This is a genomic window from Paenarthrobacter sp. NPDC090522 (assembly GCF_044769225.1).
Taxonomy (GTDB): domain Bacteria; phylum Actinomycetota; class Actinomycetes; order Actinomycetales; family Micrococcaceae; genus Arthrobacter.
Map to the genome: position 1 here is coordinate 399,962 of NZ_JBIVXL010000001.1, position 43,753 is coordinate 443,714.

Genomic DNA, 43,753 nt, shown 5'->3' on the forward strand with positions numbered 1-43,753 from the left:
GCAGTTCCGCCGCCACCGGCCACCGAGCCGGCGTGCGCCGAGATCTTGTCGAAGAAGCCGTACTCCAGTGCTTCCGCGGCCGTGAACCACTTGTCGCGGTCATTGTCCTTGAGGATGGTTTCCACGGTCTGGCCCGTCTGCTCGGCGGTGAGTTCCGCCATGACCTTCTTCATGTGCAGGATCAGCTCAGCCTGGATCTTGATGTCCGAGGCCGTTCCACCGATGCCGCCGGAAGGCTGGTGCATCAGGATGCGGGCGTTGGGGGTGGCGTACCGCTTGCCCTTGGTGCCGGAGGAAAGCAGGAACTGCCCCATGGAAGCGGCCAGGCCGGTGGCGACCGTGACGACGTCGTTCGGAATGAACTGCATGGTGTCGTAGATGGCCATGCCTGCCGTTACCGAACCACCAGGCGAGTTGATGTAAAGGTAGATGTCCTTCTCAGGGTCTTCGGCCGAGAGCAGGAGAAGCTGTGAGCAAATGGCGTTGGCATTCTCATCGCGGACTTCGGAGCCGAGCCAGATGATGCGCTCTTTCAGCAGGCGGTTGTAGATGTAGTTGTCCTGGGCCGCGGGATCGACAGTCGCCATCCGGGGAGCCTCTGATTGCTGTGACATAAGTACTTACCTCTCGCTGGTGCCAGTGACATCACTGAACTTCACTACATGGACACTAACCGTATTCAGGGGTGATTTGTTCGCCGGAATCGCACTGTTCGCTGACGGCGCACGTTTGTGGACGGCGCCTTGGACGGCCTTAAAGCAAACCGGCCCCGGATCGAATGATCCGGGGCCGGTTAGTGCCTGAAACTAGAACTTCACTGCTGCGGGGTCATCGCTGGCAACGGTATCGGCTTCTTCAGCAGCCTCAGCTGCGGGAGCTTCTTCCACGGCTTCGCCGGCGGGGCGCACGAAGTCGGTCAGGTCCACCTTGTTGCCTTCGGAGTCCACAACTTCAGCCTGGCCAAGGACGACGGCCAGCGCCTTGCGGCGGCGGACCTCGGAAACCATCATGGGAACCTGGCCGCTCTGATCGATGATCTGGGCGAACTGGTTCGGGTCCATGCCGTACTGGCTGGCGGTGGTGACGATGTAGTCGATCAGCTCGTTCTGGCTGACGTTGACTTCTTCCTTGTCTGCAATGGCGTCAAGGATGATTTCGTTCTGGAACGCACGCTCGGTGTTGGCCTTGACCTCGGCGCGGTGCTCCTCGGTGTCGTGGTCACCTTCGCCGTGGGCGTTCTCCGGGTTGAAGTGCGATTCCAGCTGCTCTTCCACGACCGAATCCGGAACGGGGACCTCAACGAGCTCAACGAGCTTGTCCAGGACCTTGTCACGGGCCTCGACGCCCTGGCCGACAACCTTGGAGTCGGCTGCCTGCTTGGCGAGGTCCTCGCGGAGCTCAGCGAGGGTGTCGAACTCGGAAGCCAGCTGTGCGAAGTCATCGTTCGCCTCGGGGAGCTCGCGCTCCTTGACGGCCTTGACGACAACCTTGACCTGGGCGGCTTCGCCGGCGTGGTCGCCACCAACCAGCGTGGTGTCGAAGATGGCTTCTTCGTCAGCGGACAGGCCCTCTACGGCCTCGTCCAGGCCCTCGAGCATGGTGCCGGCGCCAACCTGGTAGGACAGGCCGGATGCGGAGTCGATCTCTTCGCCGTCGATCGTGGCGGTGATGTCGATGGTGAGGAAGTCGTCGTTCTTGGCAGGACGCTCGACGGACTTCAGCGTGCCGAAACGGCCGCGCAGCTCGTCAAGGGCCTTGTCGACGTCGGCGTCGGAGGACTCAGCAGCTGCGACCTCCACCTTGATGCCTGCGTAGTCCGGCAGCTCGATCTCGGGGCGGACGTCAACCTCCACCTGGAACTTGAGCTCGCCGTCGGTTGCGGACGGGTCCGGAACCTCGGTGATCTCAACCTCGGGGCGGCTCAGCGGGCGAACGCCGGTTTCCTGCACAGCGGCCTGGTACCAGCCGTTCAGGCCATCGTTGATGGCAGTCTCCAGGACGTATCCGCGACCGACGCGCTGGTCGATGAGCTTGAAGGGAACCTTGCCCTTGCGGAATCCGGGAACCTGGATCTGCGAAGCAACGGTCTTGTACGCGGCATCGATGCTCGGCTTCAGTTCCTCAAAGGGAACCTCAACATTGAGCTTGACCCGCGTGGCGGTGAGGTTCTCGACAGCGCTCTTCACAGTCTAAGTACTCCTGGATTGATGGGTATGGGGTTCTGTCGCGTTCCAAGAAATGGACACGAAACACAGAGTCGGGGTGACAGGATTTGAACCTGCGACTTCCTGCTCCCAAAGCAGGCGCTCTAGCCAAGCTGAGCTACACCCCGAACGCACAGGACAGTCTACGGGCAAGCGGGCCAGGAATGCACATTTGACACCGTCGCCGGAATTAGGTTTAGTTGTACCCGGCTTGAACAGCCGCCGGGAAGATGTCCTGAACAGGAGATCCTTTCGGGGACGTAGCTTAATGGTAAAGCCTCAGTCTTCCAAACTGATTACGCGGGTTCGATTCCCGTCGTCCCCTCCAGGGAATTTCCCCTCCAGGGAAAACAAAAGAGCCCCGATCCTTCAGGATCGGGGCTCTTTTTGGTACTTCCGGAGTTCAAACCTGGCAGCCAGGGCACCAGTAGAGCTTGCGGGCACCGATTTCCGCCATGCCCACTACCGTCCCGCAGGCACGGCAGGGCAGTCCTTCGCGTTTGTAGACAAAGTGCGCATCGGCGTCGGGCGCCGTTTCCGCTCCATCTGTCCATAGTGCCGGCGGCGTGGTGACAATACGACCGTCGCGGACGCCGTCGGACATGGTCGCAACGGCGTCATCCCACAGGCGGCCGGCGGTGCCCGTATCCACGGCAGAGCCGGGCTTCCAGGGGTCCACTGCCTGCCGGAACAACACTTCGGCCCGGTAAATGTTGCCTACGCCAGCCAGGACCGACTGGTCCATCATCAGGAGCGCGACGGCGGTCTTCCGCTTCCGCAGCCGCCGGATGAACTCATCGCGGTCGCCAGGCCCATTCCGCAAGGGGTCCGGGCCCAGCCTGCCGAGCACCTTGGCTGCGTCATCCGACGTAATGGCGGCACACGTCGTAGCGCCGCGAAGGTCCGCCCAGCCGTGGTCGGAGACAAGGCGGACGCGGACGGCCCCCACCGGCTCCGGCGGTCCGGAATAGTCCGTGTCTGCACCGGCCGGCCCGGATTCACGCTCACCGATCCGTCGTGGCGCGCCGATGCTGGACGCACCAGCGAAGGAACTGTCTCCCCCGAAGTTCCACGCCCCGTAAAGGCCGAGGTGCACATGAAGGAACAGGTCATGGTCGAACTTCAGGAACAGTTGCTTGCCGTGGGCAAGCGCGTCCACCATGACGTGTCCATCCAGCAGCGCCGCACCCTCGGCGAACCGCCCTTGCGGGCTGCTCACGCGAAGGCGCCGGCCACCGAAGACATCCTGGAACTGACGCGCCAGCCTGTGGATGGAATGCCCTTCAGGCACTATTCGACGATTTCGCCGGTGGTCTCGTAGACCGCGATTTTGCCGATGCGGCGGACATGGCGCTCGTCATTGCTGAACGGTTCCGCCAGGAAGGCCTCGATGAGTTCCGTTGCTTCCTCAACCGTGTGCTGGCGGCCGCCGACTGCGATCACGTTGGCATCGTTGTGCTCGCGGGCGAGCTTGGCCGTGGAGAGATTCCAGGCGAGCGCGGCGCGCACGCCCTTGACCTTGTTGGCCGCGATCTGCTCACCGTTTCCGGAGCCACCCAGCACGATCCCCAGCGCGTGGACTCCGGCTTCCTGGTCCGCCACCACGGCTACGCCTGCGTTGATGCAGAACGAGGGGTAGTCGTCCAGGGCGTCGTATTCCTTGGGTCCGTGGTCCACAACTTCATAGCCCTTGGCGGTGAGGTGGCTGACCAGGTGGGCGCTGAGTTCCATGCCGGCGTGGTCCGTGGCGATGTGGACGCGGGGTGTAGTCACAGGAAGTCCGTTCTTTGTGGCGCGGGCGGCACAGCACTGGGCAACTGCTCAGCATTGGCCAAGGCGCGGCGGGGAGGGATGCGTTACCTAGGTTACCGCGAGCCCGGTTGCTGGGGCTGCCCGTCCTGGTGTGCCCGTTCGGCAGCGCGGTTGAGGATGCCGGCGAGTTTGTCCGCGGCAACCGATGTACCGGCACTCAGTGCCACCCGTCCACCGTTAAGCCGTCGAACGACGACGGCCGGCCCGCTGCTGACCAGCATGGCGGTGGCGCCTTCGTGGTGTCGCCAGCCCCACCCGCCGTAGTCAGCGGCCTTGACGTCGGTGGGAGCCGCCGCGGCAATATCGACGGCGGGAACGTTCAGTACGGGGACCAGGCCACCGGCGAATACCTGCAGCCCTCCCCTGTCCGCACGGACGCGTGCGAACAGGAAGCCGGCGCCCACCAGTCCAGCCGCTGCCAGCAAGGCCCCCAGCCATGGAATGGCTACTGCGATCAAAGCGGCCGGGAAGAGCGCGGAGATGATGATCATGATGAAGACCGAACTCCGGGCGTGAACCCACATCCTGAGCGTGTCCCGGGCCAGATCGGGATCGGCAGCACGCAGGCGTTCGGCTTCGAGCGCGTGGTCATCCTCCTGCGTCCACCGGGGATCCGGCTTGAAGGCAAACATCATCACCACACCCAGCGCGAGCGCGGCGCCACTGCCCATCGCCAAAACGATCGGGTCGACATGTGACAACCTCGCGTCGCCGACTCCGGACTGCCCCACAAGGCCCGCCGCCAGGACCGTGGTGATGAACAGGCTGACCATCAGCCCCAGTCCCATCATGACGCGGCGCATGACCACGGGCCGCGAGATGGGAACGGACTGGAGGAAGGCGACCCAACCGCAAAGGACGATGAGTCCTGCGCCGCCCGCCACATAGGCTCCGAACGGCGCGAAGGAACTGCCGCCGTCGGCGTTCCACATCACGGCGACGGGATCCGGAAGGCTGTTCCGCAACATTTGGGCGCACACCACGAATCCCCCGGCAAGCAGCAGCGGAAAGGCCAGCGCGAACCGAAGTGCGCGGGTGTCGAGCGAATCCCGGAACGTTCCCATGCTTAAACGCTACTCCGTGGTGGCGACACTGTGCGGACTCCTCCTTGCCAACAAGCGACAGAGTGAAAGAATGGCTTCACACCAGCGACCGGATCATGATCCCGGCCGGCCACCCCAATCTTCTGGAGGCACACTTGCCAGGCCTTAACCTGACCCGCGACGAAGCCGCGAAGCGCGCGGAACTGCTCAACGTCGAGTCCTACAACGTCACCCTGGACCTGACCAAGGGCGCCAAAGTCTTCGGATCCACCACCGTGGTGCGCTTTTCCGCGCAGGCTGGATCATCAACATTCATCGACGCCATTACGGACGCAGTCCACAGGGTGACGCTGAACGGAATCGAACTGGAACCATCCGACGTCTCAGACGGAGTGCGCATCCAGCTCCCAAACCTCGGCGAAGAGAATGAACTCACCATCGTTGCCGACGCACCGTATATGAATACGGGCGAGGGCCTCCACAGGTTCGTTGACCCGGTTGACGGGGAGGTGTACCTCTACACGCAATTCGAGGTTCCGGACTCCCGGCGGATGTTTGCCGTTTTCGAACAGCCGGACCTCAAGGCAAGCTTCACGTTCACCATTACAGCGCCATCCCACTGGGACGTGGTGTCCAACTCCCCCACCCCGACGCCGGTGCAGGCAGACGCGGGTGAGGACGGCGCGGCCCGGTCGGTGTGGGAATTCGCCCCCACGCCACGGTTGTCCTCCTACGTCACCGCGTTGATCGCCGGACCCTACCAGTCCGTCCGTTCCCAGGTCACAAGCTCCGACGGCCGCGTTGTGCCGCTGGGCGTCTTTGCCCGCAAGTCACTCATGCAATACCTGGACGCGGAGAACATCTTCGAGCTGACCCGGCAAGGGTTCGAGTTCTTCGAGGCCCAGTTCGGCTGCCCCTACCCGTTCGAAAAGTACGATCAGCTCTTCGTCCCCGAATTCAACGCCGGAGCCATGGAAAACGCCGGTGCCGTGACCATCCTGGAGGGCTACGTCTTCCGCGGCAAAGTCACCGAAGCGCAGGTTGAGCGGCGCGCCATCACGGTGCTGCACGAACTGGCGCACATGTGGTTCGGCGACCTGGTGACCATGCGCTGGTGGAACGATCTCTGGCTGAATGAGTCGTTTGCCGAATACATGTCCCACCTTGCGGCCGTGGAAAACACCGAGTTCGACCGTGCATGGACCACCTTCGCCTCGGTGGAGAAGTCCTGGGCCTACCGGCAGGACCAGCTTCCCACCACGCACCCGATCTTCGCCGAGATCAACAGCCTGCAGGACGTGGAGGTCAACTTCGACGGCATTACCTACGCCAAGGGCGCCTCCGTGCTCCGCCAACTGGTGGCGTGGGTGGGACCCGGACAGTTCATGGCCGGTGTGCGGGCGTACTTTGCCAAGCACGCCTGGTCCAACACGGAGCTCCAGGACCTCATGGTGGAACTCGAGGCCGCGAGCGGCCGGGACCTGGACCAGTGGGGCCGGTTGTGGCTGGAGACGGCAGGCGTCAACACCTTGGCGCCCGAGCTCACAGTCGACGCGGACGGAACCATCACGGGCTTCGCCATCCTGCAAACAGCCATCACCGAGCAGCCAACGCTGCGTCCGCACCGCCTGGCCGTGGGTTTCTACAACCTTGTGGACGGAAAGCTGGAGCGGATCCACCGTGAAGAGCTGGACGTCGACGGTCCGCGCACGGAAGTTCCTGGCCTGGTGGGACGCACCCGCCCGGACTTGGTGCTCCTCAACGACGACGACCTCGCTTACGCAAAGGTCCGCCTGGATCCCGAATCCCTCGCAACAGCCAAGGCACACCTCAAGGACTTCGCCTCGAGCCTGCCACGGACGCTCGTGTGGGGTTCGGCCTGGGACGCTGCACGGGACGGCGAAACTCCTGCCCGCGGCTACGTGGACCTCATCCTGGCCAATATCGCCCACGAAACGGATTCCTCCGTGATCCTGGTCCAGCTCCGCCAGCTCGCCACGACGCTGACGTACTTCGTGGCCGCCGGGCACAAGCAGGAAACGGCCATTGCCGCTGCTGACAAGCTCTGGGAGCTCGCCTCCGTCGTGGAACCGGGATCCGACGCGCAGCTGCAGTTCGCCAAGTCGTTTGCCCAGATCTCCCGCAGCGACACCCAGTTGGACCGTATCCAGGCCCTCCTGGAGGGAACGGAAACGTTGGCGGGACTCACCATCGACCAGGACATGCGGTGGGAACTGCTGACGGCTTTGGTTGCCGGTGGCCGCCAGGGACAGGAACGCATCGACGAAGAGCTGACGCGGGACAACACGTCCAACGGCCAGAACGCCGCCGCACAAGCCAAAGCAGCCATTCCCACCCCGGAGGCCAAGGAAGCCGCTTGGGAGTCGATCGTGGTCAAGGGAGAGCTCTCCAACGCCCTGCAGGCTTCGGCGGTGGCCGGCTTCATGCGGGTACCTGACACGGCCCTCCTTGAACCCTTCGCGGAGAAGTACTTCGAGGCGGTCCCTGGAATCGTCAAGGAACGTACACACGCGCTGGCACAGCAGATCGTGGTGGGCCTCTATCCTGCCCAGTTGACCACCCAGGCCACGGTCGACCGGACGGACGCGTTTCTTGCCGAACTCCCCGAGGACAGCGCCGCCTTGCGCCGCATGATGCTGGAGAACCGCGACGCCGTGGCGCGGGCACTGCGTGCCCGGGCTGCCGACGTCGGCTAAGGTCCGCCACGGTCCGTGCGGACAGTCTCCGGCCGCTGGCTAGACTGTCCGCATGGCCCTCAATGAACACCACTACGCGCTGACCGTCCGGTGGACCGGAAACCTCGGGGACGGCACGTCCACCTACCGCGGGTACTCACGGGACCATGATGTGGAGATCCCTGGTTTGCCCACGCTCCGCGGCTCGTCGGACCCCACCTTCCACGGAGACCGGACACGCTACAACCCGGAACAACTTCTCCTGGCTGCACTTTCGCAGTGCCACATGCTGTCCTTCCTGCACGTGGCCGTCAAGCACGGCGTGGTGGTGACCGCCTACGAGGACAACGCCGAAGGGCTCATGAAGCTCAACCGCGATGGCAGCGGCCAATTTGAGAACGTGACGCTGAAGCCACGTGTCACCCTGGCCGATCCGGCCCACGAAGAGCTGATGCCACAACTGCACCATGAGGCCAACCAGGTCTGCTTCATCGCCCGCAGCGTCAACTTCCCGGTGCTGCACCGGCCAACCACGACGCCGGCAGTGGACTAAGGCGCTTCGGCCCGCCAGAGTGACACGAGACTGCGTACGGTGTCCGGTGTGAGTCCGGCCCTGCGGTCGCGGTCCAGGCCCCTGGCGCGTTCGTCCGCGAGCGTGTCACCGAGCGTCTCCTGCCACGGCCGGAGGATCATTCCTTGGGCGATGGCCGCCGCGTTGCTCCGGGCCTGGAATCCTTCGTGGCCAGGCGGAAGCCAGAGTGGAAGTGAGTCGGGGCCGGCCCAGTAGGCTACGCCGTGGTCCACGAGCCATTGCTCCGGCACTGTTTCCAGTTCCGCCGGGTTGCCGGCCACACGTTGTGATTCCGTGACGTAGTGACCAAACGGCACCACGTCACCCATGGCGTTGTACGTTCCGACCAGCCCGCGTCCTGCCGACTGCAGGATCCAGGCCGCCAGGTCCCGCACATCGATGATCTGTGTAGCGGCGGCGGGGATGTCCGGAACCAGGACGGGTTGGGTGTTTGCCGCCAACCTCGCGGGCCAATATCCGTACCTGTCCGAGGGGTCCCCTGGTCCGCCGATGAGGCCGGCCCGGACGATGTGGGCTTTCTCCCCTGCCAAGGCACGGGTCATGTGCTCAATCGCCGACTTGGACTCTCCGTACGTTTCCGGGCTGCCGGATTGGCCCGCCGGAAGGGGTTCAAGCAGTGGAGCGCTCTCATCGGCCCCCGGAACAGAATGGTCTGCATATACCGAACAACTCGAAACGAAGGTCCAGTGGCTGGCGTCCGGCCCCAACGCCTCCAGCGCCGTCTTCGCCTGGACGGGGTCGCGTGAAACGTCAATCACCGCGTCCCACTGCCCGGAGACGTCCGCAAAGGCTGCCGCGCCCTCGGAGCGATCGGCCCGCACCCAGCTGACGCCGTCGGGCGCTGCTGCCGACGTGCCCCGCGCCAGGCAGGTGACGTGGTTCCCGGAGGCCGCGGCCTGACGGGCGATTTCGGCGGAGAGGAAGGCGGTACCGCCCAGAACCAGGATGCGCATGCGGCCACGCTACGACGCTAGTGTTGGTAGTGGACAGAGTGTTCTGCGCCAGGCGAACACGGGCCGACCACAAGGAGCTATTGGACCTTGACCTTCATTCCCCCCATGGAAACCCTCACCATCGAGCCGGAAAAGATCGACTACGTCTCGATCCTCATTACAGTGGGCGTTGGCCTGCTGGTGTGGACCGTGGCGCGCTTCATCATCCTGCGGATCACCCGAAGGGTTGCCGCCGGCAGCTCGCTCTTCAAGAAGCCGCACTTCAAGTGGGTCCAACCCGCCATCCGGGCGCTTGACCACGAACGGCGGTCCCAACGTGCGCAAACCATTGGTTCGCTGCTGACCAGCCTGGTGAGCGTCATTGTGGTGGTCATCGTGATCATCTACGTCCTGAAATACATGAACGTGGATGTCGCTCCCCTGCTGACCAGCGTGGGCATCCTGGGTGTGGCCATCGGTTTCGGTGCCCAGCAGTTGATCCGTGACTTCCTCGCGGGCATTTTCATCACCATTGAGGACCAGTACGGGATCGGCGATGTGATCGTGACCAGCGAAGTGATCGGCACGGTTGAGTCGGTGGGTCTGCGCATCACCCGTGTACGGGCCGAAGACGGAGCCATCTGGTATCTGCGCAACGGCGAAATCCTGCGGGTAGGCAACCGGTCCCAGGGTGACTACGTCCCGTTGGATGCACCCACGCCCGATGATGACAACCAAGACGCCAAAGTACCTGCCGGAGCAGCAACGGGTTCCGCCCAGAAGCCTGAGGAGAAGGCCAGTGAATGACATGACCGCCGGACGCGAACCGGCCTCGACGCCAGCATCCCCGCAGGCCGGTGAGCGCCCCCAGTTGATGCGCAACGATCCCTTCAGCCAGCCTGCCTACACGGACAGTTTCTACGACGCCGTGGGTGGACACCAGACGTTCGTGAAGCTCATCGATGTGTTTTACGACGGCGTTGCCGGGGATCCCTTGCTGCGGCCCATGTATCCCGAGGAGGACCTGGAACCTGCCAAACGGCGCTTCCTCATGTTCCTCGAGCAGTACTGGGGTGGGCCAACCACGTACAGCGAGGAGCGTGGCCACCCCCGCCTCCGGATGCGCCACATGCCGTTCAGGGTTACCCCGGAAGCGAAGGACCGCTGGCTGTTCCACATGCGTGCGGCTGTGGATTCGCTCGGCTTGTCCCCACTGCACGAAGGCACGTTGTGGGATTACATGGAGCGGGCGGCGCTCACCATGGTGAACAGCCCCTCAGCTGTCTAGCCCTGGTTCTGGAAACCCAGGCCCGCGCCAGTGCGGACCAGCACGTGACCGCGCGGGCCACTGAGGCGGAACCACCTGCCGTTGCGGAACAGTTGCTGTTCCCCGTCGCCCAGGAACCCCAGGGCGAAAGCCGCAAAGGCAGCGCCGGCAGGGATGCCTTCCCGGCCGGGCAGGCTGCGGCTCCAAACCGCCGCACGCGCAGAATTGACGACGGCGGCACCCGCCATGGCGGGCACCACACCGGCCACTTCCGCGATTCCGGCCTCAGCGGCGGCCTTCAATTCTGCATCCGAAACCGGGCCTTGCGCCTCCCAGCCGCTCCTCGGGGCACCGACACCTGCCCACGACTCGGAAACGGTGGACGGTGGGATGGGCAGGTCCACATCGACTGGGCTGGAACGGGCAAGCCGGTCCAGGATGGACGCGAGCGTCACCGTGACATCCGCCTGCGCCTGCTCGGCCAATGCCATGGTTCGCAGGCCCAAAATGGTTGGCGTCGCCTCACCGAGGATCCGGGGCCGCAGGACGCAAACATAGGCGGCCAGCACCTGGCCTGCTGCCTGCAGCCGGATGGCGCCGTCGTCGATGCTCTTGGCACGCGTCACGTAGGTGCGCAGATCGCTGAGATCGCGGGGGTCGGCAAAGCGGAAGGACTGGGTCAAGACGTCTGTCACATCAACGACTCTACCGGCATGTCCGCGGTTGAGAGGGGTCAGGGGGCCGTCTAGAGTCGAACCATGACTGAGACGAACGCGGGCCTTGAGGCTGAGGCCCCCTCCGGAGATCCCATGGAAGTGCTGATCGATCTGCTGGATTTGGGCGACTTCGACGGAGCCCGCACCACCGAGGACATCTTCCTGGGCCCGTCCCAGAAGCAACCCCGGCACCGCGTCTTTGGTGGACAGGTACTGGCCCAGTCCATGATGGCCGGCATGCGGACCGTGGACCCCGGGCGCGTTGCCCACTCCATGCACGGCTATTTCCTGCGCCCCGGAGACGCCAACAAACCCATCACCTTTGGCGTGGAGCGGCTTCGGGACGGCCGGTCCTTCTCCGCCCGCCGGGTGCACGCCTACCAGGACGGCGTGCCGATTCTCTCGATGATCGCGTCCTTCCAGGTCCAGGACGACGGCCTGGACCACCAAGCCGTCATGCCGGAAGGGATCCCGGATCCTGAATCGCTTCCGAGCACCGCAGAGTTGCTCTCCCGCTATGACCATCCCCTGGCCCGCCACATGTCCTCCGAACGCCCCTTCGATGTACGGCACATCGACCCCGCACTGTACGTCTCACCGCCCACGGATCACGTGGCCACCAACGCTGTGTGGATGAAGACCATGGGACCCCTGCCGGACGATCCACAGCTGCACGTTGCTGCGTTGGCCTACGCGAGCGACTACACCCTGCTGGAACCGATCCTGCGGAAGCACGGCCTGGCGTGGATGACACCGGGCATGAGTGTGGCCAGCCTGGACCACGCCATGTGGTGGCACCGCCCGGTCCGGGTGGACGAATGGATGCTCTACGTCCAGGAGTCCCCCAGCGCCCAGGGAGCCCGCGGACTTTCCACGGGCCGGATCTTCAACCGCGACGGCGTGCACGTTGCCACCGTGGCGCAGGAAGGCATGGTCAGGATTCCCTGAGACGCTGGTTTCCGTCTTCCCCGGAACAACAAAACGGCCGTCCCTTCCGGGACGGCCGTTTTTGTTACCGGCGTTCTAGTCGCGGGTCAGGCGACGGTGGGTCACACGGTGCGGCTTCGCGGCGTCGGGGCCGAGGCGCTCAACCTTGTTCTCCTCGTAGGACTCGAAGTTGCCCTCGAACCAGTACCACTTGGAGGGGTTCTCGTCGTCGCCTTCGTAGGCCAGGATGTGTGTTGCCACCCTGTCGAGGAACCACCGGTCGTGGGAGACCACCACAGCGCAACCGGGGAAGTCGAGCAGGGCATTCTCAAGGCTGCTCAGCGTTTCCACGTCGAGGTCGTTGGTGGGTTCGTCAAGGAGCAGGAGGTTTCCGCCCTGCTTCAACGTCAAGGCCAGATTGAGGCGGTTGCGCTCACCACCGGAAAGGACACCGGCCTTTTTCTGCTGGTCCGGACCCTTGAAGCCAAAGGCAGAAACGTAGGCACGCGAAGGCATTTCCACTTGGCCCACCTGGATGTGGTCCAGGCCATCGGAAACAACTTCCCACAGGGTCTTGTTGGGGTCGATGCCGCCACGGGACTGGTCAACGTAGGAAATCTTGACCGAGTCGCCGATCTTGAGGTCGCCGCCGTCGAGCGGTTCCATCCCCACAATGGTCTTGAACAGCGTGGACTTGCCCACACCGTTGGGACCGATGACGCCCACGATGCCGTTCCGGGGCAGGGAGAAGGACAGGTCTTCGATCAAGACGCGGTCGTCGAAGCCCTTCTTCAGGTCCTTGGCTTCGATCACCAGGTTGCCCAGGCGGGGTCCCGGCGGAATCTGGATTTCTTCGAAGTCGAGCTTGCGGGTGCGCTCTGCCTCGGCTGCCATCTCCTCGTAGCGGGCAAGACGGGCCTTGGACTTGGTCTGGCGGCCCTTGGCGTTGGAGCGGACCCATTCCAGTTCCTCGGTGAGGCGCTTGGCGAGCTTGGCGTCCTTCTTGCCCTGGACCTCGAGGCGGGCCTTCTTCTTCTCCAGGTAGGTGGAGTAGTTGCCCTCGTAGGGGTACAGGTGTCCGCGGTCGACCTCGGCGATCCACTCAGCCACATGGTCAAGGAAGTAGCGGTCGTGGGTGACGGCCAGGACGGCCCCGGGGTACTTGGACAGGTGCTGTTCCAGCCACAGCACGCTTTCGGCGTCGAGGTGGTTGGTGGGTTCATCCAGGAGCAGCAGGTCCGGCTTCTGGAGGAGGAGCTTGCACAGCGCCACGCGACGACGCTCACCACCGGACAGGACGGTGACGTCCGAGTCGGCCGGCGGGCAGCGCAGTGCGTCCATCGCCTGCTCGAGCTGGGAATCGATGTCCCAGGCGTCGGCGGCGTCGATGGCTTCCTGGAGTTTGCCCATTTCCTCAAGGAGGGTGTCGTAATCGGCGTCCGGGTTGGCCATTTCTTCGGAGATCTCGTTGAAGCGCTGGATCTTGCCGTAGATTTCGCCTACGCCTTCCTGGACGTTGCCCAGGACCGTCTTTTCCTCATTCAGCGGCGGTTCCTGCAAGAGGATGCCCACGGTGTAACCGGGGCTCAGGCGGGCCTCACCATTGGAGGGAGTGTCCAGTCCGGCCATGATCTTGAGAATGGTGGACTTACCAGCACCGTTCGGGCCAACGACGCCGATCTTGGCACCGGGGAAGAACGACATGCTGACATCGTCCAGAATAAGTTTGTCGCCAACGGCCTTGCGGGCCTTGGTCATCGTGTAAATGAATTCCGCCATGCCGTTAAATCTAGTGGCTTGGCGGGCAGAACTCACATTCGGTCGAAGCGGGTGAAGCTATCTGGCGTCTCCGATGAAGCATTTTCCAGTGGCCAGGACAGGAAGTACCGTCACCACGACGGCACCATCACGGATCTGTCCCATGACGCAACTGCTTCCGGCAAGGGCCGCCGCTTCCATGGCATCGACATCGAGGCCCGTGGGTGTCCGGCCGGCGGACACCTCAATGTTGTTCTTTGGGATACCCGCGGCCACCAAGGCGGCCCGCACCGCTTCCTGGCTGGGCTTGGGGGTGGTGGAAACGAGGTTCTTGAGCGTAGTTTCCACGGTTTGGGCGGTTGCCGTCACAGCAGGATCGGCAGTTGTCCCCGCGGCCGTTGATGCCGGCGGGACGGTTGGCGATACGGCCTGGGCGGTGGCAGGCTGCGCTGGGTTGATGGTCTGCTGTGCGATAGTGCTGGAGGGCTGTGCCGGCGCGCAGGAGGTCAGTGCCGCAGCAACCACCAGCGAGGACAGCAAGACCCCGCCCAGCCGTTTGGACGTGTCGCTTTGCCGGTTCACTGTGCTCCCCCATTCATCACACAGCCATTCTGCCATTCCACGGACGCCCCTTCGGGCGTAGCGTTGCCCTGACCTACGGGTTTGGACCAAACGGACGCATCTATGGACGAAGGAGGCGCACCGTGAACGCACAGATTCCGGATGCGGAAGCCACAGTGACGGTCGCGGCGGAGCGCGGGGACGTATGGAGGGCCCTGACCGACCCCGCCATCATCAGGAAGTACTTCCTTGGCACCAACGTGGAGACCACGTGGAAGGTGGGCGATCCCATCACTTACTCGGGTGAATACAACGGCAACTCCTACGAGGACAAAGGCGCCGTCCTGGAGTTCGAGCCCATGGAACGCGTGAAAACGACACACTTCAGCCCTTCAACGGGATTGCCCGACGCTCCGGAAAACTACCACACCGTTGAGTATCGACTGGCGGACGCGGGTCAGGGAACGTCGGTAACCATCGTGCAGGGAAACAACAGGAGCACAGAGGAAGTGCATCAGTCCACCGCCACATGGGGCATGGTGCTGCAGAACCTCAAAGAGCTTCTTGAGGCGGGGAAGCCTGGTCAATAAGCAACGATCCCCCGGAACTCGTGGTGAGTTCCGGGGGATGCTTGCGCCCCAGGAGGGAATCGAACCCCCGACCGGCGGATTAGAAGGCCGCTGCTCTATCCCCTGAGCTACTGGGGCGTACGGGATCGCCGGACAGCATGGGCTGTTTGGCGCCACAAAGAGTTTACAGTGCATTCCTTCCCCTGGCCGCCAGACGCGCGCCCCAGCCGGCACTGGCCCTCCACAGACGTCGGTTTGGGTCCGGTTATGCACATAGGCGCCCGAGGGAGTGCCTCGACGCTTGCGGCTGGCCGAAGCTGAAGGAGCCGGAAAGGCAATCTCCACTTCGGGAAGGACCGCAAATGAACGACGTCATCACCCTCCGCGGCTTTGTAGCTTCGGAAGTCAAGAGTTCCACCACCATCCGCGGCACATCCACCGCTTCGTTCCGGCTGGGGACGACAGAGCGGCGCTACGACCGGGCAAACAACGCCTGGGTGGATGGCAATACCAATTGGTACACGGTACAGTCCTTCCGCTACTTGGCCGGGCACGTGGGCTGCAGCCTCAAAAAGGGCCAGCGCGTCATTGTGGTGGGCCGGCTGCGGCTCAGGCAATGGGAGCACGAGGGCAAGATCTACCACGTGGCCGAGGTGGATGCCGAGGCCGTGGGGCACGACCTCATGTGGGGCTCGGCGAACTTTACGCGGATGAGCGCAACTTCCCCGGCACCGGAGATGGCCCCAACGGATACCCGTCTGGACCTCGCAGCCGGGGCAACGGCTCCTCGGCCCGATGGCTCCAGCGAGGACTGGGAATCCGCCATGGACGGACCTACTCCCCCTGCAGACAGCGAAGACGCCGTTGGCACGGAAGGATCCGAGGATCCGGACAGGATGCTGGTAAACACGGAGACCGGTGAGCTGGCGGACGCCGTGGCTTGATGCCGGGCCGGGCTACGCCCAGGAACATGTGTGGTGTCCCGTCCTACAGTTGAGGCATGCACAACACCGAACTCCTTGAGGCGATCCGTTCAGCCCTCCGGTCGGCGGCGGACGCCGATCGTGGACGGGGCGCCCAGGCGTACATGAAGTCCGAGATGCCATCGCTGGGGGTGAGGGTCCCCGAAGTCCGCCGGATCACCAAAGAAGCCGCCAAACAGTTTCCGCTCGCGTCACCGGAAGATGTCCGTCGGGCAGTGCTGGAATTGTGGCGCAACGCGGAGGCCCGGGAGGAACGATACGCCGCCATCGACCTGACGGGTCTTCCGCTGGTGAAGGAAGACCTCGGCATGTTGCCCGTGTATGAGGAAATCATCAGGACCGGGGCCTGGTGGGATCTGGTGGACGGCGTTGCCCACCGTATTGGAGCCCTGTTGTTGGCGCATCCGGAGATCATGAGGCCGCTGCTGGTCCAATGGTCTGCGGACCAGGACATGTGGATTCGACGCTCTTCCATCACGGCGCAACTTGGCGCCAAAGCGAAGACTGACACCGCGTTGCTGTCCGTGGTCATCCAGGCCAATCTTGCGGATAAGGAATTCTTTATCCGCAAGGCCATCGGCTGGGCGCTGCGGGAGTTCAGCAAAACGGACCCCGCTTCGGTGAGGGCTTTCGCGGCCGAGAACGCTCCCGCGCTCAGTCCCCTTTCCACCCGGGAAGCACTGCGGTTGCTGTCCGCAAGGCCAAGGGGCCAGGACGGCCTCAAATGATGGGGCGGAGCCCCGGCTCGTCACGCTTGCGGAACAGGCTCTTGGTCTTGGGGTCCACAAAGATCAGGTAGACGGCAAAGAGCAACGCGATGATGGCTGCGGCGTTCCGGGCCAGGGTCAACGCCAAGCCAAGATCTTCGCTCTGCAGGTACGGGAAGACGTCCAATTGGTCGGAGATGGCGTAGACCATGAAGAAGGAAACCACAAAATACACTGCCTTGACCTGCCAGTCGTTGCGGATCCCGGTCACGGCAAACAGCGGAATCAGCCACACGACGTACCAGGACTGGATCATGGGTGCCAGCAGCACGATGGCAGCGAAGGCCAAAGTGAGACGGCGCATCAGCCGGTCGTAATCTCCGCGGAACACCAGCCACCCCACAGCAACAAGCATCAGGAGCTTTCCGGCGTCGTACACCCACTTGGCCATGCCCCAGCCATCAAGTCCGAAGACGTTGAAGATGGAAGCCACAATCAATCCGATCAGGCCGATGGGGGCATACCAGATCCACACGCTGCCCGGGGCGGACAGGCCCTTGATCCAACCGAAGCCGTAGCCGTTGACGAGGCCCATGGCGTAAAGGATGCCCAGGGTCAGGGCCGCCGTCAGGAACCAGAACAGGAACTTCCGGGGCCAGGATGCTCCCTTGCCCGCCCACAACAATCCAATGAACGGCAGGAACACGACGGTGATCGGCTTGACCGAGATGGAGAAGGCCACCAGCGCGATACCGAGGACCACCCTGCGGGTTGCGCAGTAATACAATCCGGCAAGTGCCAAGCCGATCATCAGGGCATCGTTGTGGACGCTCGCAATGAAGTTGGTCAGGAACAAGGGGTTTGCCGCAGTCAGCCACAGTGCGCGATGCGGGTTCACTCCGTGGAGTTCAGCCAGTTTGGGGACGTAGATGATGCAAAGAATGACGCCTGCCACCGCCACGAGCCGGAACAGCATAATGCAGGCTTCAGGTTGGACATTCGTCACCCAGACAACGAATTGTTCGATCCACAGGAACAACTGCCCGTACGGAACGGGCGCCTCGGTCCACATTTTGTCGGCGCCCAGTTGGAAGTAGTTGGGCAGGGCGGAGATGCCATTCTCATAGGGGTTGATCCCCTCGACCATGAGGCGGCCCTGGCCAATGTAGGCATACACATCCCTGCTGAAGAGGGGAACCGTGAACATCATGGGCAGGCCCCAGGCCACCACGGCCTTCAGGGTAGCCTTACGGGCTTCCAACCCCCACACCCTGACGCGCTGGCCAAGCCTTAGCCATGCCCTGACCAACAACATTCCACCGATGGCCAGAAGGACAATTGACAGCCCAACACCAAGGCCCTCGGTCCGCATCCAAATAAACAGCGGCAGCCGCCTCAATTCCGATACCGGCGCGAGCCAACCGACTCCCAGGGAACCGAAGACGAGGAACATGGATCCGATGAAACCGGCGATGAGCGGGGAACGGGGGTTGTCCACCTCGGCTGCTGCGGTCCCCACGGGCGCCGCAGCTCTCCCGGCCTTCTGGGCGGCGGGTACGGGCACCGTCATGTGGTTTCATCCAATCGTTTGCCCGTTGATGTTTCGGGACGGAATTACGAATCTCCGGAGGTGGGTCACAGCAGGAAGAAATGACACTGCCGTGCCCAAAAATCGTACCATCGGAGCACTGGCAGGAACCTGACCGATAGGCTGGGCGCGTGCCTATTACTAATGAACGCATCGTCTGGATCGACTGCGAAATGACCGGCCTGGACCTCGTCAACGACGCCTTGATCGAAGTAGCGGCGCTCGTGACCGACTCCGAGCTCAACATTCTTGGCGATGGCGTGGATGTCGTCATCAAACCTGACGACGCAGCGCTGGAACAGATGAACGACTTCGTCCGCGACATGCATACACGCTCCAAGCTCCTTGATGAACTCCCCCATGGCAAAACGATGGCCGAGGCCGAAGCCCTGGTGTTGGAGTACATCGAGAAATGGGTTCCGGATCCCCGCAAGGCGCCGCTTGGCGGCAACTCCGTGGGCACCGACCGCATGTTCCTCGCGCGCGACATGCCCAACGTGATTGAACACCTGCATTACCGCGTCATTGATGTCAGCACCATCAAGGAACTCTCCCGCCGCTGGTTCCCACGCGCCTACTTCCAAGCACCGGCGAAGCATGGTGGCCACCGGGCCCTCGGTGACATCAAGGACTCCATCGACGAACTCCGGTACTACCGCGAAGCTGTGTTTGTGCCTGCCCCGGGACCGGACACCGCTACCGCGCAGCGCATTTCCAAGGAGACGACAGCCTCGGCGGAGACCCTCAAGGCCGCCGGCGACGTGTGATCTGCGTCATTTTTTGGGGTTTTTTCGGTGAAACCGGCAAAAGTGGACTTTGAACCCCCAAACAGCAGGTAAGCTATTTGTCGTTGCCTTCACGGAAAGCCGGTCAAACGGTCAGACCCAGAGGCGCATGGTGGGCGTAGCTCAGTTGGCAGAGCGCCTGGTTGTGGTCCAGGAGGTCGCGGGTTCAACCCCCGTCGCTCACCCCACCGGGATTGGCTGGAAAGCCGGTTCCCAAAGGCCGCACCGGATATCCGGTGCGGCCTTTGTTTGTTGGTCCGCTGGTGGTTCCTGCCGGAGTCACCAGGGGTCGCAGCCACTGACTAAGGAAGTACAGACATGACGGTCCTGCCAATCACCATCTGGGGCGAGCCTGTCCTCCACCGCCGGGCCAGCGAAGTGGACGTCTTTGACGACGAACTCCGCCAGCTGATCTCGGACATGTTCGAAACGAATGACGCCGCAAACGGGGTTGGCCTGGCAGCACCCCAGGTCGGAGTGGGCAAGCGGATCTTCGTCTACAAGTACGCCAACGATGACGACGCGCCGGACCAAGGCGTCCTGGTCAACCCTGTCCTGACCCTGTCCAAGGTGTCGGGCGCCCTTCCGGATCCCGAGGAGCATGTTGAAGGGTGCTTGTCCTTTCCCGGTGAGCACTACCCTCTCCAGAGGGCCGAGTGGGCCCGCGTCCAGGGCTTCGACGGCGACGGAAAACCTGTTGAGTTCGAGGCAACGGGCTGGTTCGCCCGCGTCATGCAACACGAGTTCGACCATCTGGACGGCAAGCTGTACGTCAACCGCCTCGTGGACCGCTATGCGAAGAAAGCCATGAAGCAGGCGAAGAAGAGCGGCTGGGGAGTCCCGGGGCTGACCTGGATGCCCGGGGTCGACCCCGATCCGTTCGGGCACTAACCCATGGCAACCGGAGACCGCGCGCAGCTGTTCCAACTCCTCGACATCACAGGCGAGGATGCGCGGGAATGCGCGGACCTGCTTGGGGCAACTCCGGGCCCCGGCGTCCAGCAGGCTCTCGAGGCGCTGCAGGCCAGGCTGGGAACCTTCCCCTCGGACAGCGTCATCTCCAACGGACCCACGGAGTCCGAATGGATTACTGCGTTGCTCCGGTTCGCGCCGTTGGTGCATTCCTATCATCTCGGCTTGGGCATTACTCCTGAGGTGTCAGCCGCGTCCCTGGCGGACGTGGGACTCCAACTGCGCATCAACAGGCGTGTTCACGGCCGGTTTGGGCTGGACACCTGGTCCTGGTTGACCCTGCACATGGCGGGGAATCTCTTCCGGCTGGGAAGGCTGCAGTTTCACTTGGTCCGACGGCAGCCACCCGAGGCTGAAGACGGGCAGGAAAGTTCTTGGGTGCTGGGCGTCCACATTCCCGAGGCCGGGGCTCTCGCGCCAGCCGCCGTTGACGCCAGTTTCAGGGACGCGAAATTGTTCTTCGCCGGCCATTTTCCCGACAAGCCCGTTGCAACAGCCACTTGCGAGTCATGGATGCTTGATCCCTACCTGGCGAACCACCTTCCGGAGAGCAACATCGCGTCCTTCGCCAGGCGTTTTACCCTGGACCGCTGCACGGACGCACCCACCGATGCCGTCTACTTCACGTTCCGGCACCGTGGGCTCGAAGGCTTGGACGCACTGCCACGCGAAACCTCACTGCAGCGCTTGGTTCTGGAGAGGATCGACGACGGCGGCACCTGGCAACTGGGGCATGGTCACCTTTCGTTGTAAATGGCCTGCTGCTCCGGACACGAAGCCAGGACACGCTTCATCGCGTCCTTCTCGGCCTGTGTGACCCACAGTTTGTAAGCCGTTTTCACCGATATTTGCCGGGCCACATAATGGCAACGGAAGTTCTTGTTGGGCGGCAGCCAGGTTGCGGCGTCCCCTGCCCCCTTCTTGACGTTTGCGGGTCCGTCAGCGGCAATCAGGTTCAGCGGATCGTTGGCCAGCATCTGGCGTTGCTGGGCAGACAACTGCTTGGCCCCCTTCTGCCAGGCGTCGGCCAGCGCCACCACATGGTCGATCTGGAGGAGTGAACTGGTGTCCTGCCCCCTCCGGAACGACACAAACGCGCCAGTGTAGGGCTCCTGGATTTCTCCCGCGGCGATTTTGCAGGTGGAACCAGTGGTGAACTCGACGCCTGCGAGATCGCGGCGGAGGATATCGTTCCTGGTGTCGCAGCCGTTGCGGTCAACATCCAGCCAGGCCTGACCGAAAGCGGTGCGGTCATAGTCGCTCTTCGACGACCTGCCCTTCACCTCGAGCTGGTCCAGGGCCTCAGACGCTTTCTGGGCCTGGACGCGGACGGCGCCCGGGAGCGGCTTCATCCAGGCGGCGTCAAAGACAGGCGCCTCCGTTGGGCCTGCGACCCACGGGCCCACAGCATCGAACTGCCCGGCGGTGAAAAACCACGTCAGTCCACCCACTACGGTGGCGGCCAGCAGCCCCAGGATGGCCCAGGCTTGCCGGGACCGGCGGCGGGCACGCTTGTAGGCAGACCACGTAATACTCAAGGGGCTCCGTTCAATCGGGGTGACGTTGCCCTTCGAGCGTAGGACAAAACACCGACAACGAAGCCGCTGTCCACAGTGTGCAGGGAGAGTCACACGGTGGATGGAGGATAGCTGGCCTATTGCTCGCGCATCACGCGCTGCAGGTCCTCGGCTGCCACTGCCAGGAGTCCCCGCAATTGCTCAACGCGCTCGTCCGTGACATCGCCGGCAGCATTGGCCGCGACGGCCTGGTCCAGCAGTTTTTGTGCCTGCTTGTGGTTGGCCTTGGCCACGTCCAAGGCGTGTTCAAGCGTGGTTTCGTGCTCCAACGTAGATTCATTTTCCATGACCCCATTGTGAGCAGGTTTCCCGGCTGATTCCAGTAACCCAGCCGGGAAACCCAGGTAACACTTTGGCTTAGGCGTTGGCTGCCTCAAGCACCGCGATGGGGGCCACGATATCGCGGGCGGGGAACGACGGCGGGTTGACGCCGGCCATCTCCTCCATCACGCGGACAACCTGGCAGGAGTAGCCGAACTCGTTGTCGTACCAGACGTAGACAACCAGGTTCTTGTCGTTGGAAATCGTGGCGAGCCCGTCCACGATGCCGGCCCGGCGGGACCCTACGAAGTCAGTGGAAACAACGTCCGGCGAATCGATGTAATCGATCTGCTTGCGCAGCTGCGAGTGCAGGGACATCTCGCGGAGGTAGTCGTTCACTTCATCGCGCGTGGTGCCGTTGGCGAGGTTGAGGTTGAGGATGGCCATGGACACATCCGGCGTGGGAACGCGGATGGCGTTGCCGGTGAGCTTCCCCTGCAACTCCGGGAGGGCCTTGGCTACGGCCTTGGCGGCGCCCGTTTCCGTGATCACCATGTTCAGGGCAGCGGAGCGTCCCCGGCGGTCGCCCTTGTGGAAGTTGTCGATCAGGTTCTGGTCGTTCGTGAACGAGTGCACGGTCTCCACGTGCCCGTGGATAATCCCGAACTTGTCGTTCAGGGCCTTCAGCACGGGGGTGATGGCGTTGGTGGTGCAGGAGGCTGCGGTGACGATCTTGTCTTCGTCGGTGATGTCGGCCTGGTTGATGCCGTGCACGATGTTCTTGAGGTCGCCCTTGCCGGGGGCGGTCAGCAGGACGCGGGCAACACCCTTGCTCTGCAAGTGCTGGGAGAGGCCATCTGCGTCGCGCCAGCGGCCGGTGTTGTCCACCACCAGTGCGTCCTTGATGCCGAAGGCGGTGTAGTCCACCGTGGCGGGGTTGTCGGAGTAGATCACCTGGATCTGGACGCCGTTGGCCGTGATGGTGTTGGCTTCCTCGTCCACCCGGATGGTGCCTTCGAAGGAACCGTGGACGGAGTCGCGGCGCAGCAGGCTGGCGCGCTTGACGAGGTCGTTCTCGGCGCCCTTGCGCACAACGATCGCACGGAGGCGCAGCCCGTGTCCGCCGCCTGCCTTTTCGATCAGGAGGCGGGCGAGCAGACGTCCGATGCGGCCAAAGCCATAGAGGACGACGTCGGTGCTGGTGCGGTCGTCCGCGCCGCGCTTGCCCACAACGTCAGCCAACTCCGCGCGAAGGAACTCATCCAGGGAGACAGCGCCGTTTTCTGCACGGTACTTTTCGGTCAGCCGGGCGATGTCGATCGCGGCAGCGCCGAGCTCCAGCTCAGCCAAGGCATTCAGCAGGGGCGCGGTCTCTTCGAGCAGCAGCTCTGTATTGCTCATCCGGCGGGCGAAGCGGTGGGCCTTCAGGATGTTCATGGTGGACTTGTTGATCAGGCTCCGGCCGTGGATGCTGGTGACCACGTTGTTTTCCCGGTACAGCCGGCCGATCACCGGAATCATGGCCTCGGCGAGGGCCTCCCGGCCCATCCACTTATCAAGACAAGAATCTGACGTCTGGCTCACAGAACTACCTTCCTTGGGTCAACCACATACGTCTTCGTATGCAGATGGCGTCGGCCGCCCGGAGTAGTCCTGCGGCACATGCGCTGCGGGCTTCGGTCCACCCACGGCGCCTTGAACGAGAGCAAAGAAAATCCGCCGGCTGCGAACGCAGACCCGGCGGCAGAACTTCTACGTTCAGTAACCATTCTAGGGCTGGATCCCGGCGCAGTGGCCGCCCGGATGCGTGAAATCACTCACACGGGTGTCCCGTAGACTCCCGGGTGTGACTCATCCAGTGCGGCGCGAGCTGCTCCGCCAAGCGCTCCTGGCCCGGAAGGGCGGCCGGATCGGCACAGGCGGCCGGGGTGCCGTGGCCCTGCGTTTCGACGACGGCGCACGCGACTTCAGGGACAAAGTGCTGCCGCTCCTGGTTGAGCGCAACCTGCCGTTCACGCGGGTCACCACCACCCAACGGATCGGAAGCGTACCCACCGAAAGCGATACCTGGCAGAACATCCAGCACTACTGCCTGCAGCACGGCGGCGAGGTGTGGAACCATGGCGCCACCCACAGGGACGCGTCCGGGGACGACGCCTTGCACCAGGAAATCGTGGGGGCACTGCAGGATCTCGGCCGCTTCCTGCCCCGCATTCCGATCGACTGCTTCGCTCCCCCGGGCGGTTCCAGCATCCGCTATGACGGCCATATGCCATCCAGGACGGTGGCAGCCTGGGCTGGAACAGCTGCTGGCAGGCTGATCCACGACTTCCACGCCTTGGCCTCCGGGTATCTCCCGGACAGTTATTACCGTCCCCTGGATGGCGTGCTGCGGGATGGGCAGAACCATTACAGCCTGGACCTCTACACGGAGCCAGGACGGGCAACGGCTTTGGTGGACCGGGCCCGGGAGTGGAGGGCCGGCATCGTCATGATGTGGCACGCCAACAACCTGGGCGTCAAAGACCGGCAGTCCATGGAGGCGTTCACCGCCATACTGGACTATCTCGTGGAACAAAGGGACCAGGGTTCGCTGTTGGTTTTGACGGCATCGGGGCTGGGCGCGGCCGACGCTTCAAGCACCCATCGCGACAACATCCTGGTCACAGATTCGGGTAACCCTTTCGCGGAAGCCATCCCCTATCCGCAATACCGGCAGAACATTCCCGGCTCCACACGTGAGCTGACGGCTACGGTCTCCGCGCCCGCAGGTACAGCCGTAACTTCAGTGATCGGTGAATCGACACGCCACCACGTGGTCCCGGTCGGGGGCACCTTGCACCTGCGCCACTTGGCCACCGTCCCCCTTGATGTGAAGTCCTTGGAGGTCACCATCAATGCTGCCAGCCGCGACGTCAGGCTCGTCGCGGTCTAGGCAACGCTGCGTCTGAGGGCCAAAAAGCTCCCGGTACGCTGCCAAGGTGAACAAACTCTCAGTACTGGCTGACCACAGCGATGGGTCCGGGAACAGCATCGAGTGTTCCAGGGCCATTGAAACCGGCATCGCGGTGACCTTTCGAGGCAGGAACAACCGCATCATCGTCGCGGAAGGCGCCCGTATTGCCAAGCTGCAGGCCGTTTTCGACTGCGACAACGGCACGCTCGTCATCGGTCCCAGCAACAAGTCGCCGTTCAGCATGAACGTCCGAGTCGGCCAGGATTCAACGGTACGCACAGGCGCAGACTTCACCACCACCAGCGTCGCCGTGGTCAGCGCAGTGGAGGGAGCCGCCGTCATGTTCGGTGACGACGTCATGATCGCCAGCAGCACCCAATTCCGGACCGACGATGGGCATCCCATCTTCGACGTCGCCACGGGCCGTCGCGTCAACCCCGCCAGGGACGTTGTCATCGGCAACCACGTGTGGTTTGGCGCCCAGGCTGTGGCCCTGGGCGGCGCACGCGTGGGCGACGGTTCAGTGATTGGGTTCCGCAGCATCGTCACCGGAACCATCCCCAACAACGTCATCGCCGTGGGTTCACCCGCCCGCGTGGTCCGGCGCGACGTGGCATGGGAAAGGCCGCACCTTTCCTTCACCAGTCCCCCGTACAAGCCGGATGCCGCATCCGTGCCCAAGAGCGAGGAGTACTGGAACCTGACCGCGGAGGACGTCCCCATCTTCGAAGAACTCAGCGGCTGGCACGACCACCACTGACAGGGGGTATGTGGATGGGTTGACCGATACGCCGGGTTCTGTCATCCCGAGCCGTTACCGGCAAGGGAGTGGCGGCCATCCATCTACGAACGCCGTTGCCGACGCCCTCCAGCAGCCTACCCGGACACTCGGGCGGGCAGCCCTCGAACGTGTCCTGTCTGGCCTTGCTCCGGGTGGGGTTTACCTAGCCTCCCCGGTCACCCAGGGAGCTGGTGGTCTCTTACACCGCCGTTTCACCCTTACCTGCCAACCAACCGGTGCAGGCACCGGTCGGCGCAGGCGGTCTGTTTTCTGTGGCACTTGCCTGCGGGTTACCCCGAGTGGGCGTTACCCACCACCCTGCCCTGTGGAGCCCGGACGTTCCTCGAGCCACTTTCGTGGCGCGCGGCCGCCTGGTCAACCCATCCGCCGTACAGTCTACCGGCGTCGGGAGCCACGCCCGGACACCGGTAATATCGACTGGTGCTGATTCTCCTGCCGCCTTCCGAAGGCAAGACACCCGCTGCCAAAGGACCCTCCATCGACTGGGAGGCGCTGAGCTTCCCGGACTTGAACACCTCCCGGGCCAGGGTCCTGGAGGCGCTGGGTACCGTCAGTGCGCATGAAGACGCCCTCGCGTTACTCGGCGTCGGCGCCTCGCTGCGTGACGACGTCGAACGCAACACCAGGCTGCACTCGGAACCGGCCGCCCCAGCCCACCAGGTCTACTCCGGCGTCCTGTACGACGCCCTCGGGTACAACAGCCTGACCCCCACGCAGCGCCGCAAGGCTGCCGAATCAATCCTGGTGGTTTCCGCTCTGTGGGGCGCCATCGGCTTTGGCGACCATGTGCCCGCCTACCGGCTGTCCATGGGAACCGCACTGCCCGACGTCGGACGCCTCGCCTCGTACTGGAAGCCGCAGCTGGCCGCCGCCCTCGCCAAGCGCGCCGAAGGCGAGCTGCTGGTTGACTGCCGGTCCAGTACCTATGCGGCCGCTTGGGCGCCACCGGCAGATCAAACGGTGACCGTCAATGTGTTCACTGAAGCCAAGGGCAAGCGCACGGTGGTGAGCCACTTCGCCAAGCACACCCGCGGTGAATTGGCCCGGCACCTGCTCACCAGGCGCGGAAAAGCTCCCGCCACCCCCGCCCAACTCCTGAAGGCAGCCAGCGAGGTGTGGACCAGCGAACTTGTTGAGGGCACGGCCCGCAAGCCGCATGCCCTCAACATCATCCTGGCGGGCTAGTTCCACTCCGCCGAGCGGACCAGGATGCAGCCGGAATCGGGGCAGAACACGATGTCGTCCTCGGCCGCGGCCTTGACTTCGGCGAGGTCGCCGGGGCTGAGCGTCATCCCCGAGCCTTCAGACTTTCCATGGAAAAGGCGGGCAGCACCCACGCCGCGCTTGGCAATGGTCTTCTCATAAATGGCCACCATGCCCTGGTCCAAGGCCTCCGCGAAGGCAGCCCGTTCGCCACGGACGACTGCTTCCTCCGACGCGATGCGGGCAATCTCCTGGTCCAGGTCGGCCCGGATGCTCCCAAAGGAACCCTGGATGTCATCCACGATCGCCTGCTGGGCAGCTTGGCGTTCGCGGAGCCCGTCGAGGCGCTCGAGGATTTCCAACTCCACATCTTCCAGGTCCGACCGGCGCTTGTTCAGGGAAGCGATGTCGTTCTGCAGCGCCACCAGGTCCTTGGACAGTCCGGTGCCGCTGTTGAGCCGGGCTTCGTCGCGCTCGATGCGGCTGACTACCTGCTCCACATCCGCTTCCGAACGCCTCAACTCCGCCTCGGAATCGTGGACGGCGAGCTTCGCCGCACCGAGTTCGCCGTTCGCCACCTTCAGGGCGTCCTGCAGGTCGGTGATGCGGGGATCGTTTTCCAGTACCTTCCGCTGGCCCGCCAGCGACTTCAGCTTGGCATCAAGGCCCTGCAGTTCAAGCAATTTGAGTTGTTCTGCCGGTGCTGCCTTCGCCACGCTTACCTCCACCTGTCTGTTGCCGGCACCGCTGGTCAGTGCCGGCCGCTGTCTTGTTGATGCTAGTCCCCGCCGGGAGTCAGGATGAAGTCCCAGGGATCGCTGTTGGCGCTGCTGACCCGGATCTCCACATCGTGTCCTTGATCCTTAAGTACGTTCGACAACGCTTCGGCGGCCACCGGCAGCCACAGCCATTCGCTGGCAAAGTGCGAAACGTCAATAAGGTATGGCCGGTCGTTCACAGCCGCCTCGCGGGCTTCCGAGGCCGGGTGGTGCCGCATGTCGGCAGTCACGTAAACGTCGGCCTGGTTGGCCCGAACGGCATCGAACAGGCTGTCACCGGCGCCGCCGCACACCGCAACGCGCCGCACCAATCCGTCCTTGTCACCCGCCACGCGCACGCCCCCTGCAACGGCCGGCAGCACGCCGAAGACCCGGGCGGCAAAATCTCCGAGGGTCATGAGTTCGGGCAGATCGCCAACCCTGCCGATGCCTTCCTCGGGCAGGCCGTTAGCGGCCGTGGTCAGCGGGCTGACGTTGTCCAGGCCGAAGGCATGCGCCAGCACATCGGAGACTCCCCCGACGGCTGAGTCACCATTGGTATGGACCGTCAGCAACCCGGTTCCGGCCTCGATCAGGCGATGGACGGCCAGGCCTTTGGCAGTGGTGGCGGCTACCGAGTTCACGCCCCTGAGCAGCAAGGGATGGTGGGTAATCAGGAGTTCGGCACCCCACTCAATGGCCTCGTCGATCACTTCAAGCGTCGGATCCACAGCGAAGAGGACCTTGGTTACCGGGGAGTCAGGCCGCCCTACAACCAAGCCAACCTCATCCCAGTCTTCGGCCAGGGACTCCGGCCAGAGTTCCTCTACTGCCAGGAGCACCTGGCCCAGTGTCGGTTCACCGTTGTCTTCAACTGTTCCGGCGTCGTCGCTGGAGTCCGCATCGGAATGGGCGGTGTCTACTGCTTCCATACTCTTATTCTTACCTACCGCAACGGATCGGTCAGGGTGTGACCTGCCACCAACCCCAGCATCCTGTCGATCTCCGTCACCGTCCCGTAAGGTATTGCGGGAATCATCAGTCCGTCCGATCCATTGAAGAGACCATGAAAACTTTCGTACTTGGCGGCGGCTGCTTCTGGTGCCTCGATGCCGTCTACCAGAAAACCCGCGGCGTACAGTCTGTCGTTTCCGGCTACACCGGGGGCCATCTCCGCAATCCCGACTACTACGAGGTCTGCTCCGGAACCACCGGCCATGCCGAGGTGGTGGCAGTGACCTTCGACGAATCCGTGGTGCCCGCCGAAGTCATCCTGGACATGTTCTTCGCCCTGCACGACCCCACCACCTTGAACCGCCAGGGATACGACGTCGGCACCCAGTACCGCTCGTCCATGTTCTACACCACCACCGAGGAGAAGATCCTCTTCGAAGAAGCGATCGAACGCGCGCAGTCCCTGTGGCAGCATCCGATCGTGACGGAGGTCAGCCGCTTGGGCGACTTCTACGAAGCCGAGGATATTCACCAGAACTACTACGCAAAGTTCCCCAACCAGGGCTATTGCCAGGTGATTATTAACCCGAAGCTGGCAAAAGCCCGGAAATATTACTCTGCATGGCTAATTGCTTAGCAGGGTTTCGACGCTGCTGGTTAGGCTGACCTCAGCATTCCCTCTTGAGAGATAGGCATACATTTTCATGGCAAGGATCTACGACGACGTCACCCAGCTGGTTGGACGCACCCCGCTTGTCCGCTTGAACCGCCTTACCGAAGGACTTGGCGCCACTGTCGCAGTCAAGCTCGAGTTCTACAACCCGGCCAACAGCGTCAAGGACCGCATCGGCGTAGCCATCATCGACGCCGCCGAAAAGTCCGGCGCCCTGAAGCCTGGCGGAACCATCGTCGAAGGTACGTCCGGCAACACCGGCATCGCTTTGGCCCTGGTTGGCGCCGCCCGTGGTTACAAGGTCATCCTGACCATGCCGGAGACCATGTCCACCGAGCGCCGTGTCATGCTCCGTGCCTACGGCGCCGAGATCGTGCTGACCCCGGGTTCCGAAGGCATGCGTGGCGCCGTGGAAAAGGCCCAGGAAATCGTGGCCAACACCGAGAACTCCATTTGGGCACGCCAGTTCGCCAACGAGGCCAACCCGCAGGTCCACCGCGAAACCACTGCCGAAGAAGTCTGGGCCGACACCGACGGCGAAGTGGACATCTTCGTCTCCGGCGTGGGCACCGGCGGAACCATTACCGGCGTCGGGCAGGTCCTTAAGGAACGCAAGCCGGGCGTCCAGATCGTGGCCGTGGAGCCCAAGGACTCCCCCATCCTCAACGGTGGCGCACCCGGTCCGCACAAGATCCAAGGCCTCGGAGCAAACTTCGTCCCCGAAATCCTGGACACCAACGTCTACGACGAAGTGCTTGACGCCACCTTGGAAGACTCTGTCCGCGTTGCGCGCGAACTCGGTGCCCGCGAAGGCATCCTGGGCGGCATCTCCTCCGGAGCCATCGTCTGGGGCGCACTGGAACTGGCCAAGCGCCCGGAAAACGCAGGCAAGCTGATCGTTGCCGTGGTTTGCGACTTCGGCGAACGTTACATCTCCACTGTCCTGTTTGACGATATCCGCGGCTGATTCTTCGCCCGCCAATATTCATTCCTGTAGAAAGGTCTTTGTGAGTTTCTTCGCAAGGCTTAAGGAAGACCTCGACGCCGCCCGGTCACACGACCCGGCGGCTCGAGGCTCTTTTGAGAACTTTTTTGCCTATTCCGGCCTCCACGCCATCTGGGCACACCGCTTAACCCACAAGCTGTGGCAGAACCCGGCCCTCCGCTTCCCGGCCCGCCTGATTTCGCAGCTTGCACGCTTCCTCACCGGTATCGAGATCCACCCCGGAGCCACCATCGGCCGCCGCTTCTTCATTGACCACGGCATGGGTGTGGTGATCGGCGAGACTTCCGAAATCGGCGACGACGTGATGATCTACCACGGGGTAACCCTCGGCGGACGGTCCCTGGCCAAGGTCAAGCGCCACCCCACCATCGGCGACCGCGTGACCATCGGCGCAGGCGCCAAGGTCCTGGGACCCATCACCATCGGCGCGGACAGCGCCGTGGGTGCCAATGCAGTGGTGGTCAAGAACGCTCCGCCGGAGTCCATCATCACCGGCGTCCCGGCCACGTGGCGGCACCGCGACGCCAAGTCCGAAACCAAGCCCGCCGTCGACCCGGCCGAGTACTACATCGAGTACCGGATCTAGCGGACAAACCTCTGATAGGAATTCCACAGCACCGTGTCGAACACACGGTCCGGGAGTAACCTTCGCAACGCCAGGACGCTCCAGGCTCCCCTGCCCACCGGGTATCGGGTCCTGGGGCGTTTTGCCGTTGCCGCCCTGGCGACGGCCCTGGCCACATCGTCCGGCGGCGTGGACAGCACCTGCCCCGAGGTGGAAGCCAGCGCGGCAGCCATGACGTGTGCCTGGTCCTTGTAGGGTCCGCTGCCGGAAGCCAGCATGAGGCCTTCACCGGCGATGGTTCCCCACTCCGTGTCCGTTCCGGACGGTTCGATGATCACCACATCGATGCCGTGCGGTTTAAGTTCCAGGCGCAATGAATCGCTCATGCCCTCCACGGCGAACTTGGTCCCGTGATACCAGGCGCCGAGTGGCTCGTACATCTTCCCGCCGATGGATGAGATATTGATGATCCGGCCGGCGCCCTTTCGCCGCATACCCGGAATGACCAGCTGGGACATCCGTGCCAGGCCTACGACGTTGACCTCGAACTGCCGCCGGCCCTCGGAGAGCGGGACTTCTTCCAAGGAGCCGTAGGACCCGTAGCCGGCATTGTTCACCAGGACATCCACCTGTCCTTGCGCATTCTCCACGTGACGGACTGCGGACACCATCGATGCGTCGTCGGTGACGTCCAGGGAAAGGACGTGGATGCCCTGAACCTTTAGCGGCTCCATCTTCTCCACTCGTCGGGCCCCTGCGTAGACGGTGAAACCGGCCGTTCGCAAGGCCAAGGCAGCTGCGTAGCCGATTCCGGTGGAAGCGCCCGTGACAAAGGCGGTGGGTTCGCTCATCTGGTGCTCCTCAACCCTGAATACGGCAAAGGCCGGTTCCTCCCAGCCTATAAGGGAGGAACCGGCCTTCGGCGGTTTTGCAATCAGTGGGTGTCGACGGCCGAGATTTCGGACTTGTCTTCGCCCCACAGGGTGTGGAACGTGCCTTCGGCGTCTACGCGGCCGTAGGTGTGTGCACCGAAGAGGTCGCGCTGGCCCTGGATCAGGGCAGCGGCAACGCGCTTGCGGCGCAGGCCGTCGTAGTACGCGAGCGAGGAGGAGAACACCGGTACCGGAATGCCCAACTGGACAGCGGTGGCCACCACGCGGCGCCAGGCCGGAAGGACTTCGGCGATGGCCTTGGTGAACGCCGGAGCGAACAGCAGGTTGGCCGGCTTCTCTTCGGCTGCGTAGGCCTTGGTGATGTCCTTGAGCAGTTCCGCACGGATGATGCAGCCTGCACGCCACAGGGAGGCGATCTCGTCCAGCTTGAGGTCCCAGCCGTATTCCTTCGCGGCGGAGGTCAGCATGTCCAGGCCCTGGGCGTAGGAGACCAGCTTGGAGGCGTACAGCGCCTGGCGGACGTCCTCAACGAACGTCTCGGGGATTTCGACGGCGGCTTCCTCACCGGCGAGCAGTTCCTGGCCCAGCTTGCGCTGTTCTGCCTGGGACGACAGGGCCCGGGCGAACACGGACTCGGCAATGCCCGAAACCGGCGAACCGAGTTCCAGGGCGGAAATGACCGTCCAGCGGCCGGTGCCCTTCTGGCCGGCAGCGTCCACCACGACGTCAACGAACGGCTTGCCGGTCTTGGCATCGACGTGGCCCAGGACCTCGGCGGAGATTTCGATCAGGAAGGAGGACAGATCGCCCTTGTTCCACTCAGCGAAGATCTTGGACTGCTCGGCCGGCTCAATGCCTGCACCGGAACGCAGGAGGTCGAACGCTTCGCCAATGACCTGCATGTCGGCGTACTCGATGCCGTTGTGGACCATCTTCACGAAGTGGCCGGCACCATCGGTGCCCACCCACGCGCAGCACGGTTCGCCGTCGACCTTGGCGGAGATCTTCTCCAGCAGCGGGCCAAGGGCGTCGTAGGACTCGCGGGAACCGCCAGGCATGATGGACGGGCCGTTCAGGGCACCTTCCTCACCACCGGAGACGCCAACGCCCACGAAGTGCAGGTCCTTCTTGGCCAGGGCAGCTTCGCGGCGGCGGGTGTCCTCGTAGTGCGAGTTGCCGGCGTCGATGATGATGTCCCCGGCTTCGAGCAGGGGTTCGAGCTGCTCGATCACGTTGTCGACCGGAGCGCCGGCCTTGACCATGATGAGGACGCGGCGGGGCTTCTCCAGCGAGTCGACGAGTTCCTGCAGCGTTTCCGTGCGGATGAAGTCGCCTTCGGATCCGTGCTTCTCCAGCAGGGCGTCGGTCTTTTCCACGGAGCGGTTGTGAAGTGCCACGGTGAAGCCGTTGCGGGCAAGGTTACGGGCCAGGTTGGCGCCCATCACCGCTAGGCCGGTGACACCGATGTGTGCTGACATCAAAACTCCAATTCGATCGTGTGCAGTCAGTCCTGCGGGCATGCAGGAAGCGATTTTGATAAACAGGGGCTGTAATAAACCATACGTATTTAAGCCGTGGGCCGGAAGCATCGCCCACGTTGTGGGACACTGCCGCGTCATAAACAGTCTAGGTTGCGGCCGTTCCGTCCGGGCATCGGATCCCGGGCGCCACCCACGCACGCTGCGCGCGCAGGACCTTCGCCCGCCACTATGCTTACCTCTATGTCAACCAGCCTCCACCACCGCGCCGTCGAGCACCTGGGTACCCGGATCGTCGGCGGTACCCTGCCGACAGGGCACGTCATGTTGGCGGAACACTTGGAAGACGAATTGAACGTATCGCGCTCGGTGGTGCGCGAAGCCGTTCGGGTCCTTCAATCCCTCGGCCTTGTCGAGACCATCAAGCGCGTAGGCATCCGGGTCCTGCCCGCCCACCGCTGGAACCCTTTCGACCCGTTGGTGATCCGCTGGCGCCTTGCCGGCGAAGGACGCGGCGCGCAGTTGAGGTCGCTCGCAGAGTTGCGTTCCGCCGTCGAGCCCGTGGCTGCCGAACTTGCCGCCGGCAACGCCCCGGCAACGCTCCGGCAGGAGCTCGTGGACATCTCCCTGGCCATGAAGAAGTCCGGCGATGCCGGAGACATGGCCACGTTCCTGGACCTGGATATCCGGTTCCACGCCCTGGTCCTTTCCGGATCCGGCAACGAGATGTTCGCCAACCTGATCGGCCAGGTGACGGAGACCTTGACGGGCCGGACAGTCCACGGTTTGATGCCCGAGCACCCGCAGCAGCAAGCACTGCAGTGGCACATCGACGTTGCCCATGCCATCAACTCCGGGGACGGCAAGGGCGCCCGCGAAGCCTCCGGCAGGATCATGAAGCAGACCATCGCGGAGCTGGCCCCCAGCTGGGACGGCCAGCCCCGCGTCTTCGTGCCGGTAGCCCGGAACTAGTCCTGGAAGTTCAGGAGGACCTTCCCGGATTCGGCGGAGTTCCTTGCGACTTCGAACGCTTCCAGTCCGTGCGCGAGGTCGAACTCGTGCGTGACCACCGGATCCACCGACAATGAACCGTCAGCCAACGCGGCGATGACCTGGTCGATTTCGTCGTTGAAGCGGAACGAGCCCAGCAATTCCAGCTCGCGGGTGATGGCCAGCGAAATGAACACGGGCTGCGGGCCGGATGGCAAGAGACCCACCATCACCACCTTGCCGCCGCGGGTGGCACCCTTGATGGCTGACGCGAGACCGAAGTGGCTGCCCGAGGATTCGACGACGATGTCCGCGTCCACTGCCGCGATTGCCTCGGCGTCGTCACCCTTCAGGACAGCATCGGCGCCCACGGCCCGGGCGATTTCCAGTGGCTTGTCATGCATGTCGACGGCGACAATCCGGGACGCTCCGGCCCGCTTCAGGACGGCGACCGTCAAGGCACCGATCGGACCGCTGCCGATCACCAGGGCGCTCTTGCCCGCCACATCACCGGCGCGGGCGACGGCGTGCCACGCGACGCTCGCCGGCTCCACCAGGGCGGCTGTCCGCAGGTCCAGGGACGCCGGCAATTCGCGCAGCATGCGGGACGGAAGGTTGGCGTAGCGGCTGAAGGCGCCATCGGTGTGGGGGTAACGAGCCGCACTGCCCAGGTAGGTACATCCCGGGGAGAGGTTGGGCCGGTCCTCGGGGTACCTGACATCGCCCGGTGCCGGAGTGGCAGGGTGGACAGCAACGGGCGTACCGACGCCCGGACCGCTTCCGTCGGCTGCCTGCTGCACAACCACGCCAACGATTTCGTGTCCCAGCACCATGGGTGCCTTGAGGATGGACTCACCTGCAGCCCCGTGCAGCCAGTAGTGAAGGTCTGATCCGCAGATGCCGCCGTAGGCGATCTCCACGACCGACTCGTCAGCTGCCGGAGTCGCCAGCGGGATGTCTTCGATGCGGAGGTCGCCCTTGCCGTGGGCAACCACTGCCGGTCCGGAGGAAGGAAGGGCGATGCCCATCAGACCACCACCGTCATTCCGCCATCGACAAAGATGGTTTGGCCGTTGACGAAGTTCGAAGCCTGCGAGGCGAGCCATACCGTGGGGCCTGCCAGGTCGGCAACGGTACCCCAGCGGTTGGCCGGCGTGCGGCCGAGGATCCAGGAGTTGAAGTCGGAATCGTCAACCAGGTTCTGCGTCATTTCAGTGTGGATGTACCCCGGGGCGATGCCGTTGATCTGAAGGCCGGAAGCCGCCCATTCAGCCGTCATGGCACGGGTGAGGTTGCGCAAGCCACCCTTGGCAGCGACGTACGGTGCAATGGTGGGACGGGCCAGGTCCGTCTGGACGGAGCAAATGTTGATGATCTTGCCCTGGCCACGGGGAATCATGTGGCGGGCAGCCTCGCGGCCCACCAGGAAGGCGCTGGTGAGGTCCGTGGTGATGACCCGGTCCCAGTCCTTGACGTCCAGGTCCAGCATCGGGACGCGGTGTTGGATTCCGGCGTTGTTCACCAGGATGTCAAGGGGACCGACGTTCTTCTCGATCCACTCCACGCCTTCGGCGGCGGACGCGGCATCGGTGACGTCGAACGCACGGCTGTGTACGCGCCCTTCCGGGTACTCAGCGGCCATGGCCTGGTGCGCGGCTTCCAGCCGCTCTGTGCTGATGCCGTTGAGCACCACCGTCGCCCCGGCATCTGCCAGGCCACGGGCCAGCGCGTTGCCGATCCCGCGGCTCGAGCCAGTGACCAGCGCGACGCGCCCGGTCAGGTCGAATAGTCCACTCATGGTTCTTTGTTTTCCTTCTTGGTTGGTGCCGGTTTAGTTGGAGACCTGCGACGCGGGAGATGCCACGCCCAGGTTGGCTATTGCCTGCCGCACGACGGCGAGGTCCTGGTCTCCCAGGCCCTGCCGCTTCAGTTCGGCGTAAAGTTCAATCGCGGCCGTGGCCATGGGAACCGCGGAGCCTGCTGCCCTGGCACTGTCCAGCAGGAATCCGAGGTCCTTGTGCATGAACTTTGCCGGGCCGGTGGGTGTGTAGTCCTTGGCCGCGAGCCGGGGTCCCACGACCTCCAGGACACGGCTGCCCGCCAGGCCTCCGGACAACACGTCGTAGAGTGCGGCCACATCCATGCCCGAACGTTCGGCGAGTTCCGCCGCCTCGGCAAGTGCCGCCGTCGTGCTTCCGACGATCAGCTGGTTGCACGCCTTGGCGAGCGAGCCCGACCCCAGGGGACCCATCCGTCGAACGGTGGTGCCCATGGTGGCGAAGAGCGGTTCGAGCCGTTGAAAATCAGTCTCGGAGGCGCCCACCATGATGGCGAGGGTTCCGTTGCGGGCACCCACCGTGCCACCGCTGACGGGGGCGTCGACCACCACGGCATTGCCGCCGCTGGCCGCTTCCACGGTTTCGCCGAAACGCTGCACTTCCGTTGGGGAGACGCTGCTCATGACGACGACGGCGGTCCCCGGCATGGGTGGCTCCGCCCGCCAGGAGTCGAGCAGGCCGGAGGCGGCAGCCTCGATGAAGGGCAAGTCGGGGAGCATGAAGATCAGGGTGGGCTGGTCACGCAGATCGGCGACGCTTTCTGCGCGTGCGATGCCGTCCAGATCGTCGAACGCTGCGCTCGAGCGGTTCCATGCGGTCACGTCCCAGCCGGCCGCAGCAATGTTGGCGGCCATGGGGCCACCCATGAGACCCAAACCTACAAAACCCACGCTCTTACTCGTCATGGAGCCGATCCTCACTTCCTTGTGCAACAGGCACTGGTGCCTCGGCTGATGTGCCCAAATGATGGAACTCTGTTCAATATCCTAGCCTCCATTCAGTATGATGAACACTATGACGACTGATGAACTTACCATCGCGATCGCTGTACCCCTCGAGGCTGAGTACGTAGAGCAGATCCGTGCCATAGACCCTTCCGTGACGGTTCTGTACGAGCCCGACCTGCTGCCTCCGGAGCGTTTCCCCGCCGACCACGCCGGCGACCCGGACTTCAAGCGCACCCCTGAGCAGGAGGAACGCTACTGGGCCATGCTCAACAAAGCACAGGTCCTCTACGGCTTCCCCAACGAAAGCCCCGCCGGACTGGCGCGGATAGCCCAAAGCAACCCGCACCTGCAGTGGATCCACGCCATGGCAGCCGGCGCCGGTGGAGCCGTCAAGGCGTCAGGACTCGACACCGAAACGCTCCGTAAGTTCCACGTCACCACCTCCGCCGGTGTCCACGCACTGCCCCTCGCAGAATTCTCCGCCTTCGGCATCCTCAATGGCTTCAAGCGCAGCGGCGAGATGGCACAGGACCAGGCCGCCAAGGTCTGGCCCGCCCTGCGTACGCCCACCAAGCTTGCCAACGGTTCCAAGGTGGTCATCGCCGGCCTCGGCGAAATCGGCATGGAAACAGCCCGTATCTCCCGGGCCCTGGGCATGCGGGTCAGTGGCACCAAGCGCACCGTCGAAGCCATCGACGGCATTGACCAAGTGACCACCAACGAAGGCCTCGCCGGGCTGCTGGCCGACGCCGATGCCGTGGTGAACACGCTGCCCGGCACCCCCTACACGGAAAAGCTGTTCAGCACGGAGATTTTCTCGGCCATGAAGCCTGGAGCCGTCTTCGTCAACGTCGGCCGCGGCACCGTGGTGGACGAGGACGCGCTCCTCGAAGCCCTCAACAACGGACAGGTCTCCTACGCCTGCCTGGACGTCTTCGCCGTCGAGCCGCTTCCCCAGGACAGCCCGCTCTGGAACCACCCGAAGGTGCTCGTCTCCCCGCACACCTCGGCGCTCAGCACCGCGGAAAACCGGCTCATCGCCGAGCGCTTCTGCAGCAACCTGCGCACGTTCATCGACGGCGGCGAACTGCCCCACCTCGTGGACCCGGTGCACTTCTACTAAGCCAGCAGGGCAGCCAAAAGGCCCCCGCTCCCTCACGGGGCGGGGGCCTTTTGCACTGCTTCGACTGCTACTTGGCGTCTTCCGTGCTGACCAGGTCACGGCCAACCGTTTCCGGTGTGAAGAACGTGGTGACAAAGGAAATCAGGGCAAGGACCAACGAATACACAGCGAGGACCAGCCAGGAATGATTGGTTGCCGCAAGCAGTACGGCGCCCAGCAGTGGAGCCACACCACCGGCGATGACAGCCGAGATCTCACGGCTCATGGCAACACCCGTGAAGCGGTATTGGGATCCGAACAGTTCAGGAAGCAGCGGGCACTGGGGACCGAGCATCGACTGGACGCCGATCGCAATGCCAACCGCCATGACCACCCACACCAAGGTGACGTTGCCAAGGGTGACCAGGTAAAAGGCGGGAACGGCAATGATGGCTTGGAACAGGGCCCCGTAGCGGTAAACGGGCACTCGGCCGAAACGGTCCGACAAAGCACCGAAAGTTACCACCAGGATCGCCGCGAAACCCGCGGCAATGAGCAGGCCGACAGGACCGATGGAGTTGTTGCCGGCGAAGACGCCCGCCGGCATGCTCATGAACGAGACCAGCAATGCGGAGTAGATGGAAGAGTTTCCGTTCTCCCCCATCCGGAGTCCGATTCCCACCAGGACGTTCTTCTTCGAGTGCTTCCACAGTGCGCCGATGGGGTTCTTGACGACGTTCTTGTGCTTCTCGAGTTCCTGGAACGCCGGCGTTTCCTTCAACTTGAGGCGAATGAAGATGGCGACGGCGATGAGGATGAAGCTGGCGAGGAAGGGTACGCGCCACAGCCAACCTTGCAACACCGATTTGTCTGCCATGGCGATGAGGGCAAAAGTTCCGGCTCCGAGCAGGGTGCCCAACTGGATTCCGACGAAAGGCAGGGAAGCAAAGAAACCACGACGGCGGCGCGGCGCGACTTCCGAGATGAGCGTGGTGGCACCGGCCTGCTCAGCGCCCGCCCCCAGGCCCTGGATGATCCGCAAGGTAACCAGGAGGACAGCCCCGAGCATTCCGGCCTGCTCGAACGTGGGCAGGAGGCCGATGGCAAAGCTTGCCGTACCCATCAGGGCGATGGTCAGGATGAGGACCATTTTCCGGCCGAAGCGGTCTCCAATGTAGCCAAAGAACAAGCCACCGAACGGACGCGCCGCAAACCCGACGCCGTAGGTGGCAAAGGAGGCAATCAATGCCCCGTCAGGTCCCAGAGGAGAGAAGAACAACGGCCCGAAGATCAAAGCAGAAGCCAGGCCATAAATATAGAAGTCGTAGTACTCCAGGGCGGAGCCTACGGAACTGGCCAGCGTCGCCCTGCGCAGCTGCTCCGGTTCAACAACAGCGTCGTCAGCTTCTGCTGCGAGCTTTGCATTGGTTCGAGTAATCACAAGCACTCCCTCAACATCACGCCAGGCCCCCGTTGGCCCGGCGAGATAGTGATGGCATCAACCGCCAAGGTCACTATGCTGAACAGCGTACAGCGAGTTGGATCACATGCCAAGGTTGTAATCAGATTTAATGCGAGTATTCGAGCGCTAGCCCATGGGGTTGCCCAGCGAACGCGCCAGCTCCTTGAGTTCCTTGACCATGAGCGCACCCTGCTCATCCGAATAGGTCGCCTTCAGCGCCGTGACGGAGAGGCCCAGGCTTGGGCCGTGCGCACCATGGGTGGGTACCGGCACGGCCAGGCAGACAACTCCCACGGTGGACTCTTCATCCTCGAAGGCGAAGCCCTGTTTGCGGATGGTGGAAATCTGGGCCTTGAGTTCCTCGGCCGTTCGCAGGGAGTTCGCAGTCATGACCGGGAGCTCCGAGCCATCGGGGAACATCGCTTCAATGTCATGGTCGTGCAGTTGGGCGATGAGCGCCTTGCCAACCCCGCACAGTGAAACAGGCATCTTGTCGCCGATGTTCGAGGTTAATCGGACGGCGGGGTGCCCCTCGTAACGTGCCAGGTAGATAACGTGGTCGCCATCAAGCATGGCCACCCGGACCGTTTCGCCCGAAAGGGTTGGCGCCTGCTCACAGTACTTATAGAACTCCTGCACCTCATCGAGGCGGCTGAGATAGGCGGCGCCCAACTCCACCAGCTTGCGTCCCAACGCGAAATCGGCACCTTGACGGGTGATCAGCCGGGCCTCCTCAAGCGCAAGCAGAAGGTTCGACGTGGACGACTTGGGGATGCCAAGCTCCCGGGACAAGTCACTGAGCGTCAGGCGACCCGATGGCGACTCCGCCAAGGCCTCCAGTACTGCTGCCGCGCGGGTTACCGCCGGCGCCGGGGATGAAGAACCCAGCCCATCCGGGCGGGTGGTACGGGAATCGGCCATGATTCTCCTTTGTCGATCTCAACCGGCTGTCCAGTCTGCTGAACAATTCCCATCATAGTGGCAAGATGAGCGGGTCGATCGTGGCGGTGGCAGGCAGCTCCCGACACAGAGACAGAGTTGCCACTGCGCAGCTTTCCAAACCCAAAAGTTCAATGTATATTCATTTTCGAGCTCTCCACCGCGGCATCCCCCAATAGTCGCGGTGGAGAGCTCATCCATTTCCCTGGAAGGTCAGGCGACGGCCAGTTCCCCGCCCCTCAGGCGCCATCCCCCGCCGGCTCCGTCCCTCACAAGCTCCCAGGTGGCGAGCATCGACTTGGCGTTGCTTCCCAGGCGAACCTGGACCTGCCACACTTCGATGTCCACGCGCCCTTGCCCCCTTGGCATCCGGCGAGCGTCCTCCCACCACGGAACCCTCTCAAACCACCTCACGGGATCAACCGCTATCTGCCATTCCCTGGTACCCCTGACGACGGCCGCTGGAGTGCCGTCGGGGTTGTTACGAATAAAGACGTGCTCCATGACAGGGAACGCTAAGCGAAGGCTCTGACATTCTTCGTGGATGGGCTTCCTCACCAGGACAAGGCGGCAAAGGCGGCCCCAAACAAAAAGAACCCCGCCATTTCCACTTTTCAGTGTGAAATGACGGGGTTGTTGGTGGGTCCTACCGGGATCGAACCGATGACATCCACGGTGTAAACGTGGCGCTCTACCAGCTGAGCTAAAGACCCTTGCCTTGGTCTGGGCGGCTTTCTTTCCTTACCGCCCCAACCAACGAACAATGACTCTACCTGATCATCCGGTGGAAATACCAATCGCGCTCCCGGTGTCCGGCAGATCAGGCAAATCATGGGACAAATACTCCAAGGCACCGCTGACACCGAGGTCAAGCTTGAGCGTTGCCAGTCCGTCTCCACGGGTGGTTCCCCTGTTGATGATCACCACCGGCTTGCCCGCTTTGGACGCATGCCGGACGAACCTCAGCCCGCTCATCACCGTCAACGACGACCCGGCAACGAGCAAGGCGTCGGCACTGTCCACCATGGCGTAAGCCCGATCCACCCTGTCCTTAGGGACGTTCTCGCCGAAATAGACGAAGTCGGGCTTCAGGGTTCCTCCGCATACGGGACACACTGCCACCACGAAGGACGTGATCAATTCCGGATCCTCGATGGTTGCGTCGGCGTCAGGCGCCATCTCCACCACGCCTGCCTCGAGGGCAGCCTCCACGAAACCAGGATTGAGTTCCTCGAGGATGGCCGCCAGCAGCTTCCGGGAAAACGTGTGTCCTTGGTCAAGGCAGATGACCTGGTCGAACCGCCCATGGAGGTCCACGACATTGACGCTTCCTGCGTCCTCGTGGAGCCTGTCAACGTTCTGGGTGACGAGCCCGGTCAAGAGACCGCGCTGCTCCATCAAGGCGACTGCGGCATGGCCGGCGTTTGGATCGGCATGCCGGAGGTGCGACCATCCAAGATGGTTCCTGGCCCAGTACCGGCGGCGGTTCTCCATGCTGCCAATGAACTCCTGATAGGTCATGGGCTTCCTCGGGGCTGAGCCCGGGCCACGGTAATCAGGAATGCCGGAGTCGGTACTGAGCCCGGCGCCCGTGAGCATGGCCAGCCGCCTGCCGGCAAGGACGGCGGAGGCTTCCCTCAGGGCAGCCACCTCGTCCGGGGCCAAAGCATCGTCGGACACCGGCGTCATGCTGGCAAACCCTGTCATGCCCACCCCTGGCCGTGCGTTGGCCACGCTATGTCCTCGAAAGGGCCGACAGGGCTGTGCGATATTCCGCGAGATCCCGCGCCTGGCCACGTGGATTGACCACCACGTAGCGCACGATGCCCTCGGAATCGATGATGAAGGTGCCCCTCAGTGCCATTCCGCTCTGGGCATCGAAAACCCCATACTGCGAAGCGACGGCGCCATGAGGCCAGAAGTCTGCCAGCAGGTCGAATCCGTAACCTTCCTTCTCACCGTAGGCCCGCAAAGCGAATTTGCTGTCCACGGAAACAGCCAGCACCGTCGCGTCGGAGTCCTCGAAGGACGCAATGTTGTCGCGGATTTCGCAGAGCTCGCCTGTACAGATGCCGGAGAAAGCGAACGGATAAAACACCACTACTACGTTGCGGCCCCTGAAATCCGAAAGCCGGATCGGCTCACCGTACTGGTTGGACAACTCGAAGTCCGGTGCCGGCAGGCCAACCTCCGGAACGACCGAGAGGGCGGAAGATTCCTGGACTTCCGTCACTTGTTCTTCTTAGCCACCAGGCGGGTGGCGCTCCAGTCCTTGGAAACCCCGGCCGACGTGGTCAAGTGCAAGCCGGACGTCGGGGCGGCGTCCTGGATGTCAGCCGGTGAAACATAATTCTCGCGACCTGACTTGGGGGTCAGCACCCACACCACGCCGCCTTCCTTGAGGGTGGTGAGCGAATCCATCAGCGCATCAACCAGGTCTCCGTCGCCGTCGCGCCACCAATAGATCACAGCGTCGACGACATCGTGGTCGTCTTCATCCAGCAGCTCTGAACCCGTGACATCTTCAATGTCGTCACGCAAGTCGAAATCGACGTCGTCGTCGTAGCCGCGTTCCTGAATCAGATCCCCATCTTTGAAACCCAATCTTTCCGCCACATTTACCGATGTGGCGGCGTCGGCCTCGCTCACGTTTCCTCCTTTTGAAGTGACTTCCATTACTAACAGCCAACACCCTTTGGGCGCGTGCTTCAAGCCATTGTCCCTGCGATCCACCATATTCCGCACCACCCGGGGTGTTTCGAAGCTGTGACAATCGCGTGGCATCCGTCACGGAACGCGCCGCGGTGTGACATACAACGCCCGTCCGGGCCCGCGGCTACGCATAGCAGCGCCGTCAAAGCTAGAGTGGCCATGAGTGCATTGGCTGCAGGGCGATCGCCCCGACGGATTCCATCGGGCAGCCATGCGCTCACAAGACCTGCCCGGCGCATCGGACCGGGCTGTTTGAAACCGAGATGTCGCACACGACGCGTTCACGACGGGCAGTTACCCTGCCGGACCTGAGGCGCCGATGGATGCGCCTAAAGGAAGGTTGGACGTGGCTGCAGGAGAAGAGACCTCACACATCCTTAGTGGGTTGACTGCCCAGTTGCCTGATCGTGATCCGGAAGAGACCGCGGAGTGGATTGAGTCCCTTGATGCGTTGATCGCGGAGCAGGGTACGGAGCGGGCGCAGTACATTATGCGTTCGTTGTTGCAGCGTGCTGGTGCCCGGAG

Annotated in this window: 46 protein-coding genes, 5 tRNA genes and 1 other RNA gene (1 of these 52 only partly in view); 22 read left to right on the forward strand and 30 right to left on the reverse strand. The window is 63.3% G+C overall.

Annotated elements, in window-relative coordinates:
* From ACIQT2_RS01835 to ACIQT2_RS01845, 3 genes are all read right to left on the reverse strand, one after another.
* Positions 1-587, reverse strand: the 5' portion of a protein-coding gene (locus ACIQT2_RS01835; protein ID WP_397321550.1) for an ATP-dependent Clp protease proteolytic subunit. The gene continues 37 nt to the left of window position 1, outside the view; only the first 587 of its 624 coding nucleotides appear in the window; its start codon is at positions 585-587; the stop codon falls past the left edge of the window.
* Positions 588-806: 219 nt separating this feature from the next.
* Positions 807-2,186 (reverse strand): trigger factor, encoded by a 1,380-nt coding sequence (tig, locus tag ACIQT2_RS01840; RefSeq protein WP_402943027.1) that lies wholly within the window; start codon positions 2,184-2,186, stop codon positions 807-809.
* 71 nt (positions 2,187-2,257) lie between these two features.
* Positions 2,258-2,332 (reverse strand) — tRNA-Pro (locus ACIQT2_RS01845).
* Between the two features lie 126 nt (positions 2,333-2,458).
* Between ACIQT2_RS01845 and ACIQT2_RS01850 the strand changes: the two genes are divergently transcribed.
* Positions 2,459-2,532 (forward strand) — tRNA-Gly (locus tag ACIQT2_RS01850).
* A 75-nt stretch (positions 2,533-2,607) separates the two neighbouring features.
* Here the strand turns inward: ACIQT2_RS01850 and ACIQT2_RS01855 are convergent.
* The 3 genes from ACIQT2_RS01855 to ACIQT2_RS01865 form a co-directional block, all read right to left on the reverse strand.
* Positions 2,608-3,495, reverse strand: a complete 888-nt coding sequence (locus tag ACIQT2_RS01855; RefSeq protein ID WP_400331765.1) for an Fpg/Nei family DNA glycosylase — start codon at positions 3,493-3,495, stop codon at positions 2,608-2,610.
* Positions 3,495-3,977, reverse strand: coding sequence for a ribose-5-phosphate isomerase (locus ACIQT2_RS01860; RefSeq protein ID WP_400331762.1), 483 nt, complete (start codon positions 3,975-3,977; stop codon positions 3,495-3,497). The genes ACIQT2_RS01855 and ACIQT2_RS01860 overlap by 1 nt, the downstream gene beginning before the upstream one ends.
* Before the next feature lie 92 nt (positions 3,978-4,069).
* Positions 4,070-5,080, reverse strand: a complete 1,011-nt coding sequence (locus ACIQT2_RS01865; RefSeq protein ID WP_402943029.1) for a hypothetical protein — start codon at positions 5,078-5,080, stop codon at positions 4,070-4,072.
* A 95-nt stretch (positions 5,081-5,175) separates the two neighbouring features.
* Here ACIQT2_RS01865 and pepN point away from each other — a divergent pair, with 95 nt between their 5' ends.
* Positions 5,176-7,776 carry an aminopeptidase N gene (gene pepN, locus ACIQT2_RS01870; protein ID WP_402943135.1) on the forward strand — a complete coding sequence of 867 codons (2,601 nt, stop codon included), beginning with the start codon at positions 5,176-5,178 and terminating at the stop codon, positions 7,774-7,776.
* A 52-nt stretch (positions 7,777-7,828) separates the two neighbouring features.
* Entirely contained in the window at positions 7,829-8,308 is a 480-nt protein-coding gene (locus ACIQT2_RS01875; protein ID WP_400331757.1) for an OsmC family protein, read from the forward strand.
* On the opposite strand, the gene ACIQT2_RS01880 is transcribed toward ACIQT2_RS01875, so the two are convergent.
* Positions 8,305-9,300: an NAD-dependent epimerase/dehydratase family protein gene (locus tag ACIQT2_RS01880; protein WP_402943031.1), complete on the reverse strand. Its 996-nt coding sequence runs from the start codon at positions 9,298-9,300 to the stop codon at positions 8,305-8,307. The two genes, ACIQT2_RS01875 and ACIQT2_RS01880, sit on opposite strands and share 4 nt — an antisense overlap.
* Before the next feature lie 87 nt (positions 9,301-9,387).
* On the opposite strand from ACIQT2_RS01880, the gene ACIQT2_RS01885 reads away from it, so the two are divergent.
* A complete protein-coding gene (locus ACIQT2_RS01885) occupies positions 9,388-10,086 on the forward strand; it encodes a mechanosensitive ion channel family protein (RefSeq protein WP_400331752.1) in 699 nt (232 codons plus the stop codon).
* A gap of 1 nt (position 10,087) precedes the next feature.
* Complete coding sequence (locus ACIQT2_RS01890) at positions 10,088-10,567, forward strand: globin (protein ID WP_402943138.1); 480 nt, start codon at positions 10,088-10,090, stop codon at positions 10,565-10,567.
* Here the strand turns inward: ACIQT2_RS01890 and ACIQT2_RS01895 are convergent.
* Complete coding sequence (locus ACIQT2_RS01895; protein ID WP_402943033.1) at positions 10,564-11,241, reverse strand: hypothetical protein; 678 nt, start codon at positions 11,239-11,241, stop codon at positions 10,564-10,566. The two genes, ACIQT2_RS01890 and ACIQT2_RS01895, sit on opposite strands and share 4 nt — an antisense overlap.
* 63 nt (positions 11,242-11,304) lie before the next feature.
* Here ACIQT2_RS01895 and ACIQT2_RS01900 point away from each other — a divergent pair, with 63 nt between their 5' ends.
* Positions 11,305-12,210 (forward strand): acyl-CoA thioesterase, encoded by a 906-nt coding sequence (locus ACIQT2_RS01900; RefSeq protein WP_397321542.1) that lies wholly within the window; start codon positions 11,305-11,307, stop codon positions 12,208-12,210.
* 75 nt (positions 12,211-12,285) lie between these two features.
* Here ACIQT2_RS01900 and ettA read toward each other — a convergent pair whose 3' ends face one another.
* On the reverse strand, positions 12,286-13,968 hold the full coding sequence (gene ettA / locus ACIQT2_RS01905) for an energy-dependent translational throttle protein EttA (RefSeq protein WP_400269143.1): 1,683 nt from the start codon (positions 13,966-13,968) through the stop codon (positions 12,286-12,288).
* Positions 13,969-14,025: 57 nt separating this feature from the next.
* Complete coding sequence (locus ACIQT2_RS01910) at positions 14,026-14,565, reverse strand: DUF6993 domain-containing protein (protein ID WP_402943036.1); 540 nt, start codon at positions 14,563-14,565, stop codon at positions 14,026-14,028.
* Between the two features lie 86 nt (positions 14,566-14,651).
* Here ACIQT2_RS01910 and ACIQT2_RS01915 point away from each other — a divergent pair, with 86 nt between their 5' ends.
* Entirely contained in the window at positions 14,652-15,098 is a 447-nt protein-coding gene (locus ACIQT2_RS01915) for an SRPBCC domain-containing protein (RefSeq protein WP_402943038.1), read from the forward strand.
* A gap of 44 nt (positions 15,099-15,142) precedes the next feature.
* On the opposite strand, the gene ACIQT2_RS01920 is transcribed toward ACIQT2_RS01915, so the two are convergent.
* A tRNA-Arg gene (locus ACIQT2_RS01920) sits at positions 15,143-15,215 on the reverse strand.
* A 224-nt stretch (positions 15,216-15,439) separates the two neighbouring features.
* On the opposite strand from ACIQT2_RS01920, the gene ACIQT2_RS01925 reads away from it, so the two are divergent.
* Entirely contained in the window at positions 15,440-16,021 is a 582-nt protein-coding gene (locus ACIQT2_RS01925; protein ID WP_402943040.1) for a single-stranded DNA-binding protein, read from the forward strand.
* Between the two features lie 56 nt (positions 16,022-16,077).
* Positions 16,078-16,788, forward strand: a complete 711-nt coding sequence (locus ACIQT2_RS01930; RefSeq protein WP_402943042.1) for a DNA alkylation repair protein — start codon at positions 16,078-16,080, stop codon at positions 16,786-16,788.
* Here the strand turns inward: ACIQT2_RS01930 and mptB are convergent.
* Entirely contained in the window at positions 16,781-18,337 is a 1,557-nt protein-coding gene (gene mptB / locus ACIQT2_RS01935; protein WP_402943044.1) for a polyprenol phosphomannose-dependent alpha 1,6 mannosyltransferase MptB, read from the reverse strand. The genes ACIQT2_RS01930 and mptB overlap by 8 nt on opposite strands.
* Before the next feature lie 149 nt (positions 18,338-18,486).
* Here mptB and orn point away from each other — a divergent pair, with 149 nt between their 5' ends.
* From orn to ACIQT2_RS01955, 4 genes are all read left to right on the forward strand, one after another.
* Entirely contained in the window at positions 18,487-19,122 is a 636-nt protein-coding gene (gene orn, locus ACIQT2_RS01940; RefSeq protein WP_402943046.1) for an oligoribonuclease, read from the forward strand.
* 130 nt (positions 19,123-19,252) lie between these two features.
* Positions 19,253-19,328, forward strand: a tRNA-His gene (locus ACIQT2_RS01945).
* 130 nt (positions 19,329-19,458) lie between these two features.
* The gene (gene def / locus ACIQT2_RS01950; protein WP_400331729.1) at positions 19,459-20,031 is read left to right on the forward strand and encodes a peptide deformylase; all 573 of its coding nucleotides are present in this window, start codon (positions 19,459-19,461) and stop codon (positions 20,029-20,031) included.
* A gap of 3 nt (positions 20,032-20,034) precedes the next feature.
* Positions 20,035-20,865, forward strand: a complete 831-nt coding sequence (locus ACIQT2_RS01955; protein WP_402943050.1) for an acyltransferase domain-containing protein — start codon at positions 20,035-20,037, stop codon at positions 20,863-20,865.
* Here the strand turns inward: ACIQT2_RS01955 and ACIQT2_RS01960 are convergent.
* The 3 genes from ACIQT2_RS01960 to ACIQT2_RS01970 form a co-directional block, all read right to left on the reverse strand.
* Complete coding sequence (locus ACIQT2_RS01960) at positions 20,850-21,650, reverse strand: HNH endonuclease family protein (RefSeq protein WP_402943053.1); 801 nt, start codon at positions 21,648-21,650, stop codon at positions 20,850-20,852. The two genes, ACIQT2_RS01955 and ACIQT2_RS01960, sit on opposite strands and share 16 nt — an antisense overlap.
* A gap of 116 nt (positions 21,651-21,766) precedes the next feature.
* Entirely contained in the window at positions 21,767-21,976 is a 210-nt protein-coding gene (locus ACIQT2_RS01965) for a hypothetical protein (RefSeq protein ID WP_387437088.1), read from the reverse strand.
* Positions 21,977-22,046: 70 nt separating this feature from the next.
* Positions 22,047-23,534, reverse strand: a complete 1,488-nt coding sequence (locus tag ACIQT2_RS01970; RefSeq protein WP_400331720.1) for a glyceraldehyde-3-phosphate dehydrogenase — start codon at positions 23,532-23,534, stop codon at positions 22,047-22,049.
* 262 nt (positions 23,535-23,796) lie between these two features.
* On the opposite strand from ACIQT2_RS01970, the gene ACIQT2_RS01975 reads away from it, so the two are divergent.
* Together ACIQT2_RS01975 and ACIQT2_RS01980 are read left to right on the forward strand one after the other, a co-directional pair.
* The gene (locus tag ACIQT2_RS01975) at positions 23,797-24,885 is read left to right on the forward strand and encodes a polysaccharide deacetylase family protein (RefSeq protein ID WP_402943057.1); all 1,089 of its coding nucleotides are present in this window, start codon (positions 23,797-23,799) and stop codon (positions 24,883-24,885) included.
* Positions 24,886-24,931: 46 nt separating this feature from the next.
* Positions 24,932-25,666: an acyltransferase gene (locus tag ACIQT2_RS01980; RefSeq protein ID WP_402943060.1), complete on the forward strand. Its 735-nt coding sequence runs from the start codon at positions 24,932-24,934 to the stop codon at positions 25,664-25,666.
* A gap of 11 nt (positions 25,667-25,677) precedes the next feature.
* On the opposite strand, the gene rnpB is transcribed toward ACIQT2_RS01980, so the two are convergent.
* Positions 25,678-26,070, reverse strand: an RNA gene (gene rnpB / locus ACIQT2_RS01985) — RNase P RNA component class A.
* Between the two features lie 58 nt (positions 26,071-26,128).
* Here rnpB and ACIQT2_RS01990 point away from each other — a divergent pair.
* Positions 26,129-26,893 carry a YaaA family protein gene (locus ACIQT2_RS01990; RefSeq protein WP_402943063.1) on the forward strand — a complete coding sequence of 255 codons (765 nt, stop codon included), beginning with the start codon at positions 26,129-26,131 and terminating at the stop codon, positions 26,891-26,893.
* On the opposite strand, the gene ACIQT2_RS01995 is transcribed toward ACIQT2_RS01990, so the two are convergent.
* Positions 26,890-27,627, reverse strand: coding sequence for a zinc ribbon domain-containing protein (locus ACIQT2_RS01995; protein WP_402943065.1), 738 nt, complete (start codon positions 27,625-27,627; stop codon positions 26,890-26,892). The genes ACIQT2_RS01990 and ACIQT2_RS01995 overlap by 4 nt on opposite strands.
* A 62-nt stretch (positions 27,628-27,689) precedes the next feature.
* Complete coding sequence (locus ACIQT2_RS02000) at positions 27,690-28,601, reverse strand: Nif3-like dinuclear metal center hexameric protein (RefSeq protein ID WP_402943068.1); 912 nt, start codon at positions 28,599-28,601, stop codon at positions 27,690-27,692.
* A gap of 134 nt (positions 28,602-28,735) precedes the next feature.
* On the opposite strand from ACIQT2_RS02000, the gene msrA reads away from it, so the two are divergent.
* The 3 genes from msrA to epsC all read left to right on the forward strand — a co-directional run bounded on the left by msrA (position 28,736) and on the right by epsC (position 30,888).
* Complete coding sequence (gene msrA / locus ACIQT2_RS02005) at positions 28,736-29,260, forward strand: peptide-methionine (S)-S-oxide reductase MsrA (RefSeq protein WP_397321525.1); 525 nt, start codon at positions 28,736-28,738, stop codon at positions 29,258-29,260.
* Positions 29,261-29,327: 67 nt separating this feature from the next.
* Entirely contained in the window at positions 29,328-30,263 is a 936-nt protein-coding gene (cysK, locus tag ACIQT2_RS02010; protein WP_397321524.1) for a cysteine synthase A, read from the forward strand.
* Positions 30,264-30,303: 40 nt separating this feature from the next.
* Positions 30,304-30,888, forward strand: coding sequence for a serine O-acetyltransferase EpsC (gene epsC, locus ACIQT2_RS02015; RefSeq protein WP_397321523.1), 585 nt, complete (start codon positions 30,304-30,306; stop codon positions 30,886-30,888).
* Here the strand turns inward: epsC and ACIQT2_RS02020 are convergent.
* Positions 30,885-31,718: an oxidoreductase gene (locus ACIQT2_RS02020; protein ID WP_402943073.1), complete on the reverse strand. Its 834-nt coding sequence runs from the start codon at positions 31,716-31,718 to the stop codon at positions 30,885-30,887. The genes epsC and ACIQT2_RS02020 overlap by 4 nt on opposite strands.
* An 83-nt stretch (positions 31,719-31,801) precedes the next feature.
* On the reverse strand, positions 31,802-33,238 hold the full coding sequence (gene gndA / locus ACIQT2_RS02025) for an NADP-dependent phosphogluconate dehydrogenase (protein ID WP_400331699.1): 1,437 nt from the start codon (positions 33,236-33,238) through the stop codon (positions 31,802-31,804).
* Positions 33,239-33,481: 243 nt separating this feature from the next.
* Between gndA and ACIQT2_RS02030 the strand changes: the two genes are divergently transcribed.
* A complete protein-coding gene (locus tag ACIQT2_RS02030; RefSeq protein WP_402943076.1) occupies positions 33,482-34,210 on the forward strand; it encodes a FadR/GntR family transcriptional regulator in 729 nt (242 codons plus the stop codon).
* On the opposite strand, the gene ACIQT2_RS02035 is transcribed toward ACIQT2_RS02030, so the two are convergent.
* The 3 genes from ACIQT2_RS02035 to ACIQT2_RS02045 are packed head-to-tail and all read right to left on the reverse strand — an operon-like array spanning position 34,207 to position 36,971.
* The gene (locus ACIQT2_RS02035) at positions 34,207-35,256 is read right to left on the reverse strand and encodes an L-idonate 5-dehydrogenase (RefSeq protein WP_400331693.1); all 1,050 of its coding nucleotides are present in this window, start codon (positions 35,254-35,256) and stop codon (positions 34,207-34,209) included. The two genes, ACIQT2_RS02030 and ACIQT2_RS02035, sit on opposite strands and share 4 nt — an antisense overlap.
* Positions 35,256-36,026, reverse strand: coding sequence for an SDR family oxidoreductase (locus tag ACIQT2_RS02040; RefSeq protein WP_402943079.1), 771 nt, complete (start codon positions 36,024-36,026; stop codon positions 35,256-35,258). Before ACIQT2_RS02040 ends, ACIQT2_RS02035 begins: the two co-directional genes overlap by 1 nt.
* A 33-nt stretch (positions 36,027-36,059) precedes the next feature.
* Positions 36,060-36,971, reverse strand: a complete 912-nt coding sequence (locus tag ACIQT2_RS02045; RefSeq protein WP_402943081.1) for an NAD(P)-dependent oxidoreductase — start codon at positions 36,969-36,971, stop codon at positions 36,060-36,062.
* 97 nt (positions 36,972-37,068) lie between these two features.
* On the opposite strand from ACIQT2_RS02045, the gene ACIQT2_RS02050 reads away from it, so the two are divergent.
* Positions 37,069-38,136 carry a D-2-hydroxyacid dehydrogenase gene (locus tag ACIQT2_RS02050; protein WP_402943084.1) on the forward strand — a complete coding sequence of 356 codons (1,068 nt, stop codon included), beginning with the start codon at positions 37,069-37,071 and terminating at the stop codon, positions 38,134-38,136.
* Positions 38,137-38,203: 67 nt separating this feature from the next.
* Here ACIQT2_RS02050 and ACIQT2_RS02055 read toward each other — a convergent pair whose 3' ends face one another.
* The 7 genes from ACIQT2_RS02055 to ACIQT2_RS02085 all read right to left on the reverse strand — a co-directional run bounded on the left by ACIQT2_RS02055 (position 38,204) and on the right by ACIQT2_RS02085 (position 43,165).
* The gene (locus ACIQT2_RS02055) at positions 38,204-39,562 is read right to left on the reverse strand and encodes an MFS transporter (protein ID WP_400331682.1); all 1,359 of its coding nucleotides are present in this window, start codon (positions 39,560-39,562) and stop codon (positions 38,204-38,206) included.
* Positions 39,563-39,703: 141 nt separating this feature from the next.
* On the reverse strand, positions 39,704-40,498 hold the full coding sequence (locus ACIQT2_RS02060) for an IclR family transcriptional regulator (protein ID WP_400269121.1): 795 nt from the start codon (positions 40,496-40,498) through the stop codon (positions 39,704-39,706).
* A gap of 231 nt (positions 40,499-40,729) precedes the next feature.
* The gene (locus tag ACIQT2_RS02065) at positions 40,730-40,864 is read right to left on the reverse strand and encodes a hypothetical protein (RefSeq protein WP_400331679.1); all 135 of its coding nucleotides are present in this window, start codon (positions 40,862-40,864) and stop codon (positions 40,730-40,732) included.
* A gap of 289 nt (positions 40,865-41,153) precedes the next feature.
* Positions 41,154-41,229: transfer RNA gene (locus ACIQT2_RS02070), tRNA-Val, on the reverse strand.
* Between the two features lie 64 nt (positions 41,230-41,293).
* A complete protein-coding gene (locus ACIQT2_RS02075) occupies positions 41,294-42,250 on the reverse strand; it encodes an NAD-dependent protein deacetylase (protein ID WP_402943089.1) in 957 nt (318 codons plus the stop codon).
* A gap of 1 nt (position 42,251) precedes the next feature.
* Complete coding sequence (locus tag ACIQT2_RS02080; protein WP_400331673.1) at positions 42,252-42,749, reverse strand: peroxiredoxin; 498 nt, start codon at positions 42,747-42,749, stop codon at positions 42,252-42,254.
* Positions 42,746-43,165: a DUF3052 domain-containing protein gene (locus tag ACIQT2_RS02085; RefSeq protein ID WP_397321510.1), complete on the reverse strand. Its 420-nt coding sequence runs from the start codon at positions 43,163-43,165 to the stop codon at positions 42,746-42,748. Before ACIQT2_RS02085 ends, ACIQT2_RS02080 begins: the two co-directional genes overlap by 4 nt.
* A 382-nt stretch (positions 43,166-43,547) precedes the next feature.
* Here ACIQT2_RS02085 and ACIQT2_RS02090 point away from each other — a divergent pair.
* On the forward strand, positions 43,548-43,753 hold a 206-nt coding region (locus tag ACIQT2_RS02090; protein ID WP_402943093.1), incomplete at its 3' end, for a hypothetical protein.

What these genes read in the sequence shown, in the direction of transcription:
- ACIQT2_RS01880 (WP_402943031.1), bottom strand. Translation starts at nt 9,300, where the DNA reads ATGCGCATCCTGGTTCTGGGCGGTACCGCCTTCCTCTCCGCCGAAATC.
- ACIQT2_RS01965 (WP_387437088.1), bottom strand. Translation starts at nt 21,976, where the DNA reads ATGGAAAATGAATCTACGTTGGAGCACGAAACCACGCTTGAACACGCC.
- ACIQT2_RS01910 (WP_402943036.1), bottom strand. Translation starts at nt 14,565, where the DNA reads ATGGCAGAATGGCTGTGTGATGAATGGGGGAGCACAGTGAACCGGCAA.
- ettA (WP_400269143.1), bottom strand. Translation starts at nt 13,968, where the DNA reads ATGGCGGAATTCATTTACACGATGACCAAGGCCCGCAAGGCCGTTGGC.
- ACIQT2_RS02020 (WP_402943073.1), bottom strand. Translation starts at nt 31,718, where the DNA reads ATGAGCGAACCCACCGCCTTTGTCACGGGCGCTTCCACCGGAATCGGC.
- ACIQT2_RS01865 (WP_402943029.1), bottom strand. Translation starts at nt 5,080, where the DNA reads ATGGGAACGTTCCGGGATTCGCTCGACACCCGCGCACTTCGGTTCGCG.
- ACIQT2_RS01900 (WP_397321542.1), top strand. Translation starts at nt 11,305, where the DNA reads ATGACTGAGACGAACGCGGGCCTTGAGGCTGAGGCCCCCTCCGGAGAT.
- ACIQT2_RS01890 (WP_402943138.1), top strand. Translation starts at nt 10,088, where the DNA reads ATGACCGCCGGACGCGAACCGGCCTCGACGCCAGCATCCCCGCAGGCC.
- def (WP_400331729.1), top strand. Translation starts at nt 19,459, where the DNA reads ATGACGGTCCTGCCAATCACCATCTGGGGCGAGCCTGTCCTCCACCGC.
- ACIQT2_RS01875 (WP_400331757.1), top strand. Translation starts at nt 7,829, where the DNA reads ATGGCCCTCAATGAACACCACTACGCGCTGACCGTCCGGTGGACCGGA.
- gndA (WP_400331699.1), bottom strand. Translation starts at nt 33,238, where the DNA reads ATGTCAGCACACATCGGTGTCACCGGCCTAGCGGTGATGGGCGCCAAC.
- ACIQT2_RS02050 (WP_402943084.1), top strand. Translation starts at nt 37,069, where the DNA reads ATGATGAACACTATGACGACTGATGAACTTACCATCGCGATCGCTGTA.
- msrA (WP_397321525.1), top strand. Translation starts at nt 28,736, where the DNA reads ATGAAAACTTTCGTACTTGGCGGCGGCTGCTTCTGGTGCCTCGATGCC.
- ACIQT2_RS02035 (WP_400331693.1), bottom strand. Translation starts at nt 35,256, where the DNA reads ATGGGCATCGCCCTTCCTTCCTCCGGACCGGCAGTGGTTGCCCACGGC.
- ACIQT2_RS01925 (WP_402943040.1), top strand. Translation starts at nt 15,440, where the DNA reads ATGAACGACGTCATCACCCTCCGCGGCTTTGTAGCTTCGGAAGTCAAG.
- ACIQT2_RS02060 (WP_400269121.1), bottom strand. Translation starts at nt 40,498, where the DNA reads ATGGCCGATTCCCGTACCACCCGCCCGGATGGGCTGGGTTCTTCATCC.
- pepN (WP_402943135.1), top strand. Translation starts at nt 5,176, where the DNA reads ATGATCCCGGCCGGCCACCCCAATCTTCTGGAGGCACACTTGCCAGGC.
- ACIQT2_RS02030 (WP_402943076.1), top strand. Translation starts at nt 33,482, where the DNA reads ATGTCAACCAGCCTCCACCACCGCGCCGTCGAGCACCTGGGTACCCGG.
- mptB (WP_402943044.1), bottom strand. Translation starts at nt 18,337, where the DNA reads ATGACGGTGCCCGTACCCGCCGCCCAGAAGGCCGGGAGAGCTGCGGCG.
- ACIQT2_RS02040 (WP_402943079.1), bottom strand. Translation starts at nt 36,026, where the DNA reads ATGAGTGGACTATTCGACCTGACCGGGCGCGTCGCGCTGGTCACTGGC.
- ACIQT2_RS01955 (WP_402943050.1), top strand. Translation starts at nt 20,035, where the DNA reads ATGGCAACCGGAGACCGCGCGCAGCTGTTCCAACTCCTCGACATCACA.
- ACIQT2_RS01930 (WP_402943042.1), top strand. Translation starts at nt 16,078, where the DNA reads ATGCACAACACCGAACTCCTTGAGGCGATCCGTTCAGCCCTCCGGTCG.
- ACIQT2_RS02045 (WP_402943081.1), bottom strand. Translation starts at nt 36,971, where the DNA reads ATGACGAGTAAGAGCGTGGGTTTTGTAGGTTTGGGTCTCATGGGTGGC.
- cysK (WP_397321524.1), top strand. Translation starts at nt 29,328, where the DNA reads ATGGCAAGGATCTACGACGACGTCACCCAGCTGGTTGGACGCACCCCG.
- ACIQT2_RS02000 (WP_402943068.1), bottom strand. Translation starts at nt 28,601, where the DNA reads ATGGAAGCAGTAGACACCGCCCATTCCGATGCGGACTCCAGCGACGAC.